This window comes from Streptomyces sp. KLMMK, assembly GCF_036961605.1.
Taxonomy (GTDB): Bacteria; Actinomycetota; Actinomycetes; order Streptomycetales; family Streptomycetaceae; genus Streptomyces; species Streptomyces telluris.
Genome location: NZ_JBAMDC010000019.1, coordinates 1 through 54,417, shown reverse-complemented (window position 1 = coordinate 54,417; position 54,417 = coordinate 1). Strand labels below are relative to the sequence as shown.

Annotated in this window: 61 protein-coding genes and 5 pseudogenes; 19 read left to right on the top strand and 47 right to left on the bottom strand. The window is 69.9% G+C overall.

Translation table 11 applies throughout. The features are described from left to right. Positions 1-151: 151 nt before the first annotated feature. The 3 genes and pseudogenes from V7793_RS06270 to V7793_RS06260 all read left to right on the top strand — a co-directional run. Complete coding sequence (locus V7793_RS06270; protein WP_335581896.1) at positions 152-637, top strand: transposase; 486 nt, start codon at positions 152-154, stop codon at positions 635-637. Continuing rightward, the gene (locus V7793_RS06265; protein ID WP_335581900.1) at positions 532-816 is read left to right on the top strand and encodes a hypothetical protein; all 285 of its coding nucleotides are present in this window, start codon (positions 532-534) and stop codon (positions 814-816) included. Before V7793_RS06270 ends, V7793_RS06265 begins: the two co-directional genes overlap by 106 nt. A 112-nt stretch (positions 817-928) precedes the next feature. Then, positions 929-1,024: pseudogene (locus V7793_RS06260) on the top strand (sigma factor-like helix-turn-helix DNA-binding protein); the annotation flags it as partial. A 44-nt stretch (positions 1,025-1,068) separates the two neighbouring features. On the opposite strand, the gene V7793_RS06255 reads toward V7793_RS06260, so the two are convergent. From V7793_RS06255 to V7793_RS06250, 3 genes are all read right to left on the bottom strand, one after another. Further along, entirely contained in the window at positions 1,069-1,902 is an 834-nt protein-coding gene (locus V7793_RS06255) for a hypothetical protein (protein ID WP_335581899.1), read from the bottom strand. 315 nt (positions 1,903-2,217) lie between these two features. Further along, entirely contained in the window at positions 2,218-2,622 is a 405-nt protein-coding gene (locus V7793_RS38130; RefSeq protein ID WP_443057849.1) for an eCIS core domain-containing protein, read from the bottom strand. Between the two features lie 459 nt (positions 2,623-3,081). Continuing rightward, positions 3,082-3,570: a hypothetical protein gene (locus V7793_RS06250; RefSeq protein ID WP_335581895.1), complete on the bottom strand. Its 489-nt coding sequence runs from the start codon at positions 3,568-3,570 to the stop codon at positions 3,082-3,084. 143 nt (positions 3,571-3,713) lie between these two features. Between V7793_RS06250 and V7793_RS06245 the strand changes: the two genes are divergently transcribed. After that, positions 3,714-4,262 (top strand): MarR family winged helix-turn-helix transcriptional regulator, encoded by a 549-nt coding sequence (locus tag V7793_RS06245; protein ID WP_335581894.1) that lies wholly within the window; start codon positions 3,714-3,716, stop codon positions 4,260-4,262. A 183-nt stretch (positions 4,263-4,445) separates the two neighbouring features. On the opposite strand, the gene V7793_RS06240 is transcribed toward V7793_RS06245, so the two are convergent. Beyond that, on the bottom strand, positions 4,446-5,471 hold the full coding sequence (locus V7793_RS06240; RefSeq protein ID WP_335581893.1) for a methyltransferase domain-containing protein: 1,026 nt from the start codon (positions 5,469-5,471) through the stop codon (positions 4,446-4,448). Between the two features lie 27 nt (positions 5,472-5,498). Further along, entirely contained in the window at positions 5,499-5,630 is a 132-nt protein-coding gene (locus tag V7793_RS06235; RefSeq protein WP_335581892.1) for a hypothetical protein, read from the bottom strand. 432 nt (positions 5,631-6,062) lie between these two features. On the opposite strand from V7793_RS06235, the gene V7793_RS06230 reads away from it, so the two are divergent. Beyond that, positions 6,063-6,242 (top strand): hypothetical protein, encoded by a 180-nt coding sequence (locus V7793_RS06230; protein WP_335581891.1) that lies wholly within the window; start codon positions 6,063-6,065, stop codon positions 6,240-6,242. Positions 6,243-6,299: 57 nt separating this feature from the next. Here V7793_RS06230 and V7793_RS38125 read toward each other — a convergent pair. From V7793_RS38125 to V7793_RS06200, 6 genes and pseudogenes are all read right to left on the bottom strand, one after another. Then, positions 6,300-6,395 (bottom strand): annotated as a pseudogene (locus tag V7793_RS38125) (hypothetical protein); the annotation flags it as partial. A 301-nt stretch (positions 6,396-6,696) separates the two neighbouring features. Next, entirely contained in the window at positions 6,697-7,041 is a 345-nt protein-coding gene (locus tag V7793_RS06220) for a hypothetical protein (protein ID WP_335581890.1), read from the bottom strand. Continuing rightward, positions 7,038-7,475, bottom strand: a complete 438-nt coding sequence (locus V7793_RS06215) for a hypothetical protein (RefSeq protein ID WP_335581889.1) — start codon at positions 7,473-7,475, stop codon at positions 7,038-7,040. Before V7793_RS06215 ends, V7793_RS06220 begins: the two co-directional genes overlap by 4 nt. 495 nt (positions 7,476-7,970) lie before the next feature. Further along, entirely contained in the window at positions 7,971-8,120 is a 150-nt protein-coding gene (locus V7793_RS06210) for a hypothetical protein (RefSeq protein ID WP_335581888.1), read from the bottom strand. Between the two features lie 17 nt (positions 8,121-8,137). Next, positions 8,138-8,428, bottom strand: coding sequence for a carboxymuconolactone decarboxylase family protein (locus V7793_RS06205; protein ID WP_335581887.1), 291 nt, complete (start codon positions 8,426-8,428; stop codon positions 8,138-8,140). 69 nt (positions 8,429-8,497) lie between these two features. Next, complete coding sequence (locus V7793_RS06200) at positions 8,498-9,193, bottom strand: sigma factor-like helix-turn-helix DNA-binding protein (RefSeq protein WP_335581886.1); 696 nt, start codon at positions 9,191-9,193, stop codon at positions 8,498-8,500. Between the two features lie 89 nt (positions 9,194-9,282). Between V7793_RS06200 and V7793_RS06195 the strand changes: the two are divergent. Together V7793_RS06195 and V7793_RS06190 are read left to right on the top strand one after the other, a co-directional pair. Next, a pseudogene (locus V7793_RS06195) lies at positions 9,283-9,829 on the top strand (IS5 family transposase); the annotation flags it as partial. 61 nt (positions 9,830-9,890) lie between these two features. Continuing rightward, positions 9,891-10,376, top strand: coding sequence for a hypothetical protein (locus V7793_RS06190; protein ID WP_335581885.1), 486 nt, complete (start codon positions 9,891-9,893; stop codon positions 10,374-10,376). Here the strand turns inward: V7793_RS06190 and V7793_RS06185 are convergent. Together V7793_RS06185 and V7793_RS06180 are read right to left on the bottom strand one after the other, a co-directional pair. After that, a complete protein-coding gene (locus V7793_RS06185; protein ID WP_335581884.1) occupies positions 10,373-10,705 on the bottom strand; it encodes a hypothetical protein in 333 nt (110 codons plus the stop codon). The genes V7793_RS06190 and V7793_RS06185 overlap by 4 nt on opposite strands. A gap of 99 nt (positions 10,706-10,804) precedes the next feature. Further along, complete coding sequence (locus V7793_RS06180; RefSeq protein WP_335581883.1) at positions 10,805-11,050, bottom strand: hypothetical protein; 246 nt, start codon at positions 11,048-11,050, stop codon at positions 10,805-10,807. 100 nt (positions 11,051-11,150) lie between these two features. Between V7793_RS06180 and V7793_RS06175 the strand changes: the two genes are divergently transcribed. Continuing rightward, on the top strand, positions 11,151-11,309 hold the full coding sequence (locus V7793_RS06175; protein ID WP_335581882.1) for a hypothetical protein: 159 nt from the start codon (positions 11,151-11,153) through the stop codon (positions 11,307-11,309). 303 nt (positions 11,310-11,612) lie between these two features. Next, positions 11,613-12,749, top strand: coding sequence for a DUF3616 domain-containing protein (locus tag V7793_RS06170; RefSeq protein ID WP_335581881.1), 1,137 nt, complete (start codon positions 11,613-11,615; stop codon positions 12,747-12,749). Between the two features lie 568 nt (positions 12,750-13,317). On the opposite strand, the gene V7793_RS06165 is transcribed toward V7793_RS06170, so the two are convergent. From V7793_RS06165 to V7793_RS06155, 3 genes are all read right to left on the bottom strand, one after another. Beyond that, positions 13,318-14,517, bottom strand: a complete 1,200-nt coding sequence (locus tag V7793_RS06165) for a methyltransferase domain-containing protein (protein ID WP_335581880.1) — start codon at positions 14,515-14,517, stop codon at positions 13,318-13,320. Next, positions 14,517-14,807 carry a hypothetical protein gene (locus V7793_RS06160; RefSeq protein ID WP_335581879.1) on the bottom strand — a complete coding sequence of 97 codons (291 nt, stop codon included), beginning with the start codon at positions 14,805-14,807 and terminating at the stop codon, positions 14,517-14,519. The genes V7793_RS06165 and V7793_RS06160 overlap by 1 nt, the downstream gene beginning before the upstream one ends. A gap of 95 nt (positions 14,808-14,902) precedes the next feature. After that, on the bottom strand, positions 14,903-15,070 hold the full coding sequence (locus tag V7793_RS06155) for a hypothetical protein (RefSeq protein ID WP_335581878.1): 168 nt from the start codon (positions 15,068-15,070) through the stop codon (positions 14,903-14,905). On the opposite strand from V7793_RS06155, the pseudogene V7793_RS06150 reads away from it, so the two are divergent. Further along, a pseudogene (locus V7793_RS06150) lies at positions 15,000-15,254 on the top strand (hypothetical protein); the annotation flags it as partial. The gene V7793_RS06155 and the pseudogene V7793_RS06150 sit on opposite strands and share 71 nt — an antisense overlap. A 19-nt stretch (positions 15,255-15,273) precedes the next feature. Next, positions 15,274-15,780 (top strand): 3-oxoacyl-[acyl-carrier-protein] synthase III C-terminal domain-containing protein, encoded by a 507-nt coding sequence (locus V7793_RS06145; RefSeq protein ID WP_335581877.1) that lies wholly within the window; start codon positions 15,274-15,276, stop codon positions 15,778-15,780. Here V7793_RS06145 and V7793_RS06140 read toward each other — a convergent pair. Then, on the bottom strand, positions 15,701-16,498 hold the full coding sequence (locus V7793_RS06140; RefSeq protein WP_335581876.1) for a class I SAM-dependent methyltransferase: 798 nt from the start codon (positions 16,496-16,498) through the stop codon (positions 15,701-15,703). The genes V7793_RS06145 and V7793_RS06140 overlap by 80 nt on opposite strands. Positions 16,499-17,200: 702 nt before the next feature. On the opposite strand from V7793_RS06140, the gene V7793_RS06135 reads away from it, so the two are divergent. From V7793_RS06135 to V7793_RS06120, 4 genes are all read left to right on the top strand, one after another. Continuing rightward, on the top strand, positions 17,201-17,539 hold the full coding sequence (locus tag V7793_RS06135) for a PepSY domain-containing protein (RefSeq protein WP_335581875.1): 339 nt from the start codon (positions 17,201-17,203) through the stop codon (positions 17,537-17,539). A 384-nt stretch (positions 17,540-17,923) separates the two neighbouring features. Then, positions 17,924-18,424: a DUF3592 domain-containing protein gene (locus tag V7793_RS06130; RefSeq protein WP_335581874.1), complete on the top strand. Its 501-nt coding sequence runs from the start codon at positions 17,924-17,926 to the stop codon at positions 18,422-18,424. A 595-nt stretch (positions 18,425-19,019) separates the two neighbouring features. Next, positions 19,020-21,161 (top strand): NACHT domain-containing protein, encoded by a 2,142-nt coding sequence (locus V7793_RS06125; protein WP_335581873.1) that lies wholly within the window; start codon positions 19,020-19,022, stop codon positions 21,159-21,161. 94 nt (positions 21,162-21,255) lie between these two features. After that, positions 21,256-21,459 carry a hypothetical protein gene (locus V7793_RS06120; protein ID WP_335581872.1) on the top strand — a complete coding sequence of 68 codons (204 nt, stop codon included), beginning with the start codon at positions 21,256-21,258 and terminating at the stop codon, positions 21,457-21,459. A gap of 862 nt (positions 21,460-22,321) precedes the next feature. On the opposite strand, the gene V7793_RS06115 is transcribed toward V7793_RS06120, so the two are convergent. The 28 genes from V7793_RS06115 to V7793_RS05980 all read right to left on the bottom strand — a co-directional run bounded on the left by V7793_RS06115 (position 22,322) and on the right by V7793_RS05980 (position 48,238). Continuing rightward, positions 22,322-22,687: a hypothetical protein gene (locus V7793_RS06115; protein ID WP_335581871.1), complete on the bottom strand. Its 366-nt coding sequence runs from the start codon at positions 22,685-22,687 to the stop codon at positions 22,322-22,324. 485 nt (positions 22,688-23,172) lie between these two features. Continuing rightward, positions 23,173-23,835, bottom strand: coding sequence for a PIG-L deacetylase family protein (locus V7793_RS06110; protein ID WP_335581870.1), 663 nt, complete (start codon positions 23,833-23,835; stop codon positions 23,173-23,175). Beyond that, entirely contained in the window at positions 23,832-25,145 is a 1,314-nt protein-coding gene (locus V7793_RS06105; RefSeq protein WP_335581869.1) for a hypothetical protein, read from the bottom strand. Before V7793_RS06105 ends, V7793_RS06110 begins: the two co-directional genes overlap by 4 nt. Then, positions 25,142-26,158: a phosphotransferase gene (locus V7793_RS06100; RefSeq protein ID WP_335581868.1), complete on the bottom strand. Its 1,017-nt coding sequence runs from the start codon at positions 26,156-26,158 to the stop codon at positions 25,142-25,144. The genes V7793_RS06105 and V7793_RS06100 overlap by 4 nt, the downstream gene beginning before the upstream one ends. Then, complete coding sequence (locus V7793_RS06095; RefSeq protein WP_335581867.1) at positions 26,155-27,675, bottom strand: Gfo/Idh/MocA family protein; 1,521 nt, start codon at positions 27,673-27,675, stop codon at positions 26,155-26,157. The genes V7793_RS06100 and V7793_RS06095 overlap by 4 nt, the downstream gene beginning before the upstream one ends. A gap of 55 nt (positions 27,676-27,730) precedes the next feature. Then, positions 27,731-28,873, bottom strand: a complete 1,143-nt coding sequence (locus tag V7793_RS06090) for an LLM class flavin-dependent oxidoreductase (RefSeq protein WP_335581866.1) — start codon at positions 28,871-28,873, stop codon at positions 27,731-27,733. Positions 28,874-28,894: 21 nt separating this feature from the next. Continuing rightward, entirely contained in the window at positions 28,895-29,881 is a 987-nt protein-coding gene (locus V7793_RS06085; protein ID WP_335581865.1) for an Ldh family oxidoreductase, read from the bottom strand. An 8-nt stretch (positions 29,882-29,889) separates the two neighbouring features. After that, positions 29,890-30,786: an aminoglycoside phosphotransferase family protein gene (locus V7793_RS06080; RefSeq protein ID WP_335581864.1), complete on the bottom strand. Its 897-nt coding sequence runs from the start codon at positions 30,784-30,786 to the stop codon at positions 29,890-29,892. 187 nt (positions 30,787-30,973) lie between these two features. Next, positions 30,974-32,374 (bottom strand): sporulation associated protein, encoded by a 1,401-nt coding sequence (locus tag V7793_RS06075; protein ID WP_335581863.1) that lies wholly within the window; start codon positions 32,372-32,374, stop codon positions 30,974-30,976. A 67-nt stretch (positions 32,375-32,441) separates the two neighbouring features. Then, the gene (locus V7793_RS06070; RefSeq protein ID WP_335581862.1) at positions 32,442-33,629 is read right to left on the bottom strand and encodes a GNAT family N-acetyltransferase; all 1,188 of its coding nucleotides are present in this window, start codon (positions 33,627-33,629) and stop codon (positions 32,442-32,444) included. A 17-nt stretch (positions 33,630-33,646) separates the two neighbouring features. Continuing rightward, a complete protein-coding gene (locus V7793_RS06065; protein WP_335581861.1) occupies positions 33,647-34,177 on the bottom strand; it encodes a MaoC family dehydratase in 531 nt (176 codons plus the stop codon). Further along, on the bottom strand, positions 34,170-35,054 hold the full coding sequence (locus tag V7793_RS06060) for an HpcH/HpaI aldolase/citrate lyase family protein (RefSeq protein WP_335581860.1): 885 nt from the start codon (positions 35,052-35,054) through the stop codon (positions 34,170-34,172). Before V7793_RS06060 ends, V7793_RS06065 begins: the two co-directional genes overlap by 8 nt. A gap of 5 nt (positions 35,055-35,059) precedes the next feature. Next, complete coding sequence (locus V7793_RS06055; protein ID WP_335581859.1) at positions 35,060-35,290, bottom strand: acyl carrier protein; 231 nt, start codon at positions 35,288-35,290, stop codon at positions 35,060-35,062. Continuing rightward, a complete protein-coding gene (locus V7793_RS06050; RefSeq protein ID WP_335581858.1) occupies positions 35,287-36,312 on the bottom strand; it encodes a beta-ketoacyl-ACP synthase 3 in 1,026 nt (341 codons plus the stop codon). The genes V7793_RS06055 and V7793_RS06050 overlap by 4 nt, the downstream gene beginning before the upstream one ends. Continuing rightward, positions 36,309-37,322 carry a 4-hydroxy-2-oxovalerate aldolase gene (dmpG, locus tag V7793_RS06045; RefSeq protein ID WP_335581857.1) on the bottom strand — a complete coding sequence of 338 codons (1,014 nt, stop codon included), beginning with the start codon at positions 37,320-37,322 and terminating at the stop codon, positions 36,309-36,311. Before dmpG ends, V7793_RS06050 begins: the two co-directional genes overlap by 4 nt. Further along, positions 37,319-38,194 (bottom strand): acetaldehyde dehydrogenase, encoded by an 876-nt coding sequence (locus V7793_RS06040; protein WP_335581856.1) that lies wholly within the window; start codon positions 38,192-38,194, stop codon positions 37,319-37,321. Before V7793_RS06040 ends, dmpG begins: the two co-directional genes overlap by 4 nt. 55 nt (positions 38,195-38,249) lie before the next feature. Further along, complete coding sequence (locus V7793_RS06035) at positions 38,250-38,834, bottom strand: 2-keto-4-pentenoate hydratase (RefSeq protein ID WP_335581855.1); 585 nt, start codon at positions 38,832-38,834, stop codon at positions 38,250-38,252. 486 nt (positions 38,835-39,320) lie between these two features. Beyond that, positions 39,321-40,337 (bottom strand): endonuclease/exonuclease/phosphatase family protein, encoded by a 1,017-nt coding sequence (locus V7793_RS06030; protein WP_335581854.1) that lies wholly within the window; start codon positions 40,335-40,337, stop codon positions 39,321-39,323. Positions 40,338-40,501: 164 nt separating this feature from the next. Next, positions 40,502-41,413: a CPBP family glutamic-type intramembrane protease gene (locus tag V7793_RS06025; protein WP_335581853.1), complete on the bottom strand. Its 912-nt coding sequence runs from the start codon at positions 41,411-41,413 to the stop codon at positions 40,502-40,504. Positions 41,414-41,447: 34 nt separating this feature from the next. Further along, positions 41,448-42,140: a class I SAM-dependent methyltransferase gene (locus V7793_RS06020; protein WP_335581852.1), complete on the bottom strand. Its 693-nt coding sequence runs from the start codon at positions 42,138-42,140 to the stop codon at positions 41,448-41,450. Next, positions 42,134-42,760, bottom strand: a complete 627-nt coding sequence (locus tag V7793_RS06015) for a hypothetical protein (RefSeq protein ID WP_335581851.1) — start codon at positions 42,758-42,760, stop codon at positions 42,134-42,136. Before V7793_RS06015 ends, V7793_RS06020 begins: the two co-directional genes overlap by 7 nt. Next, complete coding sequence (locus tag V7793_RS06010) at positions 42,757-43,521, bottom strand: hypothetical protein (RefSeq protein ID WP_335581850.1); 765 nt, start codon at positions 43,519-43,521, stop codon at positions 42,757-42,759. Before V7793_RS06010 ends, V7793_RS06015 begins: the two co-directional genes overlap by 4 nt. Before the next feature lie 63 nt (positions 43,522-43,584). Next, a complete protein-coding gene (locus V7793_RS06005) occupies positions 43,585-44,118 on the bottom strand; it encodes a hypothetical protein (protein ID WP_335581849.1) in 534 nt (177 codons plus the stop codon). 35 nt (positions 44,119-44,153) lie between these two features. Further along, positions 44,154-44,459, bottom strand: coding sequence for a hypothetical protein (locus V7793_RS06000; RefSeq protein ID WP_335581848.1), 306 nt, complete (start codon positions 44,457-44,459; stop codon positions 44,154-44,156). Positions 44,460-44,614: 155 nt separating this feature from the next. Then, positions 44,615-45,817, bottom strand: coding sequence for a glycosyltransferase (locus V7793_RS05995; RefSeq protein ID WP_335581847.1), 1,203 nt, complete (start codon positions 45,815-45,817; stop codon positions 44,615-44,617). 342 nt (positions 45,818-46,159) lie between these two features. Continuing rightward, positions 46,160-46,888: an HAD family hydrolase gene (locus V7793_RS05990; protein WP_335581846.1), complete on the bottom strand. Its 729-nt coding sequence runs from the start codon at positions 46,886-46,888 to the stop codon at positions 46,160-46,162. A 142-nt stretch (positions 46,889-47,030) separates the two neighbouring features. Then, a complete protein-coding gene (locus V7793_RS05985) occupies positions 47,031-47,582 on the bottom strand; it encodes a helix-turn-helix transcriptional regulator (protein ID WP_335581845.1) in 552 nt (183 codons plus the stop codon). Between the two features lie 191 nt (positions 47,583-47,773). Next, a complete protein-coding gene (locus V7793_RS05980; protein WP_335581897.1) occupies positions 47,774-48,238 on the bottom strand; it encodes an ATP-binding protein in 465 nt (154 codons plus the stop codon). A 284-nt stretch (positions 48,239-48,522) separates the two neighbouring features. Here V7793_RS05980 and V7793_RS05975 point away from each other — a divergent pair, with 284 nt between their 5' ends. Together V7793_RS05975 and V7793_RS05970 are read left to right on the top strand one after the other, a co-directional pair. Then, the gene (locus V7793_RS05975) at positions 48,523-49,905 is read left to right on the top strand and encodes a Tat pathway signal protein (protein ID WP_335581844.1); all 1,383 of its coding nucleotides are present in this window, start codon (positions 48,523-48,525) and stop codon (positions 49,903-49,905) included. 72 nt (positions 49,906-49,977) lie between these two features. Beyond that, positions 49,978-50,463: an SAM-dependent methyltransferase gene (locus tag V7793_RS05970; RefSeq protein WP_335581843.1), complete on the top strand. Its 486-nt coding sequence runs from the start codon at positions 49,978-49,980 to the stop codon at positions 50,461-50,463. Between the two features lie 91 nt (positions 50,464-50,554). On the opposite strand, the gene V7793_RS05965 is transcribed toward V7793_RS05970, so the two are convergent. Beyond that, the gene (locus V7793_RS05965) at positions 50,555-51,397 is read right to left on the bottom strand and encodes a hypothetical protein (protein ID WP_335581842.1); all 843 of its coding nucleotides are present in this window, start codon (positions 51,395-51,397) and stop codon (positions 50,555-50,557) included. 313 nt (positions 51,398-51,710) lie between these two features. On the opposite strand from V7793_RS05965, the gene V7793_RS05960 reads away from it, so the two are divergent. Beyond that, positions 51,711-53,201 carry a helix-turn-helix domain-containing protein gene (locus V7793_RS05960; protein WP_335581841.1) on the top strand — a complete coding sequence of 497 codons (1,491 nt, stop codon included), beginning with the start codon at positions 51,711-51,713 and terminating at the stop codon, positions 53,199-53,201. Next, on the top strand, positions 53,198-53,893 hold the full coding sequence (locus V7793_RS05955; protein WP_335581840.1) for an HAD family hydrolase: 696 nt from the start codon (positions 53,198-53,200) through the stop codon (positions 53,891-53,893). Before V7793_RS05960 ends, V7793_RS05955 begins: the two co-directional genes overlap by 4 nt. 149 nt (positions 53,894-54,042) lie before the next feature. Here V7793_RS05955 and V7793_RS05950 read toward each other — a convergent pair. Next, positions 54,043-54,417: pseudogene (locus V7793_RS05950) on the bottom strand (hypothetical protein); the annotation flags it as partial.

Below are 54,417 nucleotides of genomic sequence, written 5' to 3'. Positions count from 1 at the left end.
TGCTGCCTGGGCGGCTGGTGCCCGCGGAACCGAGGGTGCGCCGACTGCCGGCCCGCGACGACGGCGACGCACGACGACACTGGATCGAGCAGTCGGCCGCCGGCTGGCTGACCGCCGCCCGGAGGCGGCCGCCCCCACCGGCCTGCGCAGAGTGTCGGTGGACGGCAAGAGCCTGAGCGGCGCGGCCAAGGCAACCGGCCGCAAGACCCGCCTGCTCGCCGCCGTGGAGCACACCACAGGCCTGGTCCTGGCCCAGATGGACGTCAGTGAGAAGACCAACGAGATCACGTGCTTCGAGCCCCTGCTGGACACCGTCGTAGACCTGGCCGGTAAGGCGATCACCGCCGATGCGATGCACACCCAGCGCGAGCTGCGCCGCCGATCTGCTGGGCCGCAAGGCCCACTACACCATGATCGTCAAGGGCAACCAGAAGCACCTGTGCCGACAGGTGAGTTCTTTGCCCTGGCACCAAGCAGACCAGCCACGGACGATCCGAGATCCGCCGCATCAAGGTTGCCACCGTCAAGAAAGTGCTGTTCCACGGCGCTCGCCAGGTCATCCAGATCAAACGCCGCCGAACCGACCGCAAGACCGGCAAGACCACCATCACCACCGTCTACGCCGTCACGAGCTTGACGGCCGAACACGCTGCGCCCAGATCACCGCGCCGATACGCGGCCATTGGACCATCGAGGCCCACCACCACGTCCGGGACACCCGCCTTCGAGCAGCTCCATCTCATCTGGCCTGAGGTCCAGCAGAAGCAGTACTCCGCCGCCTACGCCCTGAAGACTGTGCGTAACCTGTGCCCTTGACCTGGGCCCGGGCCCGTGGTCGGCACGCTCTACCGATCGACACGACGGTCTTCGAGACCACGGCGGGGCGGTTCACGCCGCATCGGATCCCATCGGGCCGCCAGGGCTGAGTATGGAGATCTACCGGGCGATCCGGGGCCTTCCCGAGCGCCGGCAGGATGTGGTCATCCTGCGCACCTGCCTGGGATACAGCACGCGCGAGACGGCGGAGATCCTCGGTATCACCGAGGCCGGGGTCCGTTCCACCGCCCGTCACGCCCGCCGCCGTCCGTTTGAGTATCGGAAGCGATGCTGTAGTTCCCTCAGGCCGAGCGCCTCGATCAGGGCCCGCAGGTGTTCGGCGTGGCTGGTGTTGAGTACGTCCAGGGGCTCCCGGGTGGCCAGGAGGGTCAGCGGGCCGCTGGCCGTTCCGTGCGCTGAGGCCCATCCAGCCCGGAGGGACCGGTCCCGGCCGACTGTGGCCACTTGCTCGGGGTCCCACCGGTTGATCCACCAGACCCCGCTGGGCACCAGCCGCCGGTCGTACTCCTGTGGCACAAGCAACGCCGGTACGGGAGTGTCCGCCAGTGGCAGGGGGCCGGGCAGGTAGGGCCGGTACTCCTCGGGCGTGGCGTCCCAGGCCCGCTGGGCGGCGCGCTGGGACTGGTACAGCATGAGCAGCCGATCGTCCTCCACTTGGCCGTGGAACGCGCCGAAGGCGTCGTAGACCTCTTCCAGCACAGTGACTGCCGTGTCCGGGTCCTGAGCCTGGGCGGGCAGGGTGAATGTCAGGGAGTGCAGGTTGCGTGCGGGGGTCTGCTCATCACCCAGGGTCAGGAACAGTCCGCCTGATGAGAGTGCGGCGATTTCGGGGATGCCATTGTTTCGCGCCGCGTAGACCTCGGAGAGGAGGGCGGTGACGACATCTTGGTCCAGGGTGATGGGAGTGGCCGGCGGGGCACCCACCCGCCAGCCCGAGGGGTCCGCAAGCTCTAGTCTGTCTAGCGCGCGAGCAGACGCGATCACCGCTGAGGCCAGGGTCCCGGGCGCTGAGGCAGGGTCCCTCTCGACGACCACCCGGCGATCCGCCGAGTACTGCTCGACCACGGGCTACTCCGGGAAAGTGAAGATCGGCGGGACGCCGCCCCAGCGAGTGGTAACCAGCCGGGCAACGTGACGGTCAGGATGGGCCCACAGATGGGTGTAACCGCACCGTGCTGCCGGGGCCTGAGCCGGCGGTTTCACTCGTACCGGAGGTGCCTCGCCCGGGGCCAACGGAGTGTCGGGGCCGGCGCCCTGTTCGGAACCCGGCGCGGGTAGCGCAGGGTAGGCCTCAGCCTCCGATGGCCGGTACGGTGGGTCCAGAAGTCCCGTGCTCTGCCACTGCTCCAGAAAAGGCCCGAGAAGTTGCGGCCAGCTGACCTACACGGGGGCAGAAGCAGCCGGGGGCAAGGGGGGCGGTGGACCGGTTTGGCGGGCGATTACGGCGCGGCCGGACACGTCGTACTGGACGACATGGGCTAGTTCATGGGCGAGCAGCCGACGGCCGGCAGGTCCCAGAACGGACTCACCATGGCCAAAGACGATGTCGTGTCCGTAGCAGTAAGCGCGCGCAGTCAACGACCGTGCCATCGAGGAAGCCTCGTCCCCGCTGTGTACCCGCACTCTGCTGAAATCATGCCGGAAGGCCTGCTCCATATCGGCCCGCACTACGGAATCCAGGGGGCGGCCACCGGTTGAAGGAACGACGCCCCCCTCCGTGGCGCCCTGCCCTCCCTGTCCCTGGAGCACCCGCTTAGGAGGGTGGCCCGTTTGGCGCGCCGCCATCGCCCCTGTGGCGAGGAGTTCGGCCGCCCGCTCCGAGGCGTCCCCCGGCTGGGTGACGGGCATTACGCGCGTACTCCGGTTAACCAGCAGTGACGTAACGTTTTGCCCAGTTGCGGAAGGTGGAGGTCGGCGAGCGTAAACGCCGGAAGGCATCGCTTCCTCCTGAGGGCTTCCTCTCACCGCAACAAAGTAACTCATCTCAAACGATAAGCCGCAAACATCACTCATGCGCTGTGGCCCGCCCGCTGCGCCAAATTCAGTGGCTAAGGCCGAGGGCCTCACAACCCACTGACATCACTGCGTGAGAGCGAACCAGTCGAGGCCACTGCGCGAAGCCGAGGATCCGTTCGCAGGTCCGATCACAGTGGCCGGCAGCCATGGCTGACGCATCCCGGATCCTGACGCATCCCTGGTCCTGATGCCTCCCTGAGGTGGTGCCGGCCGGTGGCTCAGGGGCTGTCAAGCACCGGTGGTGGATCCCGGGCGGACGATCATCAGCACGGTGACCACTGCCCAGGAGAGAGCGAACAACCCGGTGACCATCGACAGCCGAGGCAGCCGCGCGACGGCCGAGCGTGCGGCTTCGTCACTCCACGGCTCCTCCAGCGCGGTCATGACGGCGTCCTGGGTGAACACGGCGATGCCCAGCAGCACGGCGGCCACGGCGGTCAGAGCCATCGATGTCACGAGCCAGGTGTCGCCGAGCACGCCCATCTGCTTGGCGGTGGCCATACCGAAGACCGGGACGCTGACGCCGAGGACAGCGTAGACGCGGGTGACACGGTGGAGCAGCCGGACGGCGGACGGGACCGGGCGCGGGCCGGCCTGGTCCTCGGCTGGGGCAAGGGCCTCCCGGGCGTAGCGGGGAAAGAGGCTGGCGGCGACGGTGGCCGGGCCTATCAGCAGCACGGCGGCCAGGACGTGGAGGCTGAGCAGGAGCTTTGTCATGGGACAGGGACCCCTCAAGTTTCAGTCCGACTTAAACTCGTCGGAGGTTAGCATCCCTCTGTGCCAGGGGGACGACGGGCCCCACCGGCACCGGACACACAAGAACTCCGGACACACGAGAAGCAGGAGCAGGTGGAACGGCCTTGGCGGCAGACGACCCCGCAGACGCGTCCCCCGAACGTTCCGGGCGGCCTGCCACGCCCCCGTCGTTGCCCTTCGCGCTGCTGCTCGTCGGCGCCGGGCGCCTGGTCCAGGACGAGGTGAACCGCCGTCTGGAGGAGCAGGGCCACTCGCTGCGGCTGATGGGCGCCCTGGGACATCTGGCGCACGAACCCGGGCTGTCCTACAGCGAGCTGGGCCGCCGCGCCGGGGTCACGGCCCAGAGTATGCAGGCCACGGTGCTCCGCCTCGAGCACGCGGGTGCCGTCGCCCGGACGACGCCGGCCGGGCGCGGCCGGACCGCCGAACTCCACGTCACCGAGGAAGGGCGGCGCATGCTGGAGGACATGCGGCACACACTGGCCGGGGTTGAGGAATCACTGCTGGACGGCCTCTCGGCCGCAAAACGCGCCGCGCTCGGCACGACGCTCGGTCGCCTCCTCGGCAACCTCGACCGACTGCGCCGCCCGGACGCAGACGCGGACGCGGACGCGGACGCAAAGGACGGTAAACCCACACGCGCTCGCCGATAGGGCGTGCGCAACAGTCCGAAGGGGACGGCGCACAGGGTGCCGTCCCCCTCCGACGACCCGAACGGTCCCCTCGCCGTGGTGAGGGGACCTGCTGCGCGGAGCGTTGTGATGATGCTGCGCTGCCTGACGGGCCCTGCGCGTGTCCTCCCGGGCCGCCGGTTCATTCCTGGCGCGGGTGTGCGGTCAGGCCGGGCTCGGGAGCCCGGCTGCGTGGTCCGGGACGTCCACCCAGATGCGCTGTTCGTGGCCATCGACGGTCAGGCCGAGGCGGCCGAGCCCGGGACGGCCCTGCTCGTGCCACCAGGCGTGTGCGGCCTCGGTCTCGTCCCACAGCCGGCGGCTGCCGTACTGGTACACCGTGGACGGTTTCCCGTCTTCGCGGAACAGGACGCACGCCCAGGACCGGTCCTCACCGAGGCTGCACAGCCACACCGGCTGCCGGCCCTCCTGCCGCGCGTCGAAGACGACCACGCAGTCGGGGACGAGTAGGCCGAGGACGAACCGGGAGATGTCCCACTCACTCGCGAGCGTCGCGCCCAGGGTGAGTACCGTGGTGCCCCGCTCGGCCTTCTCCTGGGACTCGGCTGTCACGTAGTCCGCGTACGCAGGGAGATCCTGGCGCTGGGCGCGCAGGCTCATGAACTGCACCAGGGAGGTGAACGGGCCGCTCGCGCTGCGCCCGTCGTCGGCGACTGTGAGCGCGACTGTTGCCTCGGTGCGGGTGAAGCGGGTACCCCACGGCACCACGATCCGGCCCCCCGGCCGGCACTGCTCCAGCCAGGCGGCGGGGACGGTGTGTACGCCGCAAGTGGCGATCACCCGGTCATACGGCGCTCTGGCCGCATGCCCTTGGAAGCCGTCGCCGCACACCACCGTGACGGCCCCCAGGCCCTGCCGCTCAAGGGCCGCCCGGGCGGCACGGGCGAGGGCCTGGTCCACCTCGATTGTGGTCACCGCCCTCGCGCCGAGCCGGCGGGCGAGAAGGCCGGCGTTCCATCCCGTGCCGGTGCCGACTTCCAGGACACGCTGCCCGGGGTGCACGTCCAGGTCGGTGAGCATCGCGGCGACGACGGACGGTGCGGACGCCGACGACGAGGCCACCCGCCCCTGACCCAGCCCCTGATGCTCGCCATCGTCCCACTGCGTCACCAGCGGATCGCCGGACTCAGCCGCGGCGCCCCACCGCCTCGGCTCCCGGGTCCGCTCCACGGCTACGACGCCAGCTGCTCGTAGTGGTCACTTCCCGCGCTTCGCGCCGCCGTCGGGGGAGCCGCCGTCCGTCGTCGGCGGTTCCTTCGGCGGTGCCCACGGCTGACCCGGCAACATGTCACCCTTGCCACCGTCATCCTGCTTGTCGTGCTTGCCCATGCGTCTTCCCCATCCCATCGCGTGAGGCAGACCACGGTAGAGGCGGGCCGGTGCGCAAGAAAGACCACGTGCTGTGGGTCCGCCCGCCCTGCCAGCTCCGCCCGGCCGGGGCTTGCCCGGAACGTTCCGTTCTGGCCTGTCGGTCGCGGCCTCAAGCCCCCGCGGGGGGACTTTGCCAGCGCCTTCCCGCGTCCGCCCCCGCCCCAGGCCCCGGTGTCCGCCGGATCCACCCCTGCCGGTGCCGTCCGCCAGGTGGATCCGGCGGGCACCATCGCCCTGTCCGGCCAGCTGTGCATCCTCCGAACCGCGCCGGATCACCGTGACCGCTCCCGCACGGGACCGCTGCGCCCCGTGGCACCTGATCGCCCTCGCTTGCCGCGGCTCAGGAGGACGTCCTGGGCCAGGGTGAGCCCAATGCAGCTGCTTTAGAGCGTGGCCGAAGACGGCGCTGTTCTGCTGTTCGAGGTGCAGGTTGCAGCGGTGGCGGAGGCTTCGGGGGCCCGCGAGCGGGTGATCGTGGCAAAGCTGGGCGAGCAGGCGGAGTGCCCGGTGTGCGGCCGGGGCTGGATCCGGGTCTGGATCTGGATCGCCCCAGCGACTTGCTGGAACTAAGGTCTCCAACACGCCCTCGCCGAGCCGTGCCCTGGCCGGGCACAATGAGGCCCGGTTGGCCTGGGCCAGGGCATCGCTGTCCGTAATGTCGCTGGTCAGCACACGCATGACCTCCTCGTACGACTCTCGGGCGAACAGACAGAGCGCGAGCACGAAGTAGGCGACCAGCCGGGCCGGGAGCAGAACGGCGCCGCCGACCGCGCGGCCGGTGACGGGTGGGCCGGATTCGGCGCGGCGCTGGGCGTCAGCGCGGATGCCGCGGCACGCCGCTACCGCTGACAGAGCGCCAAACCGGTGCGCCGTTTCGCCCTCAGCGAGGGTTACCTAGGGTTGCGGTGCTGTCCGTGCTGTCCGTGCAGGCCGGCTTCATTCCGTTTGTTCAGGCACGTTTGGCACGTCTCGGGCCTGCCCTGCTGGAGGTGTCGACCGAAACGGCGCGGTCAACTCCGCGGCGCTAACCTCGCCACCGCACCCCGTGTCGCCGCCGCAGCCGGTGAATCTCCCACCAGGCCACCGCCGTCACCGACACCGGGCCACCGAGGAACGCACAGACCGCTAGCGGCACCGGGCCCGGCGGGAGGCCGCCCGCCGACAGGCCGAGGAAGGCGAACACCCAGACCAGGACGGAGGTGACCAGCGCGGGCAGCGCCGCGTGCAGGGCGGACAGATTGAAGGCGTGGCGCAGCGCCGGACCGGAGGCGAAGCAGAGGAAGAAGATCACCCACCAGAACGGCGCCCAGCACACGAACATCACGGATGCCCAGAGCAGCACGTTGGTGCCACCCTGCAGCAGACTCATCCCCTCGGCCGCCGCTGTGAACAGCAGCGGCACCAGCGTCCAGGCACCGAAGTAGCACAGGGCCGACCGGCCGACCGGCCACAGCCGCGTCCGCATGGCCCGCCGCGTCCCGGCCTGGCCACCCAGAAGAGCAGGGCCACCACCACCGCCGCACTCAACAGCGCCAACCAGGGCGCGAACAACAGCCGTAGCAGGAACTGCTCCTGTGCCTCCGCCACGTCCTGCCAGCCACCGAACACGGCCACCAGCACCCCCGACATGGCGAGGGCCACCCAGGCCCGCACCCGCTGCACCCGGAGCACCTCGGGATCCTCGACGTGCCCTTCCGGGTGTACGGGATAGACCCGGCGCGCCATACGGCGGGCCGTACGGGCCAGCTGGTAGCCGACCAGCAGCGGCACGGTCAGCCACCACAGGAACGGGAGGAACAGCACGAGCACCACCCTGGGAGATATCTGCTCCCGTCTCCCGCGCAACACCTCACCCAGCGGCGGCCATTCGTCCTCACGCAGCCGTCGCCACAGCGGCGTGTACAACCGCGGCGGGTCGCTCGCGGGCCGCGGCCCGCCGTACGGCGGGCCGCCCGGACGGGCGGGGTGCGTTGATGCTCACGGGCGTCCCTCCCACGGCCCCAGTAAGGGACGCGACCCGGCCCGGCCACGGTTCCAGACCGGACGTCCCGTGCTGCCAGGGCGCGCCGCGCCGGCCCCGGTGTGGACGATCGCGTAACTCCTGGCGGCATGGACACCGGCACTGGCCGCGAACGCACCATGCGGCTCACCGTCCCCTCCCCGTTCCTTCCCTGGCCATCGCCTCTGCGCTTGTGTGCGCCGAGGCAGCTCGCACAAGTTGCCTCGGCTGATTCCACTGTGACCTTCAAGACGGTGGAGGCTTGGCAGCCCGTATCACCGCCGGTGTCACCACCGAGGTCAGCTCTCGACGGTGAACCGGCTGGTGATCACGACGCGGTTGAATGCGTTCATCAGGGTTGCCAGCCAGGCGACTGCCGAGACCTGGTCTTCGGTGAGTACGGCCGCGGCGGCGTTGTAGTCCTCGTCGCTGACGTGTCCGTCCGACACGCGTGTGATCGCCTCGGTCAGGCGGAGGGCGGCGCGGTCGGTCTCGGAGAAGTAGCCGGTCTCTTCCCATCCGGGCAGTACGGCGATCCGGTCGGGGTTTCGCCCTTCTTGAGGGCGTCGCGGGTGTGCATGCGCAGGCAGAACGCGCAGCCGTTGATCTGGGAGGCGCGGATCTTCAGCAGCTCGACCAGGAGTGGGTCGAGGCCCACTGCGGCAGCGGCCTCCTGCACCTCCGACGACAGGGCGGTGAGGGCCTTGTAGGCGGCCGGGTGCTGCTTGGTGATGTTGACGCGCTGGAGGTCGGTCATCCTTCCTTCGATTCGTCGCTTGTTTGCTTTCTCATCAGGGAGACGAGGTGGACCCCCGGGTGTGACAGGTCAGACGCACACGAGTTTGTCGGGATTGATGACCCTGCGGTACGCAGTGATCAGACCCTCTGTGATCTGGACCGTGTCCACGGAGTGAACCCGCCCTTCGCGATAGAACACCAGGGCGAACTCGCCGCCGACCTCAGCGAAGTCGATGCGGTCCGGATGCCACTGGTGCCCCACACGCACCATGACCTCGGCGACGCGCTCGTCGCCGTGGATGAGCTTGCGTGCCGCGAAGGCCTTGCCACCGCCGTCGGTGACGAAGACGGCGTCGGGGTGCAGGAGCCTGACCAGGCCGGCCAGGTCCCCGGCCTCGTACGCGGCGCGGAAAACCGTGAGGACGCCTGCGCGCTCCGCCTTCGACGCCTGCGGCATGGACTGCTTCGCCTTGGCCACCCGCCGTCGCGCCCGCGAGGCGAGCTGCCGGGCACCCGGCACGGAGATGTCCGGCACTTTGGCGATCTTGTCGAACTCAAGACCGAAGACATCGTGCAGGACGAAAGCCACCCGCTTCGGCGGGCTCAGCTCTTCCATGATCAGCAGCATTGCCGAACTGACGGACTCATCGACGAGTACCGGCTGCGACGTGTCCGGCCCCGTCAGCAGCGGCCCCGGCAGCCACGGCCCGACATAGGTCTCCCGACGGAAACGGGCACTCTTGAGAATGTCGTACGACCGCCGCGCGGCACCGCCACCAGCCAAGCCTGCAGATCACCGATGCGCATGTACGTGATCTGCCACGCCTGAACCGTGCCGGCTTCTCTGCCGCTTCGTTGCGAGACAGCAGAGAAGCCGGTGCCATACCCAGGAAAAAGGGGGCGCCAGATCGGACCGAGCCCGACGACCATGGGCTTGGTCGTTCTCGCGGCGGCCTGAGTACGGAGGTCCACCTTGCGAGCGACAGCCATGCACGCCCCTTGGCTCTCCACATCACCGCGGGCTAGGCGGCGCGTGACGCACCGGCCTTCCAGGCCGTCATGGCCAGTATCCGTGTTCCGCGAAGAGAGCCGGGAAGATTAAGAACCCGACCGGACACCGTTCTGGCGGACCGCGCTTATTCGTCACGCGCGATCCGGAAGCATCTCCGCCGACGCGGGATCCGCGCTGTCATTCCTGAGCCGTCCGACCAGGCCGGTCACCGTCGACGCCGAGGCCGTTCGGGTGGCCTGCCACCCGCCTTCGACGCCGAGGCATACGAGCAGCGCAATGCGGTCGAGCGATGCATCAGCCGGCTCAAGCAATGGCGGGGTCTGGCTAGCTATGCGAACGGACAAGCTCGCCATCGCCTACCGGGCAGCGCTCTACTTCGCTGCCATCCTCATCTGGGCCCGGGCGTAGGGGCGTCGGGCCGCACAATTTCGAGAGGCGCGTCCTCAGTCCAGCGTGGCAGCATGCGGCAATGATCTTTCGACACCCCGACGGCGACTACGCGATCACCGCGATGTACTCCGTGCCCGATGACGCCTGGTATCTGGAACTGGATCTCGTGGCCGGGCAGCGGACTCTCGTGACCGCGATCGTCCCTGACGAGGATCCGGCACGGGAGCCGACGGTGTGCTTCAACCCGCACGCAGGGCACGCTGACGTCCCGTACGAGGTCATGCGCTGGTTCATGCGCCAGGTCGCTGAGGAGATCCGTACCTCCCGTGCCTGGATGCGGCTGAGACCGGAGCTCGTCGCGATCATCTACCAACTCCGTCAGGAGCACATGGGCGTCATCGACGATGATGACTTTCTTCAGGTTCTGGCGGAGGTGCGCACCACGGTCCCCGAGGAAGACCTCCCCGCCGTTCTAGAGGCCGCCTTCGGGCGGAATCCTGACGGCACCACCACGGACCACCCGCAATCGTCCCAGCCTGTAAACGGTCAAGGAGGCAGGGCCTAGAAGGGAAGCTCGTCGACCGCGGTCGGCTCTGTCCCCTGCCACTGGGCCCACCGTCCCGGGACGGAGGTGCAGGCTGCCGAGAGGTGGGCCAGCGTCATCCCTCGGACGTGCAGCCAGCCCTCGGCCGTCAGCCCGTCCTGCCGCAGAAGAAGCCCGGGAGCGGAGAACCAGCGAACCGGGGACTCGCCATCACCCGTCCACATCGGGTAATCCGGGAGAGCGACCCGCTGGAAGAGCCGCGGTACCTCGCCCACGACCCCGGCAGGCAACTCGCAAGCGTTGTAGAGGGGACCGTCGCTGAACAGGCCCTCGGAGAGAACCAGCTCCACACACGCCAGCGAGACCCTGTCCATGAACGGCCGCCAGCCCTCACGCGACTGGACGACGACAGGCGGGTCAGCCTCTCCCAGGTCACACAGACGCACGCCTCAGACGGCGCACCCCTGGTTCTCGCTGCGGAAGCACAGCACCCCGCCGAGGTCCTCGTGCACGAAAAGCTCTGAGGGAGGCAGCATCGGATCCTGGTGCTCGAACAACTCCGGACGTCGGCCGAAGAGCAGAACCACAGGGGACGCCGCAGGCAAGATGCGCGGCAAGCGTGATACCTGGAAGGCCGACCCGGACAGGCCGGGCTGGGGCTGGTGGCTGCCGACCCCGTTCTGCACCAGGGCCATGGTCGAGCCAGGCACGGTAGTCGACGGTCAGTGGCGGCCGCCGGTGTACGGGCCGGACGCGTACGGGCCGGACGCGTATGGCACGCCCGAGCATCACGCCGTGTTTGAGGTCCCCGCCGAACGCCTCTCGCAGGCCAGGAAGCGCACCCGCGATGCCTGGCGCGCCGAGCAGAGGCGCCGCACCGAAGGGTGGCGGCAGCAGGACCCGGAACTCGCCGCAGACCTGGAACGGGCAGCCCACGAGCTACGCCGGCCGTGACCGCCGGGCGCCCGGGTCACGCGTGTGTCATCTGGCCCTTCGGCAGCACGGCTGCGAGCTCGGCGGTCGCCGTCTCCCGGTGGGCTGGATCGGACTGAGTTGTGTGCGGCGGGCCATGTGGTGCACCTCGCTGCCCGCTCCACGATCTGCGCGGCGCCGTCCGCGGGCGCTGGGGGCTTCTTGGGTCTCGGCTTGATATTTCCGGAGCTCTGGACCGACCACATGCAATAATCGTCTACCTGACGATAAAAGTGCGGACGTCATGCCGCCGCACGTGAAGGACGAAGGGCTGTGGAGAAAGATATGACTGCCCCTGCGGGTTTTCGCTTCCCGGTCAAGGGCGAGGTCGCCGTCTTCCGCGGCGAGCACTACCGGGCCCGGGGCGCCGAGGGTCTGTGGCCGTGCGCCGAGCTGCTGCCCGGGCCTGACCGCCCCGCACCCGAAGGCCTCGCGCCGCGCGAGGCCGCCGACGGGTCCGTGGGGTACCCAGTTGCGCCGGAGCGCCTGGACGCCTGGGACGCCGTGCACTGGACGTTCCGCTGGCGCGGCGAGCTCTTCAAGTGCACCCGCGCCACGACCACCACCTACTCGGGCAACTACCTCGGCTCCGACGAACACTTCGTCAAGGAACACCTCAAGCGTCTGGCCACCACTCACTACGGCGTCTTCCCGCGCGACGAGGTCACCGAGCTGAAGCTGCACCGTAAGGATCGGATCCAGCCCCTGCACGCCTTGGTGGAGCGTCTGGACGAGGTCGACCACTTCCGCCCCAAGACCTGCGCGGTCCACCGCGGCCGGACGTACCCGGCCGCTGACGAGGCCGACGCGTCGGGCCTCATCGCCCTGACCACCGGGGACGACCGGCCCGAGGATCTCATCGCCGACCCCGAGGACCCGAGCGGCGAGCGCTTCCTGGCCACCCCGGGGCAGCTGGATGCCTGGTACCGGACCTACTGGACCTTCTGCTGGGAGCGCGGCCCCTTCGAAGCTGTCGGAACGGTGGACGGCGGGATCAAGGGCGTCTACACAGGCGGCAGCTGGGGCTTCGCGAACTACATGGACCTGACCCACGAGCCGGATCCCAACGGGGCGTATACCCGGTACACGGTCACGGTGGACCTCGACGGTGTCACCGACCTCGAACTCCAGCGCACCGACCTGATTGCCTTGGCAGGAGCGCCTCTGGATCTGCAGATGGGTGAACGGGTGTACCGATTCATCCTCGCCCGCCAAGCCGAGGAAAATGAGCAGCGCCCGGAGGGGCACAACGTCGAGGCATGGCGCGAGGTCTACAACCTCAGCCAGAACTACGCCAACGCCGTGCAAGCGGGCGACACGGATGAAGCCGGCCGGCTTCTCGGCGCGCTCATGGTCAAGGCCGACCAGTGGAAGAGCCATCCCCACCATGCGGTCGTCTCCGCCGGCGTCCCCAGCCCCTGAGCTGCGATGGCATCTCAGGGGCTGGGCCCCAAGCCGGAGATGCTCCGCATCGTGACCGGGTTTCCGGTCTTGGTGGAGGACCACCCCGAGCCGGCGACGCCTCGGGCCTCATCGCCCTGACCACGGGGAATGATCGGCCCGAGGGTCTCATCGCCGATCCCCCCAAAGCCCGAGCGGCGAGCGCTTCCTGACCGCCCCGGAGCAGTTGGACACCTGGTACCAGACCCACTGGATCCTCCGACCGTACGGCGAGCCCTTCGACATCCCCGGCAGGGAGGACAGCGGGATCAAGGGCGTGCACAGCGCAGTTGTGACCGAGGAGACGGGCCCCGACAGAGTCCACACCCGGTACACGCTCAAGACGAGCCTCGACGGCCTCACCGACCTCGAACAGCACCGCACCGAACCCGTGCCCCCCCGGGCCCCGGGTTCACGGTTACCACCCCGGCCGCGGAGTAGGGAGTTGGGTAGGAACCACGCTACGAGGAGAGCGCGGCGCTGGGACGCCGAGGTCGGACATGACGGGGGTGCGCGAGGCATCGCGCACCCCGTCATGCTGCCCGCTGCGTCAGATCGGGGCCTCGGTGGGCACGACGGCGTTCTCCGGAGCGTCGAGCCATGCCTGGTGGGTGCCGTCCGCCGTGACGGTCATGCCGAACCGTCCGGGCGACGGACGGCCATGCTGGTCGAACCAGGCCCAGGCGGCCGTCACCTCGTCCCACAGGCGGCGCGGGCCGTGCTGCCACACCGTGAACTCCGTATCCCGCTCGCCGTCGTCGTCGATGGCGGCCCAGGAGGAACCGTCGGCTGTAGCAACCCACAGGCGTGACTCGACGCCGTCTACGTCGGGGTTGTCGTGCCGGATGTGCCACAGGTCCGGCAGGAGCAGCCCGAGGGCGAACTGAGTGTCGTAGTCGTCGCCCGCGACCGCCCACGGCGACAGGCTCGACGTCGACTCGGCAGGCATGTGGTCGTCGTGGACGACATCGCGGAAGAGCCGCAGGCCGACCCGCTGCCCCCGGGCGCGCATGAAACATGCGTACGGGTGGAAGCTGCCCTGGGCGGCCCCGTGATCATCCACGGTGAGGTGGAGGAGGCCGTAGTCGCACCACGGCCGCGACCACGGGGTGAGGATCGTGCCCTGCGGCTTGGTCTGGGCTAGGAGCGCCGCCGAGACGCCGTCGAGCGAGCACGTGGCCATGATGTGGTCGTACGGGGCCCGGCCGAGGTGACCGAGCATCCCGTCACCGCACACCACCGTGACTCCGGGCGCGAGCTCGCCAAGGACGGCCGCGGCCTGCTCGGCGAGTACCGGGTCGAACTCGACCGAGGTGACGTTCTCCGCGCCAAGGACGTGAGCGAGCAGACCGGCGTTCCAACCGGTACCGGTACCGATCTCAAGGACCTGCTGGCCCGGCTTGGGGTCGAGCATGGAGAGCATGAGCACGACGATCGAGGGTGCCGACGCGGACGAGGACGGGAACGGGGCAACGCCGGCGTCCGCCGCCTGGCCGTCGTTGACCTGCGTGACGATGGAGGCGTTGGCGTAGGCGGCAGCGAACCACGGTTGGGGCTCGGTGTTGGCGTTGAGCGGGGCGTAGCCACCTTTCCCGTCGCGCTGCCAGATCACGCGGGGGAGGAAGCGGTGCCGGGGCACCGAGGCGACGGCCGACGCCCACGGCTCGGGAAGAGCGCCGTTGTCGGCCGCGATGGCGGTGAGCAGGCCGTGCACGGCGGCCAGCTCACGGAACGAAACCGCCTGGGGCATTACTTGTCGTCCTTCTTGTGCTTCGGCTCCGACTTCGGGTCCTTGGTGTCGTCGGAGGCCTTGTGGTCGCTGAAGTCTTTGCCGCCCGAATGCTGGCCGTCGCCGCCCGAATCACCCTTGCCGGTACCCCAGCCCATGGCGCGCATCCCTTCTCTCGCCGATGACGCGGACACGGTAGAGGCGCGGCGCGATGGCCGGAAGGAGGCGTGCAGCAATCCGGACAGCAGCACGGCGCAGGTGACGACGTTCACCTGCGCCGCCTGTGCGGGCCAGGCCCTGCTGTAGATCACGCGGACAGGTGGCCGGCCACCGGGGCCGTCAGGCAAGTCTGCGCCCGCGCGCCCAGCTCGCCGCCGCGAAGACCGACGAGCGGGCTGTTGGCGGGCTAGCGGCGAGCCGGCCGGGCACGTCGGCGGACGGGGGCAGAGGAGTCGTCCTCCTCCATCTGGGTGATGCGGGCGGTGGGGGTGTCGTCGCCGCAGTTGATCCGCAGGAGGTCACCGGCAGCGATCTGGACACCACGGACGAGTGGATCCGACTCGCGGACAGGCATCGCCCCGGCGGCACGTCGCCGGGGCGGACCTGTCCACAACCGACCTCGCCGTACGGGCCGCCGCCCAGGCCATCGCCACGCCCTTGCCACCGCAGCCGGGCTCCTCGCCGCCGGCACCGCGCAGACCGCCCTGGCCATCGGTGCCGACCGCCTCTCCACTCTCCCCGACCCTCAGGACCGCACGACCGTCCCGCTGTTCGGCGATGGCGCCGGATCCGTGGTGCTGCGCCGCGGAAAGCACCAGCGAGGCCGGGACGCTCGGGCCGGTGGTGCTGGGCAGCGACGGCAGCGGCGCCGATCTGATCCGGGCCTCTCGCCCCGGCGCCCTGCACATGGACGGAGCCGACGTCTTCCGGCACGCGGTCGACCGCATGTCCGCTGCCTCCCGCCAGGCCGCCACGGCCGCCGGATGGACACTGGCGGACGTCGACCGCCTGGTCCCGCACCAGGCCAACAGCCGCATCACTGCCTTTGTCGCCCGGCAACTCGGCATCCCCGTCGACCGCCAGCTCGGCAATGTCGCCGAGACCGGCAACACCGGCGCTGCGTCCATCCCCCTGCTCCTGGTCTACGAGCCTGTCCGCCACGCCCGGTCGGTCCGTCCGTGCACAGCAGGGCCGGCCGATCCTGTCATTGCCCCGGTCTACTGCTGCGCATGCCCAGCCACTTCCCGAAATGCGAGCGGAGGCGGGTGCGGTAGCAGTGCGTGACGTAGGGCATGGCGATCTCGTCGGCATCGGCCAGTGCGGGGTGGGTGTCGCAGAAGGCGCGGACCTCGGCGAGAAGGGCTGTGCGATCAGCGGGCGGGAGGGTGATGACGGAGCTGCCGGAGGTGACCAGATCGATGAGCTCGGTGCGGCTGAGGCGATGGCGCCATTCGACAGTGTGGTACTGAAGGGGCGCGAAGGGCGGTCGGACGGCCTCGATGCCGATGCCTACGCTGGTGGTTCGCGGAGTGCGGCGCGGATGCAGGATCCGGTCGAGGCCGGAGACCCAGTCCTCACGATCGTCGTGGGTGTTCCACACCAGGCTCAAGGTGCCGTGCGGGGTGAGCGTCCGGGCGATTTCCGGCAAGGCGCGTTCGGGGTCCACCCAGTGCCAGACCTGCGCGGCGACGACGGCGTTCACGCTGTCATCGGGCAGGGGGATGGCCTCGGCGGAGCCGGGCAGCGCCGGGACGTCCGGGAGCCGGCGGGCGAGTTCGGCGCGCATCCGCTCGTCGGGCTCGACCGCGATGATGTCCAGCCCGCGCTCGTAGAGCTGGCCGGTCAGCTTGCCGGTGCCGGCACCGAGGTCGAGGACGCGGCGTGCGGTTGCGGGGATCAACCAGTCGATCGCCTCGGCCGGATACGGCGGACGTCCGCGTTGGTAGGCAGCCGCTGCGGCACCGAAAGAGAGGGCTTGCGTCCGGTGGTCGCTGTGGTCCATCGCCGCCCTCTCCTTGGAGTGCTGCCGAGGCACGCCGTTCCACACCTGATCTGGTATCAGGGCGGCCGTTGAAGGCACGCAATACCGGCGCGCGCCCGGGGGCCTGCCTTAGACATCGGCCGCAAGGTGGATGCAAATGTAACGGTGCCCGACGCTCGGGCCGTGCACCGGCGGGCCGGTGTCGTGAGGTCGGCGAGGGTGCCGCGGGGAGCGCCGTCCGGTCCGGGGTGTGGTCCGGATGGCTTAGAGGTGCAGGCGGGAGGGGGATCCGGCGGTCGGCGGGCATGCCTGGGGAGTTTACGGGCATGAGGTGCGGTCATGGAGAAAGGAACGGAACGCGGGTGGTTCACCGGGGCCGGACAGTGCGCGTAGTGCGCCTGGTGTGTGCGGTGGCGGTCACGGCGGCGATGGTGAGTGCGTGTGGTGACGACGGTGGTGGGGGAGGGGGCGACGGCGCGGCGACCACCGTGTCGGCGGCGCCTCCGTCCTCGCCGACGGCTTCCCCATCCGGTGCGCCGACGTCGCCCTCCCCGGATGGTACCGCGGGGATGACCGAGGACCAGGCCGAGCGCAAGGCGCTCGTACCCGCGGCGAAGGTCGGGTACGACCAGGCGGCCAGGTCGGCGACCGGCAAGGTGCCCGGCAGCAAGCTGGTGGACAGCGACCTGAAACGCTCGGCCGGGGGGCGCTCCCGAGTGGCATGTGAAGGTCGCTTCTGCCGATGGCACGGAGAGCGACGTCGTCGTCGACGCGGTCTCGGGCGGGGTGACCTCGTCCAGCCCGGAGGCGGACCAGGATGCCGGGGACAGGCGGGAGACGGCCGACCGGCTGGGCAAGGCCAAGGTCTCCTGGCAGGACGCCGCCTCGACCGCGCTGGGCCGGACGAAGGGCACGATCACGTCCCTCGGCCTGGATGACATGGACGACGGAACCCTGGTGTGGTCGGTGGACGTCGTGACGACGAACGACTGGAACAAGACGACGTACGACGTGGACGCGGCCGACGGCAGCGTCAAGCGCGAACACGTCGACCGCGACTGAGCCCGTACCGGTCACCGGCGGAAGAGCGGGCCCGTCGCGGCGCTGGTGCAGTTGTCCGCCTTCTCCTCCGCGGCGTAGTCCGCATTCATGATCCGCTGCACCAGGGCAACCGCCTCCGCCCGACTCATCTTCACCTCACCCACCGCACACCCTTCTCGTGACCAGCCTGCGTTCAGCCCACGGCGGGCCCAGTCGCCGGTGCCAGGATCCCAGCCCCCACAGGGCGGCATCGCAGACGGTGCTGGCCGCGCAGGATCCGTCACGCCGTTGGTGAGCTGCATGGGCCGGCGGCCAGCGCGCGGCGGCCGGGGTTCGGACCGTCTGGGGCGGGAGCGTGGCGACCGGGACGCTTGGGATAGCGTCCCCCTCGCTCGTCAGGAGTTGATGGGGGACGTCATGGAGATTCGGTTTGAGACGCGTGTGCAGGGAGGCCAGGGAGCTCTCCGGGCGCTCACGTTCGGGATGTTCGCCGTCGGAGCGCTATGCCTGGTCATCGGGCTGGTCTTTGCCGGGGTATCGGTCTCCTTCCTGACAGATGCGCAGCGTGCCGGCGGCACGGTGGTGGCCCTGGACTGGCGGGAGGACCACGACGGCGGATCTCGCACGGGACATGGCGACGACGCGCCTGCGGCGTACCCGGTGGTCGAGTTCACGCCGGAGGACGGCACGCCGAGGAGGTTCCGGGACTCCGCGGGTTCCAACCCACCGGCGTACGAGGTGGGTGAGCAGGTCGAGGTGCTCTACCGCCCCGATGCCCCTGAGGACGCGCGGATCAAGGGATTCCTCTCGCTGTGGCTGCTGCCGCTGATCTTCGGTGGGATCGGGCTGGTGTTCACCGGGATCGGCACAGGCTTCGCATGGGCTGCCCGGCGGCGACGTCCCTAGACGCGTGTCCGACGGACCCCAGGATCTGAACCAGGCGGAAGGGCAGCTCACCCACCAGACTCCGCAAGACGCGGACTCCCGCACGGGCGGCGGCTGCGGGCCCCCGCGGAGGCCTCCGGCGTGCGCGGCGCGGGCGGCCGCGATGCTGAGGCCATGAGTGATCACCCGACCTTGTCGGCCCGGGGCCGGCCGGTGCGGAGCCGAGCCGTGGCCCGTGCCGGTGACCGGGGTGAAGAATGAGGCCGGTATAGACCGGGACGATCAGCGTGGGGATGATCGTATTGCCTGTCCAGCTCTACCCCGCGACGCGCACCGAACACCCGGGACGGACCCACGAAGTCCATGAGGCGGACGGCGGTTCTCCGGGGAACCGCGAGTGAGCGACTGGAGTTTACGCAGCTCAGGAGCGGTCGCGAGCACTGTAGCGGATGCAACACGTGTGGTGCACGGGTTCCTTGGGGCAGCACAAGGACAAATCGGAGAGGTGTCGCATAGCGCCTGAGCGCCTGGCCGCACTCCGTCTGGGCGCCTACTCGTCGATGGTCTGTGTCACGCACGGCCTGGCTGGCGCTCGGATCGCGTAGCGGGGTGGCTGATGGCGTTGCCCGGCGAGATGATGGCCGGTATGGGGGATGAGCGGTCCATGGCCTGGCGTGTGGGCGGGACGTACTTGATGCTGGCGCTGGGCGGGATGGCCGGGGCATTGTGGCTCGCCGACCGTTTCTCCCTGGGGATCGCCGGCACCGCAGTGTCCTTGCTGCCCACGCTGGCACCGTTGTTCCTGTCCTGGGCAGCATTCAGGGCGAGTGCCCAGAGATCCGCCGAGCAGCGGCTGGAAGAGATCGCCGAGCAGTTGGCACAGGCCGTCCGTCGTCAGTGGGAGGCCGAGGTGCGCGTCCGTCAGCTCAACGACCCCTATCCGCTCGCGGTGTCCTGGAAGGCAGCTTCGGAGGACCTGGTCGAGACGTGGCCGCTGCTACGGGCGATCGCCACTGACTGGCCGGGCGGGCCGGTCAGCGACCCTGCGGGCTGGGTCGAAACACCTGAGGAACTGGCCGGGTCAGGAGCTCAGATCACCCAGATGTTCACCTGCCGCGTCCCGACTCAGCGGCTGCTGGTGCTCGGCCCGCCGGGTGCGGGCAAGACCGTATTGCTTCTGCGGCTGCTGCTGGGCCTGCTCGCCCAGCGCGACGCCGACAATCCCAGCGGTGGGTGTCAGGCGGTTCGGGCGGTGCCCGTGTTGTTCTCGCTGGCCTCGTGGAACCCGGCCCGCCAGGACCTGTACGCATGGATGGCCGACCGGCTCGCCGCGGACTACCGCAGCCTGGCAGGACCGGCCCCGGCCCGCTACGGGCCGGTCGCCCGCGCCCGCGCCTTGCTCGACCATCATCTGATCCTGCCGATCCTGGACGGCTTCGACGAGCTCCCCTCCGCAATCCGCGGCAACGCCCTCAACGCGATCAACCAGGCCCTGCCGCTGGGACAGGCCGCAGTGCTGTCCAGCCGCGTCGCCGAGTATCGCGATGCCCTGCGTCCGGCCTCAGGCGTACCCGTGAAGCTCGCCGGGGCCGCCGGCATCGAACTGTGCCCCCTCTCCGCCACGGATGTCACCGCCTACTTGCACCGGGACGCAGGGGGCACGAGCTGCGCCGCCAGCCGCTGGGCCGCCCTCACCGCCCGGCTGGGAACGGCCACGCCCGTGGGGCAGGCGCTGCGCACACCGCTGATGCTCTTCCTCGCCCGAACCATCTACAACCCCCGTCCCGGTGAGCGCGAAGCGGATCTGCCACACCCCGGAGAACTCTGCGACACCTCACGCTTCCCCACCCGCGCCTCGGTTGAGACCCATTTGTTCTCCGCGTTCATCCCGGCCGCGTACCGTCCCCACCCGCGCTACCCCTGCCGCTGGACCCCGCGACAGGCGCACACGGCTCTGACCTTCCTTGCCCGTCATCTGCAACACGCCCTGCACGGCACACCCGACCTCGCCTGGTGGCAACTTCACCGAGCAGTACCGGCGAGCATCCCCCAACTGATCACCTGGCCCATCGGACTGCTGACGGGCAGCGGGCTCGGGATCACGGCCGCGATCGCGACAGCAGAGGATGGGGCCGGTGGAAGAATCGCTGCCGCGATCTTCGCATTCGTGGGAGGGAACATTCTCGCGCTCACCCTCACTTTCCCGCTGTGGCTCGCCTTCGAGGCAGAAGACAAGCAGCCGGCGGCGAAAATCCGTTGGGCCTGGAACTGGCTCTGGCTTGCCATCAGCCTCAGCCTGGCCATCTTGATCGCCATGATGGGCGCCTCCGCTCCGGCGGTTGCCATCGGTCTGGGGGTCGGTGTCGCGTCCGGGTTACGCGTCGGCTCGGCCGATCCGGCCCTGGCCGTCGGTCCGCGAGCCCTGTGGGCCCGGGACCGTCGGGTCTTCTGGCAGCTCACCCTCGCGACCGGGGCCGCGGTCGGACCGGGCCCGGGAGTGGCCCTCGCCGGACAACCTGTGGCCGGCTCGGTGGCAGGACTCGTCACCGGCCTCTGGATCGGATCAGGCATCGCCTTCTCCGCCACCGCCTGGGGCCCGTTCACCGTCGCCCGACACTACCTGGCCCTGCGCCGACACCTCCCGCGCGATCTCATGTCCTTCCTCACCGACGCCCATGAGCACCGGGGCGTGCTGCGCCAGGCGGGAGCGGTCTACCAATTCCGGCACATCGACTTGCAGCGCCACTTGGCCAGCTGAGAACAGTCATGCTGGATGAGCCGGTCCGCGGCAATACGCCCTCTGTGCAACGGTCGCAGGCGGCACAGCCCGCTGAGCTCCGAAACCTTCTCCAATGACACAGCCCCATCGCATTCCTGGTGACCCGCAAATCGCTTTACCCGAGCAGCACGACCAGTATGTCGCCGCCCTGGAACGCCTGGCCGAGGCCAAGGCGGCTGGCGGGCAGCTCGAGCCACCTGCCGAGCCGCCTCATCCGGTTGACCTGATGGCTGCGCTGGAGGCCTCGATCGACGCAGCGCGGGGCGGTCAGTCCTGATCCGGCAGTTTCGTGCTCCTCGGCGCGGCAGACCAGGGCCCTTCCTGCTGACGCGCCCCCAGGCGCCGCCCGCGCGAGCGCCGCCCGGCGTCGTCCGCAAGGACACGGGGGAGGCTGATCCTTGGCGGACCGGCTGGATTTCCGCCCCCTGCCAGGTGGTGCGGATCGCGACCGCACCTGGCACCGCCCGGACATCCCGTCATGGCGGAGTACGCATGACCGGACTCCCGCCGTCGGCTGGTCACAGGGCGCGGCCGGACGAAGCCGCCCTGCGGGAAGCGCCGTGCCAGCCGCCTCGGCGCCGGATGGCGCGGCGTCGTTGAACCACCGATCGCCGCATACCGGCCGCCGGTGCCCGCTCGTTTGTTGCGGGCCTACCGCGCACGCGTCACCCAGCGCGAGGCCGTTAGGCAGCCGCCCCTGCCGTGCATAGCTCCCCGAGGCTGCCTGGACCAGGCCCGCATGGCGTTCGCCCGACCACAGAACGAGTCGAGGACGAGATCGAGTACGTCGTCGTCGGCGACGCCCTGTCGACCTTCCCGTCGATGCGCGGCCCTGCGGCCAACGGCACGTGACGCCAGCTCGATGGGGCAGAGACACACGCCCAGCCGAACCGTCAGAGCAAGCGGAGGAGAAGACTCCAGCCGAAGCCGGGGCAGGAGATCGACCTGGGCCCCCTCATCCGCGGCTTCGAGGTGGCCGCTCATCTGAGTGGCCTGTCGGGCCGCCGGGAGATGACCGGCGGCCCGATGGCATTTATGCACCCGCTTGGTGAACGACTGGCCGCCGAGATCGTCACGCCGGCAGCGGGTGCTGCCGGCCCGGGCTGCTGGGGTACGGGATGCCCAGGCGGGCTTAGCGCTCAGCCCTTGAGTTTCGCGAGCGTTGCCTTGGCGTCCTTGATGAAGAGCGGCTGGAGCTTGTCACTGTCGTAGGGGAACGCGGTGTCGTCGCTGAAGGACTTGCTCAGGGTGAGCTGGGACGAGTACTCCGTTCCGCCATCGAGGATGCTCAGGGTGATGATGCGGCTCGCCTCCATATCCACGGACGTGTAGTAGGCGCGGTCTCCGATTCCTGAGACCGTCTTGATGGTCGCCTTACTCTTCGGTGGGTAACCGGCGCTCTGCGCCTTGGCGGTGAACTCAGGGCCCGGGTCAACCTTCTTGTGGAGAGTGACCTGGGTGAACAGCACCGCTATGCCCCCCTTCTTCTCCTTCGGCTTCAGCATCACACTGCATTCACCGCGGTCCATCGCCTAGTGCCGCAGCACTGCCCCCTGGCGCTCCTCGCCCTCCTCGACGGTGAACAGCGTATTGAGCGCTTCGGATGGCGCGTCGTCACACAAGTTTGCGCCGACCCTGTAGCCGCGGGTATCCGTAGAGGAGCTGTCTGACAGCGTCAAAAACCCACCCCAGAGAACCGAGGCGACAGCAGCACCAGCCACCATCGGAACCCAGCCGCGCCTCCACACGCCAGTCCTGTCCTCGGCAGGGCCGAAGGGCGGGACCGGGGGCTGTCCGGACGGGGCACTCGTCTGCTGATGCGGCATGTTCATGATCCGAATTTACAGCTATGCGCTCCCGTTGCGCATTCTTCCTACGTGATGCTGGCGAGGGGCTGGCTCGCCTGCGAGCCCGGCACGTCAGCCAATCCGTATGCAGCTCCGTCTGGCCTGTTTTGCCCGACCCAACTGTCTGCTCTGTAGGGCACTCTTCATGTAGCAGCCGTGATGTTGGCCTGGTCGGCTATGTCTACTTGTCGCGCGATCGTGAATAATTCGGCACAGGTGCTTTCCTGTGGGAGTCTTTCCATGACTCGGTGGTGCACGTACTGGCGGTGTGCCACCTCAGCCAGCTTCCGGAAGACGTCCATGTCGAGCTGATGCTGTGAGGCGAAGCACTTGAGCGCGCGCATCTTGGCGTCCAGCAGCTCTGGGGTGCCCATGAAGAACATTGTGGGTTCGAATCCGGTGCTGTAGGGCGAGCGAAAGTACCGCAGGTTCGTGGCTTCTCGTAGGGCGACTGCGGTTACGTCTTCCGCGGCTGTGCTGTGGTCGAGGTGCTGGTCGCCGGGGTAGTGGGTGTATACGACGTCGGGGCGGGTTTCGTGGAATACGTCGAAGAGGTCGGCGTTGATCTCTCCGCGATGCTCTGCGAAGCGGGTGTCGGGGATGGACGAGAAGGTGTACTGGTGCACGCCCAGGATGGCTCCGGCGGCCAGGCACTCTTCCCGCCGCCTTGCCGTGTGGTCGCGTGCTCCGGTGGTCAGGCAGTGCACTCGGATCCTGGCGCCGGTGCGTGCGTACCAGTGCATCCGCATACCCATGGCGATCTCGGCGTCGTCGGGATGGGCCACCACGACGAGTACGGTTGTCATGTTTCTCCTTCTGGTCGACTGGGCTTCACGGTGAAGCCGCTGCGCAGGACCCGGCCGTCGAGGCCCTGCCAGCGAAAAGGCTCGTCGGGGCTGCTGGGCCATTTGAGGTAGTGCATGCTGCCGAGGACTCGGGTCGTGCCTTCTTCGAGGAATGCGATCTTGGACGATCCGCCGCCGTCCAGGTGGTACGTACTGTGTGGGTCGAGTCCTTCGGCCGTGCAGATCGCCGCTGCCTCTCGGGGGGTGACGCCGCGGAAGGGGTACGACAGCGGGGCGCCGTCGAGTACCAGGTGTACGAGATCAGGCCCGTGGAGAGCGATCAGGGTTCGGGCGTAGCGTGCGTCGCGGAACGGCGAGGCGCCAAGGCACTCGTCGTAGCTTGTGGTGAGTCCGCGGGCGGCGTCGGCGACGCTTGGCCCGAGGGAGACGCCGCACTCCATGTGCCGCACGTCCAGCCCGTCGATTTCGTTGATCTCCACGCGCGCGCCGGGCTCGAGGTGGCCGGCCCACGTGCACTCTGCTCGCAGGACGAAGTTCCCCGCGAAGAGATCGGCACCGCCTCCTGGGTGGACCGATGTCACCCGGTGCCCGGCCCCGGGTCTCCAGGACACCACGCCGTCGATGACTGAGGGGTCCAGTGGGGTGATGTTGGAAGTGGGCTGCACGTGGCGGATGAAGCCCGTGCGTGGGTGGTCGCGGTAGCGGACCCGGCAGTTGGCGGCACCGAAGACCGTGAACGCTCCGGGCCGGTGCCTGTCGCCGGGGCGCGGAGTTTTCGAGCCGATCCACCGGTGGGGCTGCCCCTGAAGGCTCAGCGTGCCCGTGGCGTTGAGGGTGTCGATCAATGGCTGGCCGCGGTGCACGAGGAAGGCCGGCTTGGCAGCCGTGGGCAGGCTCACGATCTCTCCGGCCCGGCAGCAGAAGTCGAGGCAGGGTTCGGCCGGCTGGTAGGAGGGGTCGTCGGAGATGAAGGAGAACGAACCGCTGACAGCTGCGAGCGCCGCATCTGCTCCGACATGGTCGCGCAGGTGGAAGCCGTCGGCGGCGGAGACGACTTCGGCTCGGGCCAGATCCAGGTCGGCCCTGAGGGTGAAAACGTTGGTGAAGCAGTCGCCGCCCAGGTCCACGCTTGCGGTCTGGAGGCGGATTCCGGGGGCGAGCGTGCGTCGGCGCGCCGGGGCCCGTACGGCGAAGGCCCGCTGGTCATGCGCGAGGGACTGGATGTCGGGTACGTGGTAGCCGTGGGCGCGGAGGGTGGCCAGGGCTGCCTGGTCCCCCTCGTTTGGAGGCCGGGAAAGGCGTGAGGTCATGGGGCGGTCCTCCCGGGTTCGGCGGCGTGCACGAGGTCCTGCACGTCGAACACGGCGGTGTCGAGAAGTTTGAGGACCCGGTTGCGGTAACGCTCGGCCAGAGCGGGCGGCTGTGCCAGCGGGTAGGGAATGGTGTCGTTGGCCAGCCGGTAGAGGATCACCCCAGCGGCGATCTTGGCCATGAGAATCCCGTCGGCGTGCCTGGGTGGTTGTGCGCCGAAGTAGCCGGCGAGCAGAGCCTGGACGAGAGCGGGCAGGTGGTGCGGCCGTGCGAGGTGGTGGATCAGCAGGTGGGCCAGGAAGTAGGCGACGTCGTACGGCGGCCAGCCGCGGTGGACGTTGTCGAGGTCGCACAGGGCGACGCTGCCGGCCGCCAGGCTGAGGTTCTTCGGGGCGAGGTCTCCGAGGATCAGCTGCTGACCCGGCTGGCCGGGCAGTTCCTCGCACGTCTCGTCGAGGGCCTGGTGCCCTCGGGCGCGAAGACAGAAGTCGAAGGTGTGCTCGCGGAACCACACATCGCCCTGGGAACGGATCGGTGCGCGGACCTGACGGGTGGCCTGGTGGATGCGGTGCAGGGTGCTGCCCAGGCGGGCTGTCTCCGCGGTGGTGGCCGGGCGTCGGTTCAGGTGCTCGTGATAGGTGCGGCGGTCGGGAAAGACGTCAGTGAGGATCATGGCGTGCGCCTTGGCATAAAAGCCGAGCACCCGGGGGAAGGCCCCGGGCACCGCGGCTCCGTAGACCTCCAAGGCGTGGCGTTCGTCGGCGATGAGCGCTGGGTCGGTGCGCAGGGCGGGTATCTGGGCGAAGCGGTCGCGGCGGACTTTGACGATCACGCTGCCGCGGTGGCCGTCGACTCGGAAGACGTGGCTGACGTTGCCTCCGGTCGCCCGTTCGATCCGGGAGATCTGTCCCGTATGCCGGGCGCAGTCGTTGAGGACCGTCGGTGAGGCGTCGCCCAGGAGTGCGCCCAGGGTCGGCAGGGTCAGCTGTGGTTTCGGTGGGTACTGATTCACCGTGCGGCCCCCGCCCTGCTCTGGGCCGGGAGGAGTGAGGACTCGGGCAGGGGTGTGGTCCGGAAGCCGAGCGTGGTCACCGGCGAGGTGCCGGCGCGCTGGTTCGCCATCGACAGGTATGCCCCTGCCATCAGGGTGGAGGCCCGGCGGTGGCTGGTGAGCTCGGAGAGCATGCGCTCGCGGGGCACCCGGCCGTTGAGGTACTCGAGGAACTCGTTGATGGCACGCTGCCGGGAGGATTCCTGCGTTGGTACCGCCATCTCGGAGCCCCACGTGGTGGTCAGCGCCTCATAGCCGAGGGCGGTGTGCTTCGTCCAGGCCGGGCGGAGCTGGTCGTTGCGGAAGACGTGCACCTCAACATGATTTTCGCTGCCCAGCGCGTAGGGGTCCGCGCCCGGCGGAGCGCTGCCCAGGGTCTGCAACGAGTGGAAGTGGAGGGCCTGGAAGGGGCCTTGCTCGATGATGTGGGTCTCGTGGCGTACCCGGCCGTTGCCCTTGTAGAGGCTGGTGGTTGCGGGGGTCAGGTTGCCGCGCTGGGAGAAGCCGTTGTGTACCAGGTTGAGGCTGCCGAGCGTCATGGCGTGCCCGCCGCTCTTGTAGGCCATGGACAGGAAGGCGTCCACCTCCCCGAAGCGGGCCGTCGCCGTGCGCAGCTTGTGCAGGGTGTACGGGTTGCGGGCCGCGAAGCCGGGGAAGAGCCGCTCGTGGTCGGCGACGCCCAGCTGGGCCAGGACATCTGCGGGTCGGGTGACGTGGGCGTGTATCTCGACGGTGTCGAGCTCCTTGCCGCTCCGTTCGCCGGCGGTCAGGAGCCACGGCACGATGTCGAAGAAGTGGTAGCCGGAGTGGGCGCACTTTCCGTACCCCTGGTCGAAGCCGTGGTAGGTGATGTCGATCAGCTCGTCCGGCATCCGCCACTGCCCGTCGCTGTGGAAGGACTGGATGGAGGTGACCGGGCAGTTGGTCTCTTCGGCGACCTCGGCGATGAGGTCCCGCATGCGCCAGAACGCGGGGTGGTAGCGCCGCTGGCACAGCACGCTCACCAGGAGTTGTGGGTGGTGCTTACGGGCCTGCTGGTAGCACGCGAGGATCTCCTCGTAGTCGGAGAGGATGGCGCGCGCCCGCCGGGGGTCGGACGAGCAGTGGGCGTGCACGCTCAGCGGCTTGTCCAGCAGCACGCTGAGGCCGTGCTCCAGCGCCCACCGGGTGTAGGCCAGGTGATAGGCGGGTTCGGTGGAGATCACCACAGCGTCGATGCCGCGGCGGCGTACCACGGTGTCCAGGACGCTCCGTACGGCGTGCGGAAGGTCGCGGAGCGTGGGGTCGAACGGATCGATCAGTACTACGGGCAGGGACGGGCCGTCGCGATCCGTGCCGCCGGTCAAGGGGGCCTGTGCTGCGGGGATGTCCACGCCAGTGACGGTGCCGACGAGTCCGGCGCCTTGCCCGGCCGCGAGCGCCGGAAGGTGGGTCCTGCGGGCGTGGGGGCCGACCCCGATCACCAGGATGTTCTTCACGTCGCCCCTTCCTTGGCCGTGTGCCGGGTAGACAGCTGCCGGACGCTCGCGGGAGTCATGGGCGGTCCCCCGAGGCCGGGTTCCTTCGGCGCAGCTCGGGGAGCACGCCCTCGCCGACCCAGTACGCCTCCTCCAGGTGCGGGAATCCGGACAGGATGAATTCCTCGATGCCGAGCGCCGCGTACTCGGCGATGCGGTCCGCGACTTCGGTGTGGCTGCCGACCAGTGCGGTGCCGGCGCCGCCGCGCAGCAGCCCCACCCCGGCCCAGACGTTGGGGTAGATCTCCAGGTCGGAGGTCCTCCCCCCGTCCCGGAATCGTTCATGCAGTGCGTTCATCCGTGCCTGGCCGGTCGACTCGCTGGACGCCAGGATGCTCTGCACCCGGACCATGTGCTGCTGGTCGATGCCCTCGATGAGGCGTTCGGCCGCGGCCCAGGCCTCCGCGGAGGTATCCCGGGCCACCACATGGAACCGGATTCCGAACCGCAGGTCCCGGCCATGCTGCTGGGCCAGAGCGCGTATCCATGCGATCTTCTCCGCCACTTGCTCGGGCGGCTCGCCCCAGGTGAGGTAGGTGTCCACGTGGCGGGCCGCGACCGGCCCCGCTTGCGGGGAGGACCCGCCGAAGTACAGCTCGGGCAGTGGGTCCGGGGGTGCCAGGACGGTCGCGTCGCGTACGTCGTAGTGCTCGCCCCGGAAGGTGTAGGGCTCGCCGCTCCAGGCGCCGCGCAGCACCGTGAGGAACTCGGCGGTGCGGGCGTAGCGCTGTGCCTTGGAGAGGTGGTCGCCGAAGCGGGCCTGCTCGTTGCGCTCGCCTCCGGTGACGACGTTGAGGAGCAGCCGGCCGCCGGACTGGCGCTGGAACGTGGAGGCCATTTGCGCGGCCAGGGTCGGCGCGATGAAGCCGGGCCGGAAGGCGACCAGGAACTTCAGGTATTGGGTCTGCTGCGCGAGCGCGGCGCAGGTCAGCCAGGCGTCCTCGCACCAGGTCCCGGTCGGGGTGAGGACCGCGTCGAAGCCGGCGTCCTCGGCGGCCCGGGCGATCTGGGCGAGATAGCGGACTGTCGGTGCCCGGAAGCGGTCCGCTCCCGGGCGGATCCCCGGGCCGGTGCCGGCTTGCGGCCCGTGTGTTCCGCGGGTCCCCACGGTCAGGGACCTACCGTCGCTGGCGGTGGGAAGGAACCAGTGAAATCGCATGTCACACCCCGTGTTCGTGACTCAGTCGGATTCGAAGTCGCCCTCTGCTCGCGCCACGAGCCGGCGATGCACTGCCGCATCGAGCTCGACCGTGCCGGCGCGCTTGGCGCGCGCGAGGCGCTCTCGGCTCATCTGGCCCGGCAGGCGCACCGGGCCGCCTTCACGGGTGACCGCACCCTTCATCGCGTCGAGGAGCTTGGTGTTGCTTGCGGGGCAGCCGGCGGCTGCGCCCCCGAACGCCGGGTCAAGGGCGATGAAGGTGTAGCCGGTGGTCCAGGTGTCATCCACACCGCTGCCCATCGGGAAGCCGAAGAGGGATCCGGTGAGGACCTGCACGAGCAGGGACAGGGCGAACCCGCGGTGTTCACCGAAGACCACCGCGGAGACCGCCTTATCGGGTTCATCGGTGAACTGCCCCTGGTCGTCAACGAAGCAGTCGTGGGGGAGCCGGGCGCCGGTGCGCCGGGCCTCCCACAGCACCCCCATGGGCGCCAGGGTGGTGGACATGTCCGCCACGAACGGCTCGTCGAGCGTGGGGAACGCAAAGCTGATCGGGTTCACACCCAGGAGAGGAGTCCGGCCGCCGTGCACCGTCGCCTCGGCACGGGAGGTGTTCATGGCGATGCCGATCAGGCCCTCGGCAGCCATGCTCTCGCTCCACTGCGCGAGGATGCCGTACCGCTGTGTATTGATCATGCCGATGACCCCGGCACCAAGGGCCCGCGCCTTGCGCACGGCAAGCCCGACTGCGTAGTGCGCGCTGAGCGGACCGATCTCGCGCTGCGCATCGACGACCGCCAGGGCGCCGTACTCACGCTCGATGCGCGGGGCGGCTGTTCGGTGGGAGAAGAACCGTGACTCGAAGCAGAACTTCGCCACTCCGTGCGAGGGCTGTCCGCGCAGTTCACCGGCGAGATAGTGGTCGACGACGAAGCCGGTCTTCTCCTGCGGGACCCCCGCTGCCCCACAGGCTCTGGCCATCAGGGCCCGGACGTTTCGGATATCCACCTGCATCTTCACCACCGGGCCCGGGCGTGGACCATGTGGCCGAGGACGGTGCGGCCGCGGTCGGTGAGCATGGTCTCGTTCTTCGTCAGGCCGGTGTTCAGGTAGGAGACAGCCAGGCGCGCGGTGAACAGGATCAGAGAGCGCTTCTCCGCCTCTGACAGCTCGCTGCCGTAGCCGGTGAGGAATGCCTTGCGGAGGTCGGGGCGGGTGGGCCAGGCGGCGCCGCACAGCCACACGAGGTCCTCGACCGCGATGCCGGGAGCGGACTCTTCGAAGTCGATCAGGCCGTGGTGGCCGCTGTGCGCATCCCAGAGCCAGTTGCGGGGGGAGTAGTCGCCGTGCCGGTAGACCACTCGAAGCCCCTGGGCGATTCGGGGCAGATCGAGGGACACCTCGCGCACCAGTTCCTGCTGGGCGCCGGTGAGCTGGTCGCCGAGGTGCTCCAGGCATGCCGCGGCCTCGTCGGCCTGGACGGTCACCGACGCGGTGATGCTTGCGTGCATGGAGGCGGGAACCGGCTCGGGGTGGTTGTGCCATCGCCTGAGCAGCTGGCCGGCGAGGTGGTGGACGCGGCGTTCCTCTGCCTCCTGCAGGGGCAGGCCCCTTACGACGTGCCCGGGCAGCGCAGAGGTGATGACGGCTGGGAGGCCAGGGTTTGAGGCGAGGAGGCGCGGAGCCTCGTGCGGGGCCAGTGCGCGAGCCGCATGCTCGCAGCCCTGTACCTCCCGCGCGAACTTCTCCGGCCCGGGGTACAGCTTGACGAAGGCATCTGCCACGCCGGTGGTCACGCGCCAGATGCGCGAGTCACCGCGTGGCCAGGAGGTGTCCGTGACGGTGTCCAGTCCGGGCAGGTGACGGGCCACCCAGTGCCGCAGTTCACGGGGCAAGGAGGCGTCGTGCGTCATGGGGGACTTCTCCGAATCGGTGGGAAGGTGAGGGAAGGAGATCGGCGCGGCCAGCAGTTTTGCCGGAATGTGCCGCATGTGTGCATCGCGCACGCGGAATCAGAGCAGGGGCGTCCGGGAGGCCCGCGTCCCGCACGGGACCAGCCCGGGGACGCCCGAGCTGGCCGCTGCGGCCGCGCGGGCCCGGTCATCGGGCGGCGGCTTCCGGTACGGGGGTGGGGGACAGCCGGCGGGCCAGGCCCTCCGTGAAGTCGCTGACGCGCGGGTCGGTGGCCCAGGGAGCCAGGGCGTGGGCCGCGTCGCGCAAGTAGCGCTCCGCTCGTGCGGAGTTCACCCGCGACAGCAGCGCCAGGGCACGGTTGCCGCAGTCAAGCGCCTGGTCAAGGTCGCGGGCCTGGCATGCGGCGGTGGCGGCGACCGCGAGGCGCAGGCCGACGGCGCGGGCGTGGCGCTCGTCGGACAGATCGGTTGCCTGCTTGCTCCACCCCAGCGCGGCTTTGGGATTCTGCAGGTCGCGGTAGATCTCGATTGCGTCGGCTGCAAGGCGGCCGTGTGTGACGTAGGAGATCCACTGCGGGTCGGGGGTACCGGGCTTGATCTTGTCGAGCCATGACTCGGCCCGGCTCAGTGCGGAGGACGCCCCTGTGGCATCTCCGAGGCGGGCCAGAGCGCGGGCCTCGGCCAGTTTGGCGAAGGCCAGTACCCGGCGGGAGGCGTGGTGGCGTCCTTGGTGAAAAGCACCTTGAGCCATGTCGAGTGCCTGGTCGGGAGCGCCCTCGAGGATGGTGTGCAGGGCCATGGTGGTCAGGATGTAGGTTCCCATCTCCACGTTGCCGCCGGCGCGGGCCAGTCGCAGTGCCTGGATGAAGTGCTGCTGTGCTGCGGCGCTGTGGCCGCTGTCGAACGCAGCCCATGCAACGACGCGGGACAGCTCCGCGGTGATTGAGAACAGTTCCTGTCCGGTCTGCTCGGAGTGGGGGCCGGCGAGCAGAGGGAGGGCGCGCCTGCGCAGGCACTGTGTGACCGAGCTCAATCGCCAGTTGCCGCCTCCGAACCCGCTGTCCCACAAGCGGGCCTGCTCGGCGGCGTCCCGGAGCTCTCGCAGATCGTCCTGGCTGACCCGTCGGCTGCCCTCGCTCTCGTCGTCCCATCCGGCGCCATCGGCGGGCACGGCGAGCCAGCGGGTGACGGGAAGAACATATCCAGCAGCGGCGAATCCCCCTGCCGGGCTGGCGTCGTCGTGGCCGGTCCAGTGCAGGCACGTGCCCTCGATGGCCTCGCCGCGATTGCGGGGGAAGTCCCATCCTCGCGGCACCTCTTCGGGGGGCACTCCCATGCCGATCTCCTCCACGGTGACGAGACGGCCGATCCGTTCAGTCAACGCGGCGGCGATGAACTGGGGCACGGGGTCCTTCGGCGTCGCCCCGGCGAGCCACCTCGCGACGCCGGTGTGCTTGTACGCCGTCGGATGCCCTTTCCGCCCGGCTATCTGGTTGACGCGGAAGGCGAGGCTCTTGTGACTTATCCCGTGCCGGGTCAGGAGCAGCGCGAGGGCGCTGTTCGGCGATTTTGGCCGACGGCCGGTCATCAAAGCCTCCTTCGGGGCGGGCGGCGGGCGCCCCCGCTGCGGTGTACGGCAGGGTCCGGCGGGACGGTCAGAAGTACTCCGGCAGCCACGGCTCGCGGTCAGAGGTGGCGCGCACGAGCTGCGTGATCTCCTGCGGATCCCCGTGGACGCCGGCCAGGGCGGCGGCGGCCGCGGTGCGGTAGCCCCCCGCGTACCAGATGGCGAACTGGCGCCGGGTGAGCGTGAGACTTCTGCCGCCTTCACTGGCCGTGGGGGCCAGCTCTGCGGCACCCCTGGTGATCTGCAGGACGTACCGCTGGGTGGCGGCGCCGGTTTCGCAGACGACGTCGAGTGGGAGGGTGAGGTCCAGATCCTCCGGCCAGCCGCGCAGACGCACAGCCTGGGGCAAGTCCAGGATGCGCAGCATCCAGGGGTGCCAGGTGCGGGCGGTCACCGAGCCGGCGCGGTGCAGGTTGTGCAGCAGCGTCGGAACGGGTGGCAGGCCGGTGCGCTGGAACGCGACCGTGGGGATCCGGCTGTTGTAGCGGCCGAGGAAGGCGAACATCGCGGCGGCCGCGCGAGATGTTGCGGCCCAGAAGTCATGGACCACCAGCTGCCGCCCTTCGGGCACATGGTGGTCAAAGGCCAGGGACAGCAGGCCCGCTGGCTCTTCGCCCGGCAGGTTGAACCGGTAGCTGGTGAGGTCCGGGTGCTCGTCCTGCTGCCAGCTCTCCCACCAGTGCGGCCGCTGCCACGGCCCGTTCCACAGCGCGGCCAGATCGCGCTGCATCCGGTGGGCCGGCCGGGTCGGTCCGTAGGTGATCTCAAAGCCGGTCTCGTCGAAGGTGCGTTTGAGCTCGTCGGTGGGGACCGCCCAGGAGAACACCTGGGTCGGTGCGGCCCAGCCCATCCGGTTCCCGTAGCCGGTGGAGGTACTCCACGCCGTGGCCAGGACCGCGCCCTGTTCCTGCAGGGGCCGCAGCCGCTCGTCGACCATGCGGACCCACAGGTGGCTGCCGCGCTCCTCCGGGGCGACGCATCCGCAGGCCAGGCTGGCGCTGGGCACCGGCTGCCCGCCGAAGTACTGGGGGACCAGCAGGCCGATGCCTCCGGCGACGACGCGGCCGTCGCGCAGAGCGACGCGGGCATCGGCGCGTGGGCGCAGGCGCGCGATGTCCGCGACGCGGTGGCCGTAGCTGCGCGTGGCCAGGGAGTTGTACTCGTCCCACCGGGCGTCGTCGGCTTCGACGACGGTCAGTGACGCGTCCTCAGGCATGTTCTGCCTCCACTTGGTCAGTAGTCGGTGGCGTCGCGGACGACGCTGGCGTCGGCCGGGACCAGGAAAGTGCGGGTGTAGGACAGGACCCGCTGGCCGTGCTGGTTGTAGCCCGTGGTCCGGCACGTCACGACGCCGTTTTCCGGGCGGCTCTTGGAGGGCCGGGCGTTGAGGATCTCGGTCTCCGCGCGGAGGGTATCCCCGACGTACACCGGGTGCTCGAAGCGCACGCCGTCCAGGGCGAGGTTTGCGGAAGTCAGGCCACTGGTGCTGCGGACTGTGGCGCCCAGCACGATGCCCAGGGTGACGATCCCGCAGAGCAGCGGCCGGTCACGGCCCGTCTGCTCGCAGAATTGGGTGTCGCAGTGGACCGGTGCCGGGTTGCCGGTGAGCGCCAGCGTCAGCGCGTGGTCGGTGCCGGTCACCGTCCGGGCGGGCCGGTGTTCGATCACCTGGCCGGCGACGAACTCCTCCAGGCCGCGCCCGACCACCTCACGGAAGCGGGTCTCACCGACGGACCGGTAGCCCTGCGGGACGGCGCTACCCATGGGGGACCTCCTTGGATGCGGACGCCTGACGGGCGTCACCTGCTCGCCCGGCTACTGCGCGGGCCGCGGCCACGAGCGGCGGTCCCACCATGCGGCCGCCCACAGCCGTGACCCCTCCAGCGGTTTCGGCGGCGGTGAGCGTGGCTTGCGCTTCGGCGAGCTCCTGGGCGGATGGGCGAAACGCCTCACGGATAACGAGAAGCTGCCGGGGATGGACCGCGCCCTTGCCGGTAAAACCCAGGTCGCTGGCCTCCTCGGCTTCTCGTCTGAGCCCGTCAGCGTCGTTGATGTCGAAGTAGGGGGAGTCGATGGCCGGCAGGCCCGCGGCGGCCGCACCGGCCGCAAGGGCCGAGCGCGGGTACCACAGGGCGTGGCTGCTGCGGCGGCAGCCGGTGGCGGCGGCATAGTCGGCGGCCCCGAACACCACCCCCGCCAGGGAGCGGGCGCCCAGGATGCCGGGCAGCTGCCCGATGGCCCGCGGTGTCTCGATCAGCGCCCAGATGCGGGGCGGCCCGTCGTCGGCATCGAGGATCTTAGCGACAAGCTCGATATCGCGCGGGGACTCGACCTTGGGAACCAGCAGTATTGCGGGCCGGACACCGGATTCGGCCACCGCCACCAGGTCCCTCAGCCCGTGCACCGTGCCCGGCGCGTTCAGCCTCAGCCCCCACACCGTCGCGGTTCCGCCGACAGCGACGGCCTGGGTGAGGCAGCCGATCGCCGCCGCGCGCGCGGACTCCTTGCCGCCCTGGGGGACGGAGTCCTCCAGGTCAAGCAGGGCAACATCTGCGCCCGCGCTTCTGGCCGTTTCGAACCGGCTGAGGGATGCCGGAGTGATCAGCCAAGTAGAGCCTCCCCGGGTGAGCGGCGCGACCACGGCGCTCACCTGCCGGCCAGGCGCTCTTCGACCAGCTGGTCGAGAGCTCCCAAGGTCACGGCGGAGGACAGCACATCCTCCCCGATGGCCACCCCTGTTCGCTCGTGGAGCAGCAGGCCGAGCTCGGCGATGGCCAGGGAGTCCAGGCCAGCCTCCTCCAGGTGCACGTCCGGGCGCAGCTTCTGCGGATCCAGTGTCAGACCGGTGACGAGGATTTCCCTCAAGGACTGGTTCACGGTGCTGCCTCCTGTCGAGGGGACGAACCCACCTGGTGGGCCGCTGGATTCAGGTCGGGCCAGGTGACCGTGGTGGCCCCCCAGGTCAAACCGGCACCGAAGGCAGTCATCAGCACGCGATGCCCGGGACGAAGGCGGCCATCGGCCGACGCTGCGGCCAGCGTGAGGGCGATGGACGCCGCGCTGGTGTTCCCCACACGTTCGATGTGCTGCAGGACCTGCTGCCCGTCGAGGCGCAGCCTGCGGCCGACCGCTGCCGTGATCCGGGCATTCGCCTGGTGCGGGACGAACCGGTCGAGATCCTCAAGGCTCCACCCGGCTGCCAGTACCGCCTGCTGGGACACCTGCAACATGCGGGTGACGGCATGGTGGAACATCTCCGGGCCCCGCATGCGCATGAAGCCGCCGTGAGGAACCACCAGCGCGTCAGCATGCCCCCCGTCGGCTCCCAGAAGGATGGGCCCCAGAGCGCCCGGCTCCTCTGCGGTGCCGCGGCGCAGCACCAGCGCCGCGGCACCGTCACCGAAGAGGGGGGTGCAGACCGGGTCCGTGGGATCGGTCAGGTGCGCGAGCCGGTCGGCGGCGACGACCAGGACCTGCCGCGCCGTTCCGGTGACGAGGAAGGCGTTCGCCACGCCGAAGGCGTACAGGAGACCGGTGCACGCCGCGGCGACATCGAACGCGGGAATGCCGGGCAGTCCGAGCCGCGCGGCCACTTCGGGCGCCGTGGCCGGCAGGCGCTGGTCGGGGGTTGCGGTCGCCAGGACTAAGACGTCCACCGATGTGTCCTCGTGGGACGCCAGGGCCCGCGCACCTGCCTGTACGGCGAGGTCAGCGGTCGAGACGTCCCGGCCGGCGCGGACCCGGTGGGTGATGCCGGTCCGCGAGGCGATCCAGTCCGCTGTGATCCCTGCCATGGGTGCGCAGATCTCTTCATTGGCCACCACGGTGTCCGCCAGCGCGGTGCCAAGACCGCAGATCACTGCCACCGGTGAGCCGTGCCTACTACCAATGTCGGTCACGATGCCTCCTTCACTGCCCGGATGACGTCCGCGATCAGGTCTTCCTGGCCCGCTACGACCTGGCGTCGGCCCAGCTCGGCGAAAACGTCCATGGGGTCGACGCCTGCGGCAGCGGCGGCCGACAGCACCGGCAGCTTGAAGCCGGAGAACACGCCCGCCAGGCCCGATATCACGCTGACCGAGTCGATCGTCGGCGGGCCGGGCATCAGATGCTCCTGCGCCAGGTCGGCCGCGTGGAGTAGAGCGCGCAGGTCGATGCCGGTCGGATGCCCCGTGCGGTCCAGCACCGCGGCGAGGACCTCGAGCTGGGTGTTCCCGGCCCCGGCCCCGAACCCCCGTGCGCACGCGTCGATGATCGTCGCCCCGGCGTCGAGGGCGGCAAGGGAGTTGGCCACGGCCATGGAGAGGTTGTTGTGTCCGTGAAAGATCACCGGCACGTCGACCGCCGCGCTGATGGCTGCGATCCGCTCGGAGACTTCGACGGGCAGGTAGTGCCCGGCGGAGTCCATGATCCCAACCGCCTGCGCGCCGAAGCCGGCCGCGCGCGTGCACTCCTCGGCTAGTCGGCCCGCGTCGGTCATGTGGCTCATGAGCAGCACGACCTGCGCTTCGACCCCTAGTTCACGCACCATGCCGAGGTGTCGTTCGGTCAGGCTGGACTCGGTGCAGTGAGCGGCAACCCGCACGACGTCGGCACCGTGGTCGACGGCCTTGCGTATGTCCCTGCCGGTGCCCCATCCCGGAGCTATGAACACGCCCATCCGTGTGTTGGTGAGGGCCTCGCGGACGGTGGCAAGCATGGCGTCGTCCTCCAGCCGCGACCGGCCGATCTGGAGGGAGGAGGCGCCCAGGCCGTTGCCGTGTCCGACCTCCAGCACAGGGATACCGGCCCGGTCGGCGGCCTCGGCGTACAGGCGCAACTGCTCGGTGCCGAGCTGGTGGCGGACGGCGTGCTGGCCGTCCCTGAGCGTGGCGTCGTGGATGACCACGCCCCCCTTGTTCGTCTTCACAGGGCCTCGACCTCCCGTGTAGCCGCGTAACGCTCCGCCAGCAGCACAGCAGCGGCGTTGATGATCTCCACGTTCCCGGCGTACGCGGGCAGCCGGCCGCCACGGGCGGTGACGTTCACGGTGGCCGTGATGCGCTGGTCGTCCACGGTGAACGAGGCCACCTCGTATCCGGGTGCGAACACGCGGACTGCGTCGGCGACGGCCTGCGTGCCGGCACGCAGGGGTTCCGGCTGGATGTCGGAGGCGAGCACCGTGACCTCGGCACGAAAGACCGGCGCTGGAAGAGCCGGGCTGATAGTAGCCATTACTTTGGCGCGGGGGACGTGGGTGAGCTGGCGCACGGCATATTCCGTGGTGGCGATGTACTCGTCGAGGTTCAACCGGGTGGCCCGGCCCGCGCTCGCCGAGGCCACCGTGGTGACGACCTCGATGTACTGGGGCACGCAGTGCTGGGCCACCATGTCGAGCACCGGCAGCACAGCCTGTCCTCCGCAGCTGACCAAGCTCAGGTGGCGAGAGGACTCGGCACGAAAACCGTTGACCGTCGGGGCGACCATGGCTCCCGAGCTGCTCGGCGTCAGGTCCACCAACAGGACACCAGCGGAAGCAAGCGCGGCCCAGTGGGCGGGGTGCGCGGCCGCGTTCGAGGCATCGAAGACGACGTCGATGTCGGCGCCGGTCACGGCGTCAATGCCATCGGTGGAGGTGGCGCAGCCGATCCGGGCGGCCAGGCGCAGGCCGGTCGTGCTGGTGCTTCGTCCCGCGACGAGCGCACAGGTCATCGTGGGCGACCTGGTGAGTCGGTCGGCCAAGTCAATCCCGAGCATGCCAGCGCCGATCACGGCCGCCCTCAGCTGGGGACGCTTCGACATAGGGAATCCTCTCGTGGGAAACGGGTTCATCGACGTTGGGTGCTGCGGCCGTGCATCACGCAACCTGCAGGCTCGCCGGAGGAAGGCGGGGTGAGGACACCGAGACGGCCGCCCCCAGCGGAAGCGGAATACTGGCGTGCACGGCTCCGGCCAGCACCAAGTCACCACTCTTCAGGCCGGTGCCCAAGCCGTGAAGGCGCCGTGCGAGCCAGGCAACGGACCGGAACGGATCCCCAAGGACGGCCCGGCCATCTCCAGCAGCGACTTCACTCGCGCCGACGCAGAGCGTCAGCCGCTCGTCGCCCAGGGACCACCCGGGGAGCGGTACGCCGTTGCCGAGGACGAACCGTGCACAGGCAGCGTTGTCGGCCACGCTGTCCGCGAGCGTGATTCCCTGCAGGTCGAAACGGCTGTCGATCACCTCCAGTGCCAGGCAGACCTCGGCCACCGCAGCCCGGACGTCCTCCACCGTCACGCCGGACCCACACAGGTCCGTCCCGAGCCGGAAGGCGAACTCCGCCTCCACACGCGGCAACAGCAGACCAGCCGCACGAAGAACCCCGCCATCGGCGACGCTCATGCAGTCCAGGAGGATCCCAGAGTCCGGCTCATCGATACCGATCTGCTGCTGCATGGCCACGGAGGTCAGCCCCACCTTGTGGCCAACGACACGGGCCCCTTCTCCCACACGCAGCGCCACTCCGCACCACTGCACCCTGTAAGCGTCGTCGAGGGACAGTCCCGGACGGCGACAGCTCAACAGCTCAACCGCCAGCCCTCGGCGCTCCGCCCGCTGTAGAAGCTGCGCCTCTTCTACGTGCCAGCGCTCCGTAGCAACGTGCCTGGAGGAGCTCCCGGCTCCGCTCCACACCACGGCCGGTGAGCCGGCTGGCGGTTCTTGGCCCCATAGGCCAGGCCCCTGGGCGAGTAACTCGCCCAGGACACCTAAATCGTCATACGCTTCCATGCAAGCCTCTCCCTGAAAGTCGAGACGGCCACACCGCGGCAGAGACCGCGTGCTGCGCGCCATCACACCGCCTCCGCCAATCCCTGGGGAGGGCCCGCACACAGGCCCACGGCTCGTAAGGGGGCCCGCAGGGCAGCGGCAATGAAGTGTCCGTTGTCTTCACGCGATCAGTGCCCAAGGCTCCAGCGGAGCGAAGCCCCGGCGCAGGCCTTCGATGAGCCTGCGGCGTGAGAGGTCGACGACCAGGACGTGATGGTCGCTGATCCCGCTCATGTCCACGACGCGGACGCTCACCACGGCCTGGACAGTCCAGGCGTCCATGTAGCCGCGGTCGATGCGGCTCTCGCCGCCTTGCCCGGCGCGGGCGAATCCGGCTGTCGTGGACAGCGCCTGGGGCTGTCCGAGGTGGAGGGCTGCGTACCGGGCGGGGTCGTGCATGCCGCAGTCCAGCATCACCTCGTCCACGATGGTGGAGCTCTTCCACGTCCCTTCCGGCTGCTTGATGGCGCGGTGGCGCCGGTGCACCAGGTCCGTGATGCCAGGGGAGTTCCAGTCGGTCTCGGGCCGTGGTTCGCCTGCGGGTACGGGGTAGTCGTTGGTGTCCCCGAACAGCCAGCACGCGGCGCGAGGACGGCCGGGTTCGGCGCCGTGGTGCGCTTTGACTTTGTCCACCAGGGCCGTCAGCTCAAACGCCTCCGCCTCCCTCGCGACCGGCGAGCAGAACGCGCTGTGAAAGGCGGCCGTGACGACCGGCACCGTCGGCTCATCGCGCAGGCGCAGCAGCACGTTCGCGGGGGGAGTCCGGTACACCTGCGGGTGGTGGTACTGGGCGCCGATAGTGAAGGTGGACTCGCGCACCAGCACGCCGACCGGGTTGCGGCCCTGTCCCATCTTGGCGCGGAAGCCACGCATGGCCAGCAGACCCTGGGCCGCCTCCCAGCGCCGCTCGGCCGAGGCCTTCTCCTCGCTGCTGGCGTCGGACCGGGTCTGGGAGTACGTGAGCTCGGTCAGCCCGACCCAGTCAGGCCGCAGCGGCAGCAGGACCTCCTCGTACGCCTGCCGCCACCGGTCGGGTAGCACGCCGGGCGTCTCCTCCGGGCCGCCGTCGTGCTCCAGGTTCATCAGCACCAGACGGACGACTCCGTCAGGCACCGTCTCTACGGGTGATGTGCTCATGTCGCTACCCCTTCGGTGGAGTTGATGTCGTGGGCGCGGGCTCGAGGAAACCGCCCCCGGGAGCTGGCGGCCGTCCGTGCGACGGGAGGACTTCGGGCGGAGGGTCGCGGGGCCGCTCGCAGCCACGTGGCCCCCGCCGCGCTGAGGAACGGCGGTCCGGGGGATCACCAGATCTCCTTCGGGTCCGGGAGGAGGTCGTAGATCAGGTGGGCGAGCATCAGGGGGAGCAGGCGCTGGGTGTGTATGTAGAGGGCCACGCCTGCTGCGCCGAGGAGGATCGCGGCGAGGCCGGGGGCGCCGAGGTAGAGGTGGGTGGCCACGCGCAGGCTGATGCTGATCGTGTATGCGGTCCAGAGGGGGAGCCCTGCTCGGCGGGTGAGGAGCACGACCGCGGCGACGATGACCAGCTCTTCGAGCACGCACGTGTAGACGACGTTGGTCACCGGCAGCAGGGTCCCGGTCCATCCCAGCACCTCGGTCTGGGACTGGGCCGGGACGAGGGAGGGCAGCCGGTAGGCCAGGATGTCGAAGTATGCGACGGTCCGGTCGCAGGCGAGGTACATGCCTGCGCCGGCCAGGAGCCACTTGACGGCGCTTGTCTGCAGCGACTCGCGCTCCCCGTCGTGCAGGACCTGCCGGGGTGGGATGCCGTGCCGGTGCAGCAGGCTCAGTGTGAGCCAGGTGGCCAGGGCGGCGAAGGCGAGGCTGAACACCGCTCGCCCGGCCGCGGAGGGCAAGAGCGGTGCGATGCAGCCCGCGGTGATCACCGGCAGTGCCAGGTAGGTCTGCCACTGGCTGGTGGCACGCAGAGCGCGGATGAGCCAGATCCCGGCCGCCAGCGCGCACAGCGGCCCGGTGGCCCGTGACCAGCCGGCCAGCACCGGGCTGTTCGTGACGCCGTACAGGCCGGCGAGTTGGGTGGCTGATGCCGACAGGGCCACTGCCAAGGTGGCCGTAAGTAACCCGCCCAGTGTCAGCAGTGCGTGTCGTCTCTCCTTCCAGGACGCTGCGCTTTCGGGCGGTGTCAGGGCGCCAGGGGGCTGCGGGGTGGCGGCGGGTTGGGCGGGCGTGCTCATGGTGCTCCAGGCGTGGTCAGAGTGGCGGGCGAGGTCAGCGGCGTTGGGCGCGGATGAGAAGTGAGGGGATCGGTCGGCGGGGGTGGTGTGGGTTGGCGAGGCGGGTGAGGTGCTGGATGGTGAAGTTGTCTGCCAGCAGGGACTGCCACAGCGCGGAGGAGAGAACCCAGCGGGGGAGTGTCACGGTGGTGCCGTCCGGCTGGGGCAGGAGGGACGGCGCGGAGACGGGGCAGGAGTGGGCCGGAGCGCTGTCGGCGTCTTGGGCCATCGTGGCGATCACCAGCTGGCCGCCCGGGCGCAGCGCCGCGGCGGCCGCGGCCAGGACCTGGTGGGGGTCGGTGAAGCAGGCGGCGCCGAATCGCGAGAGGCACACGTCGTAGACCCCGGGCCGGTGGGCGAGGTGGCGTACGGCGTCCTCCGTCACGTACTGCAGGCCGGGCAGATGCCCGAAGCGGTGGCGGGCGAGCCCGGCAGCCGTCGGCGAGCTGTCCACACCCACACCGGTAGCTCCGTGCTGCTGGACGAGGTGGGCGAGGGGCAGCCCGGTGCCGCAGCCGATGTCCACCACCCGGCGGCCCTGGAGAGGGCCCAGGATCTCCGGCCCGGGACCATAGCTGTCGTACGCGTCCCAGAAGAACCGGTCCCGTGCGGTGCGCGCGGCTTCAGCCAGCGCCCGCTGGTGCCCGTGGGCGGCCCACGGGTCCGCCACCGTCGCCGGATTCACCATGATGATGTCCTTGGAGACAGCCCGTCGCGGCGCTCCGGCCGAGACGGGGAGGAGGCTTCACAGGCTCCACCGGAATCGGCGATGAAGGCGTGCAGGTTGTTGATCCGGCGTGCGCGGCTCTGCAGGAGGTGCACGTCGCGGCCCTGGTGCTGCGCGGTGCCGGCGACCTCGCAGCCGACTTCGTCGCGGGCGTAGCGCATGAGGCGCTCGGAGGGGGTCTGGGCGCGCAGCCAGGTGGCCGAAGTATGGCGGGCGGCGTAGTCGGCCGCCCACCAGGTGATCAACCGGCCCAGCCGCTCCGGCCGCGTCGCAGGATGAGTGAACATCGCCCCGACGGCCAGCGCCGGTTCAGCCTGCTGCTCCGTGCTCCAGCCACAGGCGGTGATGCCGGGGAGCAGGAGGACGACTCCGAGCAGGTGGGTGTCTTCGGTGAGTACCCACACCAGCGGCCGCTCTTCCTCGGTCGCCACGAGCAGGTCCTGCACGCGGCTGCGGTGATCCTCAAGATCACGGCGGTCATCGGGGCCCGGGTCGAGGGAGTTGATACGGTCGGTGACCAGGCCGACGATGGCCGGCTCGTCGCGCCGCTCGGCAGGACGCATCACATACACCGGCCTCACGGCTTCACCCCCGTCGCAGCGGCCTCAACGGCGGCGGCCAGACGCCGAGCTGCACGGGGGGTGAGGGTGCCGAGAGTGACCTCGTGGGAGCGGGAGTGCTGGCACCGGGTGCAGGCTGGGTTGGCCTTGACATCCACTGGGTCGGACAGCAGGGTCTGCACGTCGATGGCGAGGCGGTCAGCCAGCTGATGCAGGTCCGGCCACTCCTCCAGGTCGAGGTCCTCGCACTCTCGGCCGCTCAGCACATGACACAGCACCGCTGCGCTCTCGGCGCTGATTCCACCGATCCTGACCAGGCCCTGATGGCCCTGAGCTTCAGCACGAAGGTCATCGGCGTGGATACCGGCGGCGTGCAGGGCCTCGCGTAGTTGGTGGGCGGCCGCGTGCGGCTCGGGCAGGTGTTCCCTGACCAGCCCGGCCAGACGTTCGGCATCCAAGAGGGAGGTGAGGGCGATCTGCAGGGCCGGGGCGCCGGCGAGGTCGACGACGCTGACCTCGGCTGCGACGTTCCACCGCAGAAGCGCCTGGCCGAGCGCACGGGCCGCATCCGGGGCGAGCCCTTCACCGGTGGGAAGGAAGAACGTCCCGGTGTCGTCTTGCGGGAGGATCACGGTCACGGCAGGAGGTGTGCTGCTGCTCTTCAGGACCGGCTGCGTCCCGCCGGCGCGCAGCGCGGCCCTCAGGGCCCTGACGGCAGCCGGCCGCTGCCCTGCGGCACTCGCAGCAGGGGATGTTGTGGTCGCGGGGGTGCTGCTGGTCATGCTCACCGTTCCTTGTCTGCATGGTCGTTCTGGTGCGCGGGGGAGTGGGGCGCGGTCACGGCGTCACGGCTTCGAGCCGGTGCCGCGGGGGATGATGCTGGCCGGTGCCGGCACGGCCGTGCCGTTGGCGGCGGCGGGAGGGTGGCTGCTGCTGAGGAGACCCCAGCGCCAGGCGAGGTCGACAGCCTGGGCGGGGCTGCGGGCCCTGAGCTTGATCAGCAGCGTCCTGTCACCGGATCGAGGTCCGCCTCTGGCGTGGTTGAGCAGCACGGCCCGTTCACCGGGCGTCAGCCGCGGCGCGCTGTCGATGCTGCGTGGCGGGGTGGGGTAGGAGGGGTGGCAGTAGGCGGCATGCACCACTGCGGGCGCCCGCGGGGACGACCCCAGTACCTGTGCCGCCGTGACCAGATATGAGGCGACGGTGCCGGGCGTGAGCTGCAGTGCCCGGGCGGTCTCCCGCCGGGTCCAGCCGCTTGCGATGAGCGCGATCACGGTGCGGTGCGGAAAGCCGATGAACCGGGCCGCCGCCAGAGCCCGCACCTCACCCGGCGACAGCACCGGCGTCAGGACCGCCGAGCACAAAGCAGCAGATGGCACGGCAGCCCCCTCAACTCCTAACGGAGATCGGGCCATCACTTGGCCCTCCGTCCCGGGGAAGCAGCGCGGCGGGTCGGTGCTGGCCGGGTCGTGGCCAGGGCCGCGAAGAGCTTCTTGGGGTTCGTGGTGCCACCGGGGCGGACGATCCAGTGCAGATCCCTGTCGGAGCCGCGGGCGCTGGGGAGGGGTAGTTCGAGGACGGCTCCCTTGCGCATCAGGCGGACGCCGCGCAGCTGCGTCCAGTCGGGATTCGGGGTGAGGGGGATGAGGAAGGCCCAGGTGCCGCAGGCGCCGGCGAGGACCGGTCCGGGGTCCGGGCCGATCCGGTCCAGGGCACGCATACCCTCGGCTGCGGGAACCCTGACGGCATTCCATTCGATGCCGCATCGTGCCCGGTGCACACCACCCAGCGGCACCGGGCGCCTCGGACGCTGCATGCTGATCCCGCGCGGAGCAGCATGCACCCGGTAGGGGTTGATCACGGTGGGGAGGGAAGTCACGAGGCCGTCACCCTCTCGCGCCCGGACCCCGGGCCCAGAACAGGGCTGAGGGGCGAAGCCCCCGCCGGCTGCCCGCCGGTGATGGCCCGCTCGGCCAGCGCCTGCACCTCGGAACGGGGCTGGCTTCCGGCACGGGCCGGGCGCACCGACCTGTATGCGGAGGCTGCCCGCGTGGCGATGCTCCCCCAGGACAGGGGGCCTTCGGCAAGGCGCCGACCGCGGCGCCCCCGCGCGCGGGCCCGCGACGGATGCCCATGCAACTGGTCGAGCAGGCTCGGGAGGTCGGCCATGGCGGGCTGCTCGGAGACCAGCGCGAATTCCCACGTGCGCGGGAACCCGGCCAGCGCCTCGGGAGTGGCGATCACCGGCAGCCCCGCAGCCATGTAGGCCAGGACCTGCGCCCGCATGCCAGAGGCCTCGCTGTGGCAGGCGATCCCGGCCGAGGCCCCGGTCAGGATCGCGGCGAGGTCGGGGACAGGCCCGTGCAGCTCGAATCTGGGCACGGTCGGCGGCAGGGACGGGGGGAAACGGCCGTAGACGGCCACCGGTATGCCCTGGGGCAGGCGTGCGTGGAGTGTCAGGAGCGCCTGGGCGTTGCCGGAGCGCGTGAAGTCGGCGGCCATCGCCACCGGCCCTTCTTGCACCCAGCCGCCGGTCACAGGCGCGGGGGCGGTACCGGCGGGGACGATGCTCACCTGCCCGGCCCCGGTATCGACCGCGTGCCGCAGATCCCGGCCGGTCAGCGCCACCACAGCATCCGCCAGCTGGATCGCCTCCGCCTGCACCCCGACCCGACGGCGGGGCGACAGCAGAGGCTCGTGCTCGACGGCGCGCATCTCGTACACCAGCGACGCACCCACCAGGTCGGCGAGCTGCCGGCCGCAACGCACCACCAGTGCACTGTCATCGAGGACGAGGACCTCCGGGCGCCGCTCCAGCACCAGCTGCCGCAGGCGCTGGGGACTGCAGAAGTCGCCGGGGGAGAGATACGTGCAGGGGAACGGCCAGCCGGCCACCGGCTCGGAGCCCGGGCTGCGACCGCGGTCATAGAGCAGGACCTCAACCTGCACGCCCAGGTCACTTTCGGCCAGGTGCCGGTTGAGTTCCAGCACCCGCACCGCCGCCCCACTTAGAGGAAGCGCACCGGCGAACCCGTCGGTCGCCGCGATCACCAGCACACGCAGCAGTTGCTCACGCATCCACCACCACCCCCACTCGTGCCCGACCCGGCACCAGCAAGGCCGACGCAGCCTCCACCAAGAACACGGTCAGGCCGTCGCGGGGCTGCGCATTGCCGCCGGCGTCGATGTCGGCTGGACGGGTCCGGAGGGGCAAGGCGAGGGTCAGGGCAGTGGCCGGTGAGGGTCTCAGACGGGGTGCAGGCATGGCGTAGTCCTCGGGAGTCGGTGTGTGGCGGGCGCGCTGGGGTGTACCGCGGTACGGAGCGACGGGCACAGGGGTGGTGCACCGTCTGGTGGTTCGGGCCCTGCCAGCGCCATGCAGGACTTGGTGCTTCCAGACGGAAGGAGGAGCGGCAGGGCTCAGGTGCGCAGGACGCTGGCCAGAGCGGGGGCGCCGGGGCGGGGCTGGCTGCTGGCCGTGGGGCGGTATGCGGGGGACAGCAGCCAGTCGACGGCCTCCACGACCGAGGATGTTGTGTGCGTGGGGGAGGCGCCGGTGATGGCGCTGTCGGCGATGGTTTCGCCGGAGATCCACACGGTGTCCAGTCCGGCACGCATGCCGGCCACGATGTCGGTCTCCAGCGTGTCCCCGACCATCACTGCGGGCCCGTCACCGGCCTGGAGGGCATCGAGAGCGATGTGCAGCAGGGCCGGGTCGGGCTTGCGCACGCCGTAGTCGCCGGAGACGACCACAGCCCGCGGGAAGTACGCGGCGAGCCGGGCCATGCGCAACTTGAGCCGCTGGGCGGCCGGAGCGCCGTTGGTCACCACCCCCAGGCTCCAGCCGTCCGCCACCAGCCGGTCCAGGGCATCACAGACCGCCGGCCGGTAGGGCACCAGCTCGGCCGACCGCCGCCGGTACTGGCGGTGGAGATCCTCAACGGAGGCCGGGATCGCGAAGGCCTTCTGGAGGGCGCCGAAGAACTCGTGCCGGGCCTCGCCGCGTTCATGGTCGGCTCGGTGAATGTCCGCCAGCGGGATGCCGTGACAGGCGCTGAACTCGCCTGCCCAGCGGACGAAGGCGGTGCGCTGATCGGTCAGCGTGCCATCCAGATCAAAGAGAGCGACCTTTGCGGCAGAGGTGTACATAGCGGATGGCTCCAGACATGGTGGCGCGGACCAGGCGGCAGCGCAGGCGCCACCGGGAGGTACAAGGGGAGAGAGGGATAGGCAGGGGGAGGGGAAGAGCTTGGGGGCGAACGGGGCGGCGCGAGTTCTCGGGCCGGTGGGGTTACTCGTCCGGCGGGACGACGGTGTGCGTGGCTTTCAGTACCTGGTAGGCGTGACCGAGCCACACCAGGTGTGCCGAATTGCGGGCCTTGGCCCGGTCCGTCAGGTTATGGATGCGCACGCGGGCTTCCGGTTCGGACAAGCCCAGGAACTGGGCAATCTGCCCGGGCCTGGCCCGGGTGGCCACCGCCTGCCAGGTACGGCGCTCCTCCTCAGTGATGTCCCACGGAACGGGGAGCGGCGCCGGGGGTTGCAGCGCACCTGTCACGATCGCGGCATGGACTTTGACCGGGCGGCTGCGCGCGAGCAGCTTGTCGCCGATGGAGGTCAGGTGACGCGTGACCGTCCCCGGCTGCACGCCCAGGGCCTTGGCGGCCTCCGCATCACTGGCGCCGCGAGCGACGTGCTGCATGACCGCGCTCTCCCTCGCGGTCAGTTTCACCGCGAAAGCTCTGGCGGGGTGATCTGCCGAGCCGGAAATCGACATGGTGCTCCAGTTCTCCACAGGTGATGTCAGGGGCAGGGCGTCGCGTTCGGGTGCCGTCGTCTTCATGGTGGTCTCTCGGCGAGCTCGGTCAGGTTGAGCGCGGCCCGGGCCGGCTTCCGAAGCCCCGCCAGCGTCGCAACGGACGTCGCCTGCCCGTGCCGGACGCTGACTGCGCGGGCCAGGACACCGGCTTCTGCGGTCCGGGTCGGCGCACCAGCAGGGTGTGCTGCTGGGGGCGAATGAGAGTGTGCTGGTCCTCATGGGCGTCTGCCGTTCCTGCTGCCGGTGGATGGCGTGAGGCAGGCCCATGTGCAGCGGTGGCCGTTGGCCAGGGTGCGCCAGCCCCACAGGGCCAGTGACTCCACCAGCAGCAGCCCGCGTCCGTGTTCGGCGTCGTCGTCCGGGCAGGCCAGCGACGGCGGCGCGGTGCCGCCTTTGGTGCCGCCGTCCTCGACTTCGACCAGCACCATGCCCCCGGACTCGGCGACGCTCAGGCCGATCTCCTCACCGCATGCGGGGGTGGCGTGCTGGAGGGCGTTGGCCAGCAGTTCGCTGAGTACCAGTTCCGTGTCGAAGCCGATGTCCGGTTCGACCGCCCAGCGGGCGAGAGTGGAGCGCACGGCGTGGCGGGCCTGCCCGATCGCTTCCTGGCGGGGTGCAACTCCCCTGCTTTCGATGTGCTCAGCCCTTAAGCGGGGGCGTTTGCGCAGCGCAGGCGGCATTCCTGCACCGGGGGCTGCAGGCTGCCAGCCGGGCAGGGGGCCGACGTGCCCGCGTGCCCTGGTGATCACCGTCATCTGCTCCTCCGGGGTCCTGGCCCCTCACCGCGCCCCATGCGGGCACACCCTGGCAAGGCGCCGCAGGGAGTGAACCTCCCGTGGCGTAAACCGAGTTGGCCGATATCGTGGTGCTGAGGAAACCGTCTCTGATCGCTCGTGGGCACCGGCGGGAGCGCGAGGGGCCGGGTAAAGCTGGTAAAGATCGTTTCGTGGACAGGGGCGCACCGATGGCGCACACACGCAACGCCAAGCTCGCGGCGGCGATCGGGGAAGTGGGCTGGTCTCAGGCACAGACGGCCCGGCACTTTGCCCGCGTCGCACGGGAAGCCGGGGCCCCCGAGCTGGCCGGCACGACGCGCTCGCACATCAACCAGTGGATCCGCGGCGCGCAGCCCAGCGGGAAGGCGCCCCCTATCTTGTGCGAGACGCTCTCGCGCGGCCTGGGACGCACCATCACCCCGGCCGAGATCGGCCTGACCAGCAGCCAGGGCGGACCGGTGGCCTCGTGGGGCACCGACCCGCTCAGCGCGCTGATGGACACCACGGGGAAGGACCTGGACATGGAGCGCAGGCAGATACTGACCGGCACGGCCTACTCCGTGGCCGGGCTGATACTCCCCGATCCCGCCTGGTGGGACCAGGCCCCCCGGCAAGCCCGCGAACGCCGCCCCGCCTCCACCCGCCCGGTCGACGCAGGGGACGTGGACAGCGTGCGCGAGATGGTCTCCTTCTTCTCCCGACGCGACCAGCGCCGCGGCGGCGGCGACGCACGCGCCGCCCTCGTGGCCTACCTGCGCACCGACATCGCCACCTATCTCAACGGCCGCTTCCTCACCGAACAGGTACGCCAGCACATGTTCACCGCCGCCGGAGAAGCGGCCTACCTGGCCGGATGGACCGCCTTCGACGCCGGCGAACACGCCCGGGCTCAGGGGTACTTCACCCTGGCCGTCCGCCTCGCCGCCGAAGCCGACGACGCCCCCCTGGCCGGCCACATCCTGCGCGCAATGGCCCACCAGGCCGTGGACCTGGGGCACCCCCGCGCAGCCGTAACCCTGGCCGGCGCTTCCCTGGAACGCGGACGCTACACACAGGCCAGTCACCGGGAGAAGGCCCTCCTGGGCGTGGTCCATGCGCGCAGCCTCGCCGCCGCCGGCCGCAAGAAGGACGCACTCGACGCCCTGCTCCGCGCGGAGAACGACCTGAGCAACGCCCGGGAAGGCGACGACGAGCCGGGACGGGTCTGGTTCTTCGCCGAGGCCAGCCTCGCCCACGAAACGGCCTGCACCCTCCGCGACATCGCCGACCTCCCCGCGGCCGAGCGCGAGTTCCGGCGCAGCGTTCGCACCCGCCGCCAGCAAGCCTTCGCCCGGACCCACACGGTCACCCTCGGCTACCTCGGCGCCATCCAGGCTCAGCAAGGATCCCTCGAAGCCGCCTGCGCCACCTGGAACCAGGCCCTGGACGCCATGGGCGGCATCCACTCCGGACGCGCCCGCGACACCGTCGTGCACATGCGCCGCGCGCTGTCGCCCTTCCGCCGCCGCGGAAACCCCGCTGCTACCGACCTCGATGCCAGGGCCCGGGCCGCACTGACCCGCGTAGGCTGACCCAGCCATGACAGCGCACAGGGCGGGGATCCTGACGACCGGAGGCCGCCCGGGGTGAGGGAAAGGGAAACGATGCCCGCCAAGTCCTTTGAGATCCACAGCATCGCCACCGTCGTCGGCGGCCACACCACACCGGCCGACGACTACCAGGGCGGCATCGAAGCGATCATCCGGCTCCACCCGCAATACCCTCTGGAAACCCTGCAGGGCATCGAGGAGTTTTCCCATCTCACCGTCGTCTGGCACTTCCACCGCGCCACACCCGACGACGTCGCTCTGCACGCCCGCAGCCCCCGCGGCGACGCCCGGTGGCCGGCGACCGGCACCTTCGTCCACCGCAACCACCGCCGCCCCAACCAGCTCGCCCTGTCCTTCCCCCGCCTCCTGCGCGTCAAAGGCCGCGACCTGCACGTCACCGACCTCGATGCCATCGATGGCACCCCGGTCGTGGACCTGGCCCCCTACTTCCCGCAGATGGGACCCCGCAGCACCGTCACCACACCCGACTGGCCCGCAGAAATGCTCCACCACTACTGGGACACCCCCACCCAGCGCTGACCCACCGCACCACCGGACCTGCTGCACACGGACAGGGAACGACCGGAGGCTCGTCGCAGCATCCGCCCTTGTGCTTTGCCAGGAGCGCGCTTCAGCCATGGCGCCTGCCCCGTACGACCAGGGACGCGGGCCGGAAACCATAGGGCAGCGTATGGGAGCGCTGCTCGAGTCCGGCCGCGCGGACTAGGAGATGCGGTCCGCCGACGGGCAGATGACAGGAAGCCCACCGGTGATTGTCCAGGAGAAGACCCTCCCCGGCACGCAGGCGCACCAGACAGGACGCCAGCCGCACCGCCTCATCTAGATCGCACAGGCGCACAGCAGCCGCCGGACACCACCGCACACACCCCCTCACCCCGAGCCGGAAGGCCACCCGCCCGTCAGCCCTGCGAGCGAACACCGGGCCGCGCACGCCACCACCGCGTCCGGCGAACAGAGCCGTCGCCTCATCCGCGAACACCACCGCCGAGACCGGGTAGCGCCGCTGCAACTCGCGATAGGCCCGCCGCCCATCCACCAGATGCACCGGCACTCCTTGTGCGGGGGCGCGCAGGCAGGCCAGGAGCAGCAGGCGGGGCGGCTCTGCCAGGTCCGCCTCCGCGGTCGCCGGGCCACCGGGCACATGCATGGTGCTGCGGGCACAGGCCTGCGGGCCGCCGGAGCTGCCGGTGGACGTCAGGCCATCGGGGCCGCTGCCCGTGATCCGCTGGACCCGCATCACCCGGGTGGCGAAGCGGGCCGCAGCATCGCGGTCGGCCAGGCGTTCCAGCCGTACGAGTCCCGTGGCCAGCAGCCCTGTAGTGCCCTGCTGGACGTCACCCGTGCCCAGGGCCCGTACCGTGCTGAAGGCTGGTGTCGTGGTGCGCGCTGATGCCGGCAGGCCCCGCCTGGAGGGGCGTGGGGTATACGGCGCGGCCCCTTCCTCCTGAAGCATCAGCTCCTCCCCACGGGAAGAGGACAGCCGGCAACTAGGGGGGTAACGCCCGCCATGATGCGTCTCCTCTGAGGTCGGTCTCTGCCTGCCGCGAGGGGGCCAAGCTGCCTTGACCCTGCCGTGCGCTTCCGGGGGGGCCTTGACGAAGCCTGCTCCTCGCCATGCCGGACATCACTGTCCTGCGGAGGCATGAGTCTGAAGGCGATCTTGTTCCGGTCTCATCGCCACGGCGATATCGCTACAGCGATATCGGATTCCGAATACGCTTCCCTCACACTTCAGTTGGGTCTCACGAGGTATGGCGGGTGCCACCATGAAGACACCGAAGCGCAACTGCGCCCAGTGCGGGAACGCGCTGAGCCAGTACAACCCCGAACCTCTGTGCGCCTCCTGCTCCCGCACGGCAGCCGCCCCCCGGATCCCCGACCGCGCCTGGCGGGACGAGCACGTCATGCGTGCCCTGTCGGCCTGGGAATTCGGCGAAGTGCTGCGGCTGGTACGCCGCCGCGCAGGCGTGTCGCAGATGACGGTGCGCTCCCTGACAGGGCTGACCCAGTCCTACATCTCCGACCTGGAAAACGGCCGCAAACAACTCGGAAGCCGGGACGCCATCATCGACTTCCTCAACGGCCTCGGCCTGCCCGCAGACCTGCGCCCGCTGCTCCTGACACCCTTCCGAACACCGGAACAAGCGGCCATTTCCACCACCCCTGACCCCGCTCTGCCGTGGACAACGGCCCGTATGGTGACTTCACTGGAAGAGGCCGCCGGAGGTGTCATGAAGCGTCGCAGCGTGCTGGCAGCACTGGGAGGTGCCGGGCTCACGCAGTACGTCCTGCAGTCAGCCATCGCCCCCGCAGAAGCGATGGCCGCCTTCGCCCCTGACGGCACGAGAGTGACCGCCCCTCTCATCACCTCTCTGCAGGCCACCACCGATGCGCTGCGGCAGGTCGATGCCACCAGCGGCAGCGGAACACTCGCCGGCACAGCCCGAGCACACCTGAAAGTCCTCCTCAGACTGGTCAAACACGGCACCTACGACGAAGACACAGGGCGCAGGCTCGCGGCAGTGACCGCCGACACCGCCATCCAGACCGGCTGGTACACCTTCGACAGCGGCGCACACACCGCGGCACAGCACCTCTTCCTGGGCGCCCTGCGAGCAGCCCACGCATCCGGCGACTCCCGACTCAAGGCCGCCGCACTGTCCTTCCTCGCCATCCACGGCTACTCCGTCGGCGACCCCCGCAACGCCATCACCGCCGCACGGACCGCACGCAAGGGCATCAGCGACCAGGACTCACCCGCCCTGCACGCCATGCTCCTGACACGCCAGGCCCGCGGCCACGCCCGGCTACGCGAAGAACGGCACGCCCTGGCAGCCCTCGACGAAGCCGAACAATGGCGCATGCGGGGTCCTGGCGAGCACGACCCCCACTGGCTCTACTGGATCAACCAGGGAGAAATCCTCGGCCAGCGCGGCAGCTGCTACCTGGAACTCGCGCGCCCCGCCGAAGCCGCAGAGGCCTTCGCTGACGCCCGCGGCGCCCTCAACCCCGAAGACACCCGCACCCGCGCCCAGTTCCTCTCCCGCGCCGCCACCGCCCAGATGCGCGCCGGAGACGCCGATGCCGGATGCGCCACCGGTGAGGAGGTCCTCACCCTCGCGAACGGCATCCACTCCGCCCGCCTGGACGAGCACCTCCACTCCATGCTTCACGAAGCCCACCGATTCCACACTGCCCCGGCCCACTCCCTTCTGGAACGAGGACGAACCGCCATGAAGGAACGAGCCGCCCGATGATCCTAGTGCTGTGGGACATCGACCGGACCCTCCTCTATATTGGCGAAACCGACCGACTCGTCTACCGGGAGATCTTCGAAGAAGTCATCGGCCGACCGCCGCAGGCACTGCCCGAACGAGGGACCGGAGTGACCATGCCCTGCGCGGTCCGCGACCTCCTCCTCGCCAACGACGTACCGGCCCCTGCCCTCGACCAGCTCATCGCGCGCATCACCGAAAAGATGCCCGCCCAGCTACGCCGCCACCAGGCAGAACTCCGCAAGAACGGCCACCTGATGCCTGGCGCGGTAACGGCACTCAAGGCAGTGCAGCAGGCCCCACAGCTCATCCCGACCGTGGTCACCGGCAACCTCAAGGACAGCGCACTGATCAAACTGGAGACGTTCGGGCTGACCAGCTACCTCGATACAACCGTGGGAGCCTACGCCTCAGATGACTCCCACCGCCCAGCACTGGTACGCATCGCACAACAGCGAGCCGAAGCCGCGCACGGACAGCCATTCAACCGAAACAACACGGTCATCATCGGGGACTCCCTCCAGGACGTCCGCACGGGAATTGAAGGGGGCGCTAAAATCATCGGCGTCGCCTCAGGAACGACGACAGCCGCGAGCCTGAAAACCGCAGGAGCTGACCACGTCATAGCGGATCTCGCCGACGCGGACCACCTCCTCAGCCTCCTCACGAGCTGACCAGTCGCCGTCCCCTGCCCACCGAGGCCCAGGTCATCGGGACCCACCATCGGGGGCGCAGCCAGAAGCGATGCCCGGCACCACGCCCGTCGCCGGCATCCGCGTGGGCGGTGACCGGCTGGCACTCTCGCGAGGAAGAGCCGATCGACTTAGAGCACCCGGCCCGCGCGGTTCTCGCGCTCCTCGCCAGCGCCCTGATCGCCCCGGCCGCCGCCGTGCTCCACGGCCAGGCGGACACCTTGTTTGACGACGGCTCCCCGGCCCGTACGGCCGTAGCCATGCCGGGCCTCCCGCCCGAGGGCGGAGGAGCAGCTCGCGCGGGTGAGTTCCAGCAGCTCCGGTACCCCTTCGACCGCACGACGCCCGGTGAAGGAAGGCACGAGGCCATGGATCAGCTCGATGCAGCGCGGGGCGCCGATCTGCCGCGCCATGGTGAGCGCCTGGTGCGCGGTGTGCGCGGCCTGGTCGATAGCGCCGGAGGCGATCAGGCTTTCGGCTTCGTAGGTGAGGAATACTGCCCTCGT

What these genes read in the sequence shown, in the direction of transcription:
- V7793_RS06110 (WP_335581870.1), bottom strand. Translation starts at nt 23,835, where the DNA reads ATGACAACCGTACTCGTCGTGGTGGCCCATCCCGACGACGCCGAGATC.
- V7793_RS06040 (WP_335581856.1), bottom strand. Translation starts at nt 38,194, where the DNA reads ATGTCGAAGCGTCCCCAGCTGAGGGCGGCCGTGATCGGCGCTGGCATG.
- V7793_RS38130 (WP_443057849.1), bottom strand. Translation starts at nt 2,622, where the DNA reads ATGGCGGCGCGCCAAACGGGCCACCCTCCTAAGCGGGTGCTCCAGGGA.
- V7793_RS06155 (WP_335581878.1), bottom strand. Translation starts at nt 15,070, where the DNA reads ATGCCTGTCCGCGAGTCGGATCCACTCGTCCGTGGTGTCCAGATCGCT.
- V7793_RS06000 (WP_335581848.1), bottom strand. Translation starts at nt 44,459, where the DNA reads ATGCGTGCCCTGGACCGGATCGGCCCGGACCCCGGACCGGTCCTCGCC.
- V7793_RS05985 (WP_335581845.1), bottom strand. Translation starts at nt 47,582, where the DNA reads ATGAAGACGACGGCACCCGAACGCGACGCCCTGCCCCTGACATCACCT.
- V7793_RS06120 (WP_335581872.1), top strand. Translation starts at nt 21,256, where the DNA reads ATGACACAGCCCCATCGCATTCCTGGTGACCCGCAAATCGCTTTACCC.
- V7793_RS05965 (WP_335581842.1), bottom strand. Translation starts at nt 51,397, where the DNA reads ATGCTTCAGGAGGAAGGGGCCGCGCCGTATACCCCACGCCCCTCCAGG.
- V7793_RS06140 (WP_335581876.1), bottom strand. Translation starts at nt 16,498, where the DNA reads ATGGACCACAGCGACCACCGGACGCAAGCCCTCTCTTTCGGTGCCGCA.
- V7793_RS06105 (WP_335581869.1), bottom strand. Translation starts at nt 25,145, where the DNA reads ATGACCTCACGCCTTTCCCGGCCTCCAAACGAGGGGGACCAGGCAGCC.
- V7793_RS06130 (WP_335581874.1), top strand. Translation starts at nt 17,924, where the DNA reads ATGGGGGACGTCATGGAGATTCGGTTTGAGACGCGTGTGCAGGGAGGC.
- V7793_RS06190 (WP_335581885.1), top strand. Translation starts at nt 9,891, where the DNA reads ATGATCTTTCGACACCCCGACGGCGACTACGCGATCACCGCGATGTAC.
- V7793_RS05980 (WP_335581897.1), bottom strand. Translation starts at nt 48,238, where the DNA reads ATGCCGCCTGCGCTGCGCAAACGCCCCCGCTTAAGGGCTGAGCACATC.
- V7793_RS05970 (WP_335581843.1), top strand. Translation starts at nt 49,978, where the DNA reads ATGCCCGCCAAGTCCTTTGAGATCCACAGCATCGCCACCGTCGTCGGC.
- V7793_RS06205 (WP_335581887.1), bottom strand. Translation starts at nt 8,428, where the DNA reads ATGACCGACCTCCAGCGCGTCAACATCACCAAGCAGCACCCGGCCGCC.
- V7793_RS06250 (WP_335581895.1), bottom strand. Translation starts at nt 3,570, where the DNA reads ATGACAAAGCTCCTGCTCAGCCTCCACGTCCTGGCCGCCGTGCTGCTG.
- V7793_RS06010 (WP_335581850.1), bottom strand. Translation starts at nt 43,521, where the DNA reads ATGACCAGCAGCACCCCCGCGACCACAACATCCCCTGCTGCGAGTGCC.
- V7793_RS06075 (WP_335581863.1), bottom strand. Translation starts at nt 32,374, where the DNA reads ATGACCGGCCGTCGGCCAAAATCGCCGAACAGCGCCCTCGCGCTGCTC.
- V7793_RS05960 (WP_335581841.1), top strand. Translation starts at nt 51,711, where the DNA reads ATGAAGACACCGAAGCGCAACTGCGCCCAGTGCGGGAACGCGCTGAGC.
- V7793_RS06115 (WP_335581871.1), bottom strand. Translation starts at nt 22,687, where the DNA reads ATGCTGAAGCCGAAGGAGAAGAAGGGGGGCATAGCGGTGCTGTTCACC.
- V7793_RS06090 (WP_335581866.1), bottom strand. Translation starts at nt 28,873, where the DNA reads ATGCGATTTCACTGGTTCCTTCCCACCGCCAGCGACGGTAGGTCCCTG.
- V7793_RS06165 (WP_335581880.1), bottom strand. Translation starts at nt 14,517, where the DNA reads ATGCCCCAGGCGGTTTCGTTCCGTGAGCTGGCCGCCGTGCACGGCCTG.
- V7793_RS06170 (WP_335581881.1), top strand. Translation starts at nt 11,613, where the DNA reads ATGACTGCCCCTGCGGGTTTTCGCTTCCCGGTCAAGGGCGAGGTCGCC.
- V7793_RS05975 (WP_335581844.1), top strand. Translation starts at nt 48,523, where the DNA reads ATGGCGCACACACGCAACGCCAAGCTCGCGGCGGCGATCGGGGAAGTG.
- V7793_RS06125 (WP_335581873.1), top strand. Translation starts at nt 19,020, where the DNA reads ATGGCGTTGCCCGGCGAGATGATGGCCGGTATGGGGGATGAGCGGTCC.
- V7793_RS05990 (WP_335581846.1), bottom strand. Translation starts at nt 46,888, where the DNA reads ATGTACACCTCTGCCGCAAAGGTCGCTCTCTTTGATCTGGATGGCACG.
- V7793_RS06220 (WP_335581890.1), bottom strand. Translation starts at nt 7,041, where the DNA reads ATGAGTCTGCTGCAGGGTGGCACCAACGTGCTGCTCTGGGCATCCGTG.
- V7793_RS05995 (WP_335581847.1), bottom strand. Translation starts at nt 45,817, where the DNA reads ATGCGTGAGCAACTGCTGCGTGTGCTGGTGATCGCGGCGACCGACGGG.
- V7793_RS06145 (WP_335581877.1), top strand. Translation starts at nt 15,274, where the DNA reads ATGGCGCCGGATCCGTGGTGCTGCGCCGCGGAAAGCACCAGCGAGGCC.
- V7793_RS06180 (WP_335581883.1), bottom strand. Translation starts at nt 11,050, where the DNA reads ATGGCCCTGGTGCAGAACGGGGTCGGCAGCCACCAGCCCCAGCCCGGC.
- V7793_RS06020 (WP_335581852.1), bottom strand. Translation starts at nt 42,140, where the DNA reads ATGGTGAATCCGGCGACGGTGGCGGACCCGTGGGCCGCCCACGGGCAC.
- V7793_RS06080 (WP_335581864.1), bottom strand. Translation starts at nt 30,786, where the DNA reads ATGACGCACGACGCCTCCTTGCCCCGTGAACTGCGGCACTGGGTGGCC.
- V7793_RS06070 (WP_335581862.1), bottom strand. Translation starts at nt 33,629, where the DNA reads ATGCCTGAGGACGCGTCACTGACCGTCGTCGAAGCCGACGACGCCCGG.
- V7793_RS06235 (WP_335581892.1), bottom strand. Translation starts at nt 5,630, where the DNA reads ATGGGCAAGCACGACAAGCAGGATGACGGTGGCAAGGGTGACATGTTG.
- V7793_RS06025 (WP_335581853.1), bottom strand. Translation starts at nt 41,413, where the DNA reads ATGAGCACGCCCGCCCAACCCGCCGCCACCCCGCAGCCCCCTGGCGCC.
- V7793_RS06065 (WP_335581861.1), bottom strand. Translation starts at nt 34,177, where the DNA reads ATGGGTAGCGCCGTCCCGCAGGGCTACCGGTCCGTCGGTGAGACCCGC.
- V7793_RS05955 (WP_335581840.1), top strand. Translation starts at nt 53,198, where the DNA reads ATGATCCTAGTGCTGTGGGACATCGACCGGACCCTCCTCTATATTGGC.
- V7793_RS06030 (WP_335581854.1), bottom strand. Translation starts at nt 40,337, where the DNA reads ATGAGCACATCACCCGTAGAGACGGTGCCTGACGGAGTCGTCCGTCTG.